The organism is Pseudomonas sp. LB3P31, from assembly GCF_054897945.1.
Genome location: NZ_CM142710.1, coordinates 1,655,897 through 1,711,591, shown reverse-complemented (window position 1 = coordinate 1,711,591; position 55,695 = coordinate 1,655,897). Strand labels below are relative to the sequence as shown.

56 protein-coding genes (2 of these 56 only partly in view) are annotated in these 55,695 nt (G+C 58.5%); 39 read left to right on the top strand and 17 right to left on the bottom strand.

Annotated features, from left to right (window positions below):
- The 3 genes from ACYZTK_RS07700 to ACYZTK_RS07690 form a co-directional block, all read left to right on the top strand.
- Positions 1-117, top strand: partial view of a hypothetical protein gene (locus tag ACYZTK_RS07700; RefSeq protein ID WP_462013884.1) — the final stretch only. The gene continues 150 nt to the left of window position 1, outside the view; only the last 117 of its 267 coding nucleotides appear in the window; its start codon lies beyond the left edge, outside the window; its stop codon occupies positions 115-117.
- A gap of 598 nt (positions 118-715) precedes the next feature.
- Complete coding sequence (locus ACYZTK_RS07695) at positions 716-2,095, top strand: colicin-like pore-forming protein (protein WP_462013883.1); 1,380 nt, start codon at positions 716-718, stop codon at positions 2,093-2,095.
- Between the two features lie 126 nt (positions 2,096-2,221).
- Positions 2,222-2,800: a hypothetical protein gene (locus ACYZTK_RS07690; protein WP_462013882.1), complete on the top strand. Its 579-nt coding sequence runs from the start codon at positions 2,222-2,224 to the stop codon at positions 2,798-2,800.
- Positions 2,801-2,855: 55 nt separating this feature from the next.
- On the opposite strand, the gene ACYZTK_RS07685 is transcribed toward ACYZTK_RS07690, so the two are convergent.
- Positions 2,856-3,185 carry an EscU/YscU/HrcU family type III secretion system export apparatus switch protein gene (locus tag ACYZTK_RS07685; protein ID WP_462013881.1) on the bottom strand — a complete coding sequence of 110 codons (330 nt, stop codon included), beginning with the start codon at positions 3,183-3,185 and terminating at the stop codon, positions 2,856-2,858.
- Positions 3,182-4,747 carry a flagellar hook-length control protein FliK gene (fliK, locus tag ACYZTK_RS07680; protein WP_462013880.1) on the bottom strand — a complete coding sequence of 522 codons (1,566 nt, stop codon included), beginning with the start codon at positions 4,745-4,747 and terminating at the stop codon, positions 3,182-3,184. The genes ACYZTK_RS07685 and fliK overlap by 4 nt, the downstream gene beginning before the upstream one ends.
- A 197-nt stretch (positions 4,748-4,944) precedes the next feature.
- On the opposite strand from fliK, the gene ccmA reads away from it, so the two are divergent.
- From ccmA to ACYZTK_RS07615, 13 genes are all read left to right on the top strand, one after another.
- On the top strand, positions 4,945-5,580 hold the full coding sequence (ccmA, locus tag ACYZTK_RS07675; RefSeq protein WP_462013879.1) for a cytochrome c biogenesis heme-transporting ATPase CcmA: 636 nt from the start codon (positions 4,945-4,947) through the stop codon (positions 5,578-5,580).
- Positions 5,577-6,245, top strand: coding sequence for a heme exporter protein CcmB (gene ccmB, locus ACYZTK_RS07670; RefSeq protein WP_150582590.1), 669 nt, complete (start codon positions 5,577-5,579; stop codon positions 6,243-6,245). The genes ccmA and ccmB overlap by 4 nt, the downstream gene beginning before the upstream one ends.
- Before the next feature lie 94 nt (positions 6,246-6,339).
- The gene (locus tag ACYZTK_RS07665) at positions 6,340-7,095 is read left to right on the top strand and encodes a heme ABC transporter permease (protein ID WP_392886507.1); all 756 of its coding nucleotides are present in this window, start codon (positions 6,340-6,342) and stop codon (positions 7,093-7,095) included.
- Entirely contained in the window at positions 7,092-7,268 is a 177-nt protein-coding gene (gene ccmD, locus ACYZTK_RS07660; protein ID WP_462013878.1) for a heme exporter protein CcmD, read from the top strand. The genes ACYZTK_RS07665 and ccmD overlap by 4 nt, the downstream gene beginning before the upstream one ends.
- Complete coding sequence (gene ccmE / locus ACYZTK_RS07655; protein WP_462013877.1) at positions 7,265-7,720, top strand: cytochrome c maturation protein CcmE; 456 nt, start codon at positions 7,265-7,267, stop codon at positions 7,718-7,720. The genes ccmD and ccmE overlap by 4 nt, the downstream gene beginning before the upstream one ends.
- Positions 7,721-7,723: 3 nt before the next feature.
- Positions 7,724-9,727, top strand: coding sequence for a heme lyase CcmF/NrfE family subunit (locus tag ACYZTK_RS07650; protein WP_462013876.1), 2,004 nt, complete (start codon positions 7,724-7,726; stop codon positions 9,725-9,727).
- Entirely contained in the window at positions 9,724-10,260 is a 537-nt protein-coding gene (locus ACYZTK_RS07645) for a DsbE family thiol:disulfide interchange protein (protein WP_462013875.1), read from the top strand. The genes ACYZTK_RS07650 and ACYZTK_RS07645 overlap by 4 nt, the downstream gene beginning before the upstream one ends.
- Entirely contained in the window at positions 10,257-10,730 is a 474-nt protein-coding gene (locus ACYZTK_RS07640) for a cytochrome c-type biogenesis protein (protein WP_462013874.1), read from the top strand. The genes ACYZTK_RS07645 and ACYZTK_RS07640 overlap by 4 nt, the downstream gene beginning before the upstream one ends.
- Positions 10,723-11,925 carry a c-type cytochrome biogenesis protein CcmI gene (gene ccmI / locus ACYZTK_RS07635; RefSeq protein WP_462013873.1) on the top strand — a complete coding sequence of 401 codons (1,203 nt, stop codon included), beginning with the start codon at positions 10,723-10,725 and terminating at the stop codon, positions 11,923-11,925. The genes ACYZTK_RS07640 and ccmI overlap by 8 nt, the downstream gene beginning before the upstream one ends.
- Before the next feature lie 12 nt (positions 11,926-11,937).
- Entirely contained in the window at positions 11,938-12,339 is a 402-nt protein-coding gene (locus tag ACYZTK_RS07630) for a hypothetical protein (RefSeq protein WP_462013872.1), read from the top strand.
- A gap of 78 nt (positions 12,340-12,417) precedes the next feature.
- Positions 12,418-12,999: a phosphonate metabolism protein/1,5-bisphosphokinase (PRPP-forming) PhnN gene (gene phnN, locus ACYZTK_RS07625; protein ID WP_462013871.1), complete on the top strand. Its 582-nt coding sequence runs from the start codon at positions 12,418-12,420 to the stop codon at positions 12,997-12,999.
- 140 nt (positions 13,000-13,139) lie between these two features.
- Positions 13,140-13,352: a type II toxin-antitoxin system HicA family toxin gene (locus ACYZTK_RS07620; RefSeq protein WP_462013870.1), complete on the top strand. Its 213-nt coding sequence runs from the start codon at positions 13,140-13,142 to the stop codon at positions 13,350-13,352.
- Entirely contained in the window at positions 13,352-13,756 is a 405-nt protein-coding gene (locus tag ACYZTK_RS07615) for a type II toxin-antitoxin system HicB family antitoxin (RefSeq protein ID WP_462013869.1), read from the top strand. Before ACYZTK_RS07620 ends, ACYZTK_RS07615 begins: the two co-directional genes overlap by 1 nt.
- Positions 13,757-13,812: 56 nt before the next feature.
- Here the strand turns inward: ACYZTK_RS07615 and ACYZTK_RS07610 are convergent, their stop codons facing one another.
- A complete protein-coding gene (locus ACYZTK_RS07610; RefSeq protein WP_462013868.1) occupies positions 13,813-15,018 on the bottom strand; it encodes an MFS transporter in 1,206 nt (401 codons plus the stop codon).
- Positions 15,019-15,777: 759 nt separating this feature from the next.
- Between ACYZTK_RS07610 and ACYZTK_RS07605 the strand changes: the two genes are divergently transcribed.
- Positions 15,778-16,113, top strand: coding sequence for a DUF6124 family protein (locus tag ACYZTK_RS07605; RefSeq protein ID WP_462013867.1), 336 nt, complete (start codon positions 15,778-15,780; stop codon positions 16,111-16,113).
- Between the two features lie 123 nt (positions 16,114-16,236).
- A complete protein-coding gene (locus ACYZTK_RS07600) occupies positions 16,237-16,635 on the top strand; it encodes a RidA family protein (protein ID WP_462013866.1) in 399 nt (132 codons plus the stop codon).
- Between the two features lie 80 nt (positions 16,636-16,715).
- On the opposite strand, the gene ACYZTK_RS07595 is transcribed toward ACYZTK_RS07600, so the two are convergent.
- The 8 genes from ACYZTK_RS07595 to gcl all read right to left on the bottom strand — a co-directional run bounded on the left by ACYZTK_RS07595 (position 16,716) and on the right by gcl (position 26,383).
- On the bottom strand, positions 16,716-17,714 hold the full coding sequence (locus ACYZTK_RS07595) for a sulfate ABC transporter substrate-binding protein (protein WP_462013865.1): 999 nt from the start codon (positions 17,712-17,714) through the stop codon (positions 16,716-16,718).
- A 199-nt stretch (positions 17,715-17,913) separates the two neighbouring features.
- The gene (locus tag ACYZTK_RS07590) at positions 17,914-18,738 is read right to left on the bottom strand and encodes an ion transporter (RefSeq protein ID WP_462013864.1); all 825 of its coding nucleotides are present in this window, start codon (positions 18,736-18,738) and stop codon (positions 17,914-17,916) included.
- A gap of 21 nt (positions 18,739-18,759) precedes the next feature.
- Complete coding sequence (locus tag ACYZTK_RS07585; protein WP_462013863.1) at positions 18,760-19,674, bottom strand: urea transporter; 915 nt, start codon at positions 19,672-19,674, stop codon at positions 18,760-18,762.
- 141 nt (positions 19,675-19,815) lie between these two features.
- The gene (gene pyk, locus ACYZTK_RS07580; RefSeq protein ID WP_462013862.1) at positions 19,816-21,231 is read right to left on the bottom strand and encodes a pyruvate kinase; all 1,416 of its coding nucleotides are present in this window, start codon (positions 21,229-21,231) and stop codon (positions 19,816-19,818) included.
- The gene (locus ACYZTK_RS07575; RefSeq protein ID WP_462013861.1) at positions 21,221-22,501 is read right to left on the bottom strand and encodes a glycerate kinase type-2 family protein; all 1,281 of its coding nucleotides are present in this window, start codon (positions 22,499-22,501) and stop codon (positions 21,221-21,223) included. The genes pyk and ACYZTK_RS07575 overlap by 11 nt, the downstream gene beginning before the upstream one ends.
- Positions 22,502-22,651: 150 nt before the next feature.
- A complete protein-coding gene (locus tag ACYZTK_RS07570) occupies positions 22,652-23,542 on the bottom strand; it encodes a 2-hydroxy-3-oxopropionate reductase (RefSeq protein WP_462013860.1) in 891 nt (296 codons plus the stop codon).
- Between the two features lie 127 nt (positions 23,543-23,669).
- Positions 23,670-24,452, bottom strand: coding sequence for a hydroxypyruvate isomerase (hyi, locus tag ACYZTK_RS07565; RefSeq protein ID WP_462013859.1), 783 nt, complete (start codon positions 24,450-24,452; stop codon positions 23,670-23,672).
- A 155-nt stretch (positions 24,453-24,607) separates the two neighbouring features.
- Positions 24,608-26,383, bottom strand: coding sequence for a glyoxylate carboligase (gene gcl / locus ACYZTK_RS07560; protein WP_462013858.1), 1,776 nt, complete (start codon positions 26,381-26,383; stop codon positions 24,608-24,610).
- 266 nt (positions 26,384-26,649) lie between these two features.
- On the opposite strand from gcl, the gene ACYZTK_RS07555 reads away from it, so the two are divergent.
- Both ACYZTK_RS07555 and ACYZTK_RS07550 read left to right on the top strand, forming a co-directional pair.
- On the top strand, positions 26,650-27,090 hold the full coding sequence (locus tag ACYZTK_RS07555; protein WP_462013857.1) for a GlcG/HbpS family heme-binding protein: 441 nt from the start codon (positions 26,650-26,652) through the stop codon (positions 27,088-27,090).
- Between the two features lie 188 nt (positions 27,091-27,278).
- A complete protein-coding gene (locus ACYZTK_RS07550; protein ID WP_462013856.1) occupies positions 27,279-27,737 on the top strand; it encodes an REP-associated tyrosine transposase in 459 nt (152 codons plus the stop codon).
- A 101-nt stretch (positions 27,738-27,838) separates the two neighbouring features.
- On the opposite strand, the gene ACYZTK_RS07545 is transcribed toward ACYZTK_RS07550, so the two are convergent.
- On the bottom strand, positions 27,839-28,447 hold the full coding sequence (locus ACYZTK_RS07545) for a TetR/AcrR family transcriptional regulator (protein ID WP_462013855.1): 609 nt from the start codon (positions 28,445-28,447) through the stop codon (positions 27,839-27,841).
- A gap of 134 nt (positions 28,448-28,581) precedes the next feature.
- Here ACYZTK_RS07545 and ACYZTK_RS07540 point away from each other — a divergent pair, with 134 nt between their 5' ends.
- Positions 28,582-29,496: a DUF808 domain-containing protein gene (locus ACYZTK_RS07540; RefSeq protein WP_462013854.1), complete on the top strand. Its 915-nt coding sequence runs from the start codon at positions 28,582-28,584 to the stop codon at positions 29,494-29,496.
- Between the two features lie 186 nt (positions 29,497-29,682).
- Here ACYZTK_RS07540 and ACYZTK_RS07535 read toward each other — a convergent pair whose 3' ends face one another.
- Together ACYZTK_RS07535 and ACYZTK_RS07530 are read right to left on the bottom strand one after the other, a co-directional pair.
- Positions 29,683-30,471 (bottom strand): MlaA family lipoprotein, encoded by a 789-nt coding sequence (locus ACYZTK_RS07535; protein WP_462013853.1) that lies wholly within the window; start codon positions 30,469-30,471, stop codon positions 29,683-29,685.
- Positions 30,464-31,762 (bottom strand): serine/threonine protein kinase, encoded by a 1,299-nt coding sequence (locus tag ACYZTK_RS07530; RefSeq protein ID WP_462013852.1) that lies wholly within the window; start codon positions 31,760-31,762, stop codon positions 30,464-30,466. The genes ACYZTK_RS07535 and ACYZTK_RS07530 overlap by 8 nt, the downstream gene beginning before the upstream one ends.
- A 223-nt stretch (positions 31,763-31,985) precedes the next feature.
- Between ACYZTK_RS07530 and ACYZTK_RS07525 the strand changes: the two genes are divergently transcribed.
- Together ACYZTK_RS07525 and ACYZTK_RS07520 are read left to right on the top strand one after the other, a co-directional pair.
- Complete coding sequence (locus ACYZTK_RS07525; protein WP_462013851.1) at positions 31,986-32,354, top strand: hypothetical protein; 369 nt, start codon at positions 31,986-31,988, stop codon at positions 32,352-32,354.
- Between the two features lie 222 nt (positions 32,355-32,576).
- Positions 32,577-33,530, top strand: coding sequence for an RHS repeat-associated core domain-containing protein (locus ACYZTK_RS07520; protein WP_462013850.1), 954 nt, complete (start codon positions 32,577-32,579; stop codon positions 33,528-33,530).
- Between the two features lie 43 nt (positions 33,531-33,573).
- On the opposite strand, the gene ACYZTK_RS07515 is transcribed toward ACYZTK_RS07520, so the two are convergent.
- Positions 33,574-35,181 carry a glycoside hydrolase family 17 protein gene (locus tag ACYZTK_RS07515; protein WP_462013849.1) on the bottom strand — a complete coding sequence of 536 codons (1,608 nt, stop codon included), beginning with the start codon at positions 35,179-35,181 and terminating at the stop codon, positions 33,574-33,576.
- Between the two features lie 300 nt (positions 35,182-35,481).
- Between ACYZTK_RS07515 and ACYZTK_RS07510 the strand changes: the two genes are divergently transcribed.
- The 3 genes from ACYZTK_RS07510 to ACYZTK_RS07500 all read left to right on the top strand — a co-directional run bounded on the left by ACYZTK_RS07510 (position 35,482) and on the right by ACYZTK_RS07500 (position 38,541).
- The gene (locus ACYZTK_RS07510; protein WP_462013848.1) at positions 35,482-36,333 is read left to right on the top strand and encodes a glycine betaine ABC transporter substrate-binding protein; all 852 of its coding nucleotides are present in this window, start codon (positions 35,482-35,484) and stop codon (positions 36,331-36,333) included.
- 241 nt (positions 36,334-36,574) lie between these two features.
- Positions 36,575-36,886, top strand: coding sequence for a DUF485 domain-containing protein (locus tag ACYZTK_RS07505; protein ID WP_402811169.1), 312 nt, complete (start codon positions 36,575-36,577; stop codon positions 36,884-36,886).
- Positions 36,883-38,541: a cation acetate symporter gene (locus tag ACYZTK_RS07500; RefSeq protein WP_462013847.1), complete on the top strand. Its 1,659-nt coding sequence runs from the start codon at positions 36,883-36,885 to the stop codon at positions 38,539-38,541. Before ACYZTK_RS07505 ends, ACYZTK_RS07500 begins: the two co-directional genes overlap by 4 nt.
- A gap of 243 nt (positions 38,542-38,784) precedes the next feature.
- Here the strand turns inward: ACYZTK_RS07500 and gltA are convergent, their stop codons facing one another.
- Positions 38,785-40,074 carry a citrate synthase gene (gltA, locus tag ACYZTK_RS07495; RefSeq protein ID WP_157711724.1) on the bottom strand — a complete coding sequence of 430 codons (1,290 nt, stop codon included), beginning with the start codon at positions 40,072-40,074 and terminating at the stop codon, positions 38,785-38,787.
- Positions 40,075-40,436: 362 nt separating this feature from the next.
- Here gltA and sdhC point away from each other — a divergent pair, with 362 nt between their 5' ends.
- The 12 genes from sdhC (at position 40,437) to ACYZTK_RS07435 (ending at position 54,911) form a co-directional block, all read left to right on the top strand.
- Positions 40,437-40,811 (top strand): succinate dehydrogenase, cytochrome b556 subunit, encoded by a 375-nt coding sequence (gene sdhC, locus ACYZTK_RS07490; RefSeq protein ID WP_310843396.1) that lies wholly within the window; start codon positions 40,437-40,439, stop codon positions 40,809-40,811.
- On the top strand, positions 40,805-41,173 hold the full coding sequence (sdhD, locus tag ACYZTK_RS07485; RefSeq protein WP_462013846.1) for a succinate dehydrogenase, hydrophobic membrane anchor protein: 369 nt from the start codon (positions 40,805-40,807) through the stop codon (positions 41,171-41,173). Before sdhC ends, sdhD begins: the two co-directional genes overlap by 7 nt.
- A gap of 3 nt (positions 41,174-41,176) precedes the next feature.
- Positions 41,177-42,949, top strand: coding sequence for a succinate dehydrogenase flavoprotein subunit (gene sdhA / locus ACYZTK_RS07480; RefSeq protein ID WP_462013845.1), 1,773 nt, complete (start codon positions 41,177-41,179; stop codon positions 42,947-42,949).
- A gap of 11 nt (positions 42,950-42,960) precedes the next feature.
- Positions 42,961-43,665 carry a succinate dehydrogenase iron-sulfur subunit gene (locus tag ACYZTK_RS07475; protein WP_045057758.1) on the top strand — a complete coding sequence of 235 codons (705 nt, stop codon included), beginning with the start codon at positions 42,961-42,963 and terminating at the stop codon, positions 43,663-43,665.
- A gap of 261 nt (positions 43,666-43,926) precedes the next feature.
- The gene (locus tag ACYZTK_RS07470) at positions 43,927-46,758 is read left to right on the top strand and encodes a 2-oxoglutarate dehydrogenase E1 component (protein WP_462013844.1); all 2,832 of its coding nucleotides are present in this window, start codon (positions 43,927-43,929) and stop codon (positions 46,756-46,758) included.
- 42 nt (positions 46,759-46,800) lie between these two features.
- Positions 46,801-48,024 (top strand): 2-oxoglutarate dehydrogenase complex dihydrolipoyllysine-residue succinyltransferase, encoded by a 1,224-nt coding sequence (odhB, locus tag ACYZTK_RS07465; RefSeq protein WP_462013843.1) that lies wholly within the window; start codon positions 46,801-46,803, stop codon positions 48,022-48,024.
- A 97-nt stretch (positions 48,025-48,121) separates the two neighbouring features.
- Positions 48,122-49,558 carry a dihydrolipoyl dehydrogenase gene (gene lpdA / locus ACYZTK_RS07460; RefSeq protein WP_462013842.1) on the top strand — a complete coding sequence of 479 codons (1,437 nt, stop codon included), beginning with the start codon at positions 48,122-48,124 and terminating at the stop codon, positions 49,556-49,558.
- A gap of 199 nt (positions 49,559-49,757) precedes the next feature.
- Positions 49,758-50,924 carry an ADP-forming succinate--CoA ligase subunit beta gene (gene sucC / locus ACYZTK_RS07455; protein ID WP_045057762.1) on the top strand — a complete coding sequence of 389 codons (1,167 nt, stop codon included), beginning with the start codon at positions 49,758-49,760 and terminating at the stop codon, positions 50,922-50,924.
- Positions 50,924-51,805, top strand: a complete 882-nt coding sequence (gene sucD, locus ACYZTK_RS07450) for a succinate--CoA ligase subunit alpha (RefSeq protein WP_010166265.1) — start codon at positions 50,924-50,926, stop codon at positions 51,803-51,805. The genes sucC and sucD overlap by 1 nt, the downstream gene beginning before the upstream one ends.
- Before the next feature lie 390 nt (positions 51,806-52,195).
- Positions 52,196-53,509: a branched-chain amino acid transport system II carrier protein gene (brnQ, locus tag ACYZTK_RS07445; RefSeq protein ID WP_462013841.1), complete on the top strand. Its 1,314-nt coding sequence runs from the start codon at positions 52,196-52,198 to the stop codon at positions 53,507-53,509.
- A gap of 263 nt (positions 53,510-53,772) precedes the next feature.
- Complete coding sequence (locus tag ACYZTK_RS07440) at positions 53,773-54,510, top strand: DUF599 domain-containing protein (protein WP_462013840.1); 738 nt, start codon at positions 53,773-53,775, stop codon at positions 54,508-54,510.
- Positions 54,510-54,911, top strand: a complete 402-nt coding sequence (locus ACYZTK_RS07435; protein WP_462013839.1) for an MAPEG family protein — start codon at positions 54,510-54,512, stop codon at positions 54,909-54,911. The genes ACYZTK_RS07440 and ACYZTK_RS07435 overlap by 1 nt, the downstream gene beginning before the upstream one ends.
- Before the next feature lie 76 nt (positions 54,912-54,987).
- Here the strand turns inward: ACYZTK_RS07435 and ACYZTK_RS07430 are convergent, their stop codons facing one another.
- Complete coding sequence (locus ACYZTK_RS07430) at positions 54,988-55,224, bottom strand: hypothetical protein (RefSeq protein ID WP_462013838.1); 237 nt, start codon at positions 55,222-55,224, stop codon at positions 54,988-54,990.
- A gap of 158 nt (positions 55,225-55,382) precedes the next feature.
- Here ACYZTK_RS07430 and ACYZTK_RS07425 point away from each other — a divergent pair, with 158 nt between their 5' ends.
- Positions 55,383-55,695, top strand: partial view of a PaaI family thioesterase gene (locus ACYZTK_RS07425; protein WP_462013837.1) — the 5' portion only. The gene runs 164 nt beyond the window's last position; the window shows 313 of its 477 coding nt (coding positions 1-313); the start codon lies at positions 55,383-55,385; the stop codon falls past the right edge of the window.

Here is a 55,695-nt window from a genome sequence, read left to right as displayed (position 1 = left end):
AAGTGGGAGGATCTGTTGCCTCTGGTCGGTATACGCATTTCTTTTATTCTGGTCCGGTGGACCGATGGCACCGTTACTGCTGGTGATATTCAGCGAGAAGCTGAATGTGTCAGTTGAAAAATGTTCCTGTTGAATAATTCGAGGGCTGATCGTTCCTTGTGAACGGGCGATCAGTGCTTTATCTTGCTCGATGTTGTCCCCCCTTGTCCCCTTGTCCCCTTGTCCTCTGACCCCTGACTCCGCCCGGCGTGCCTCCCTGCCAAGTTCCTCCTGTACCTCCACGCGAAAGCGACGACCGTAGGCGTAAAAAAGTATATCCGCCCCCGTAGTTCCCCTCGCTTGACCATTTTTGTTCCTTTCGATTTTTCATGCATTTGTCCTTCAAATCCACACAGGGCAAAGTCTTAGGAAATGGACTACAGAGTCCTGGGAGCGTTACCACAAATCTTACGGAATGGTCCGGCTGGGCGGCAGATGTTTATGCTTTATGATTACATATGTAGCTATTAGTGTAAGGGATAAATAGGGTCGAGTATCGCACGGCATGAAGTGAATAGTTTTGTTTCATTCATTGCCTGCTTTTGCAAAGTCGTAGCTGGGTGCTATCCGAGCACATTGCATGTGGTGGGGAACGCCTCATATAAGAGCGCATTCAGTCGTGTCACCCATCGTTTTGATGGGGACGATCATTCGAAATTATCGAAAAGAAAATGTTATGTCTTCAGCAGATCTTCCTATCACCCATGTCACAGCATATGAGTGGGAACCAATTATCAGTCCGTACGGCTCTGGCGATGGCTTTGGATCTAATGCCTTTGACCGTGAAGGCCCATTAAAAGACGGTGTTTTTGGCAAGGGGGCCCAAGGGGCACTGCATAATTGGGCAGAAGCGAACCACGATGTCATCGCCGAAAAAGTTAGAAGCGAATACTCCGAAAAACAAAAACACCTTACTGTTATACTGGAATCTGAATTAGCTAGAATCCGGGCTGACGGCGCGTCAAGTCAATTTGTCTCCGTTGAAATTGTTCTTCACGAAATAGCTATACGTGACACACTAATTGGACTGAAGTCATCCGAATTTGCACGTCAGAGTGAATTGGCGAACGCTTTTTACGGGAGTGATCCGCTCTCCAAAACGCCGTTTGACCTTGCGAGCCAATATCGCCCTCGGCAACTACTATCTGCAATTAAAGCGGCTTGGTCAGACTCATACACTGCTGCCTATAACTCCAAACTACTGTCCGAAGGTATTGGGCTTTTAAATAATCAATCCGCTGCATTAAAGTTAGAGTTAACGACCATCCAGGCTCGGATTGCCGCCGAAGCGGAGGCGCAACGGTTGGCAGCCGAAGCTGCAGAGCTGGCTCGACTCTCCGCCGCAGTCGAAGCGCAGCGCGTTGCTGATGAGCAGGCACGTATTGCGGCGAAGGTCGAAGCCCAGCGAGTCGCTGAGGAGCAAGCACGTATTGCAGCGGAGATCGAAGCTCAGCGCGTCGCTGATGAGCAAGCACGTATTGCAGGAGAGGCGAAAGCTTATAAAGATGCAGTAAGCTTTCTAGCAGACATCAATAAAAGTATTCTCGCCAAATATGGAGAGAATATGAGCAAAGTCGCCTTAGGTTTGCAGGAAAATATTTCGGGCAAGAAAGTTCGAAGCTACGCCGACGCGATGAAAACCTTTGAAAAGGTGCGAATCAACCCCAACATAAAGCTGAATGTTCGAGACACACAAGCTATAGCTAGCGCGCTCCAAGCTCTTGACCGAGCTACGCTTGCAGATAATGTTACTCGCTTAGGGAAGGCATTCGGCGTAGTCGGGAAAATTATTCAATTGAATGCGGTTCTGGATAAGACAATTTTAGGGGTTGAAAGAGGCGATTGGAAACCCTTGGGTCTTGAGCTAGAAAGTATCGGGTTAGGTATTGGCGCTGGAGCGCTCCTAGCAGTCGGTATGGCTTTATTTTTTCCTATATTTGCTGCCAGCGCCGCAGGGGTGGTCATGGTAGCGATATTAATGGCGATCATGGCGGCCTATTTAGATGCGCAAAAGGTGGATGAAATAAATACCTCTATTTTAAAAGTTTTTACATAATAGTGAGCCGATCGGCTCCAATATGGTAGCCTGGGCCAGGCGACTAAGGGAGTCGGGCCTGTTGGGAGCTTGTTGGTCGCTGCTTTGGAGTATTTTTTATACGGCTATTCTTGTAAGGTGGACTGTATGATTTTCAAAGTTAATCAAGTTATATCCATACCTTACATTATCATCGTGATTAGCCTGGTTCCAGTTTTTTTCATTGCCAATCTCTTGCCAGCACATGCTACTACCGAAATCCAATTACGGCTCGATGAATTATTAAATCAGCATTTGTTTGGTTTGGTGGGTTTCTGGTCCTCTCTCTTTCCTTTCAGCTCTAAGCTGACTACCAGTTACATAAGCTTGTTTGGTCCTTTGTTTGCTTTGGTTGCGTTTTACAAAACCTACACAACAATGATTATAGATTCGAATCAATATAATGAGCTTACGCTTGGCAAGTATATTTTTGGACTGATTGTTTTCCTGGTTTTTTTTGCTATATTCGTCTCTATAAACTATTTCGAAGCCGTAGATTTGGCTCAGCACAATCGCAAGCTTTATATCTTCGGCTTAAATACGGTAATTTATTCGTTGTTCGCCTCGGTAATGCTTTTAAGTTTTTATTTCATTCCGTTGGGGTTATATATCGCGATTTTATACATCCCTCGCCTTTTGATCAGGCGTTGGAAAGATAAAAAGGACGTAAAAAATGACCGACCGTGAATGGTTCGCTTGCAGGCTACTCGCTCATGTCGATTGGAGAAGGACTCGTCAGGACTCACTCCCTGTGGGATGACAGCGTCACATCCTTCTCCACCATCGGCGCATCCGGATCCTGCCCTTCCGGAAACTTCCCCTTCAACCTCCACGCAAACGCAATAATCTCCGCAATCGTGCGATACAACTCCTCCGGAATACTCTCGCCCAGCTCCATTCGCGCCAGCAACTTCACCAACTCGGCGTTTTCGTATATTGGCACTTCGTAATCCCGGGCAATCTTCAGGATCGCTTCCGCCAGCGCATCATCGCCCTTGGCGGTGAGAGTCGGGGCGTGGGTGCCGTCGTATTTGAGGGCGATGGCCTGGCGTGGGGTGTCTGAGGTTTTCATGCGGTTTCATCCACCCAGCGTTGTTCGAGGCTTGTTTGCCGGCCTTGCGGAGGAGTGCCGAGGTGGCAGTCAATGTCGCCGACGTTCAGGCCTGAATCAAGCAGCTGTTGGCGCAGCGCCGCCATGTTGCTTTCAATCAGGCTGGCGGTGTACGGCCGCTCAGCCCACAGCTGGCCGGACAGGCTGCCGCTGATCAACTGGGCCTGAACCTGCAACGGCCCCAGCGGCTCCATGTCGAACGCCAGCTCGACTCGCCACAGTTGCTGTTTGGGCGGGCGTTCTTCCTGGCGATCTTTCGGCTGTTCTTTTTCCGGCGCGTCTTCACGCTGGAATTTAACCTGCAACGGGACGATGTCCTGCAGGTTACGCATCGGAATTTCCAGCTGCCAGGTACTCATCAAGCGACCGTCAGCGGTCACGCCGGTCTGTTCCAGGCTCGACAGCTGGTGGCTTTGCAGGCGCGATACTGCAGCGGCTGCCAGGCGCAGCAGGTGTTCAAGGTCATCCTCGCCTTCGGCGCTCTGCAACAGGCGATCGGCGATTGGGAAGCTGGTCGGCGAGGGCTTGGCACTGACCTGACTGAGCATGCCCAGGGCATTGCGCATGAAGCTCGGCATCGCTTGGGCCAGGGTGTTGGCGGCAATGATCGCATTCAGTTGGGTGTTGGGTGTCGGGCTCAACTGGGCAATCAGCCTGAGCAGATCACCTTTCATATCCGGCGCCAGCGACGGATTCAGCCCGCCAAGCAGCTTCGATTCGAGGAACACGCCGCTGTTGGCCAGGGCCAGGGCCAGGCCTTTCGGGCTGCTCAGTTGATGAATATCCGGCAGTCCGGCGAGCAGCTTGTCGGCGGCGGCGCGCAGGTCGCTGGAGGTCTGGCCGCCGGCGGGAAGGTTCTGCAGAAGTTTCAGCAGGCCGTCCAGGGAGCCTTGCCGGCTTTGCTGGCTGGCCAGTTGCTGGGTGACGGCCAATTGCTCCGAACGGCTGCCAAGCGGGACGAACTTCAAGGTCTGGCTGTCCTGCACCAGGGCGCTGAGCAAGGTACCGATACGCAGCGGAGTCGGGCTGTCGATGCTCAAGGTGCTACCGCTCAATGCGGTGTTGAGCAGCCCGACCATTGAGCGATACACCGTGGGCTGCCCGAGTTCCTGCGGCAGCACCTGGGAGGTCAGGACCTTGCCTTGCAGCAGCGTGCCGGCCGGCAGTTGCGTCGGGTCGAGGCGGGTGAGGGTGGCCGCGCTGGAAGCAAGAGCCTGTTGCAGGGTGATGGCCAGATTGCCTGCCGAGGGCTGGGTGATTGCCAGGCTGGAACCCTGGGGCAATGGCTGGCTACTCAGGGCCTGGAGCGTGGTCTGACGACCGTTTTCCAGAGTGATCTTCAGCAGTAACTGAAAGGCCTGGTCGGCCTGCTTGAGCGACAACACTTCGGCGTTAGCAGACTGGCCCGCAGAAATCAGACCCTCCATCGGCGTCAGCAGCTTGAGCAGCTCACCGCTGGTCTGCGGGCGTGAAGAAGCCGGCGCATTCTGCGAGATCGGGAGGATGTTCATTTCGCCTGTCATACGCGGTCACAACCTGCGGAAATTGCACTCTTGAGAGTAGGAGATGGCATGTATAATGCCGCCCCGTCGTCTATGGGGCGCGCGAAACAATGCAATTGTTTGACGCAGCTCTCCATAAAGGGCCGCCAATGCATTTATCCTGCATCTCTTTAGCGGCCGCAATACCGCCGACTTGAACCGTAAAGGCCCGTGATCTCTTGACCAGTCCAGTCCTGCAAACCGTTGCCCTTGCCTGTGAGCGAGACCTTCGGCTGCTCTTCGAAAATCTCGAATTGAGACTGGGCAGTGGCGAAATGGTGCAAATCAGCGGCCCCAATGGCAGTGGCAAGACCAGTTTGCTGCGGCTGCTTTCAGGCTTGATGCAGCCGACTGCCGGCCAGGTGCTGCTCAACGGCCAGCCGCTGACCGAGCAACGCCATGAACTGGCGCGCAACCTGTTGTGGATCGGCCATGCCGCCGGAATCAAGGACCTGCTGACGCCGGAAGAGAACCTCAGCTGGCTCTGCGCCCTGCATCAACCTGCATCCCATGAAGCCATCTGGCAAGCGCTGGATGCTGTCGGGCTGCGCGGATTCGAGGATGTTCCCTGCCACACCCTGTCCGCCGGCCAGCAGCGTCGAGTGGCGTTGGCGCGGCTGTATCTGGACAGCCCGCCGTTATGGATCCTTGATGAGCCTTTTACTGCGCTGGATAAACAGGGCGTGGCGCAACTTGAAGAACACCTGGCAGCGCACTGCGAGCGAGGCGGCATGGTGGTGCTGACCACTCACCACACCCTGAGCCGGATGCCGGCCGGTTATCGCGACATTGATCTGGGGAACTGGGCCGTATGAGTGTCTTTGGCCTGTTGGTCGCCCGTGAGGCCCGCTTGCTGTTCCGTCGGCCCGCCGAATTGGCCAATCCGCTGGTATTCTTCGCGATCGTGGTTGCGCTGTTCCCTTTGGCGGTCGGCCCCGAGTCTCAATTGTTGCAAACCTTGTCTCCGGGACTGGTCTGGGTAGCCGCCCTTTTATCGGTTTTGCTCTCGCTGGACGGGCTTTTCCGCAGTGATTTCGAAGATGGTTCCCTTGAACAGTGGGTCCTTTCGTCGCACCCCCTGCCTCTTCTGGTTTTGGCCAAGGTACTGGCACACTGGGCCTTCTCTGGGCTGGCCCTGGTTTTGCTCGCACCATTGCTGGCGTTGATGCTCGGTTTACCTGCCGCCTGTCTGCCGGTGTTGCTGCTTTCCCTGTTGCTGGGTACACCAGTGCTGAGCCTGCTCGGTGCGGTGGGCGCAGCACTGACCGTAGGCCTCAAGCGTGGCGGCTTGCTGCTGGCACTGCTGATACTGCCGCTGTACATCCCGGTATTGATTCTTGGCAGTGGCGCCTTGCAGGCGGCATTGCAGGGCATGCCGGCGACCGGTTATCTCCTGTGGCTTGGTAGCCTGACCGCCCTGGCGATAACCCTGACACCCTTTGCAATAGCTGCTGGCCTGAAGATCAGCGTCGGCGAATAATAACGAGGTCTGGTCATTTTTTGATCGCTTGCTTTTGAAAAAAAGACAGACCCTTGGCTCTTCATAGCGAAGAGCAACCGTGATGGAAACAGTAATGAACTGGACCTGGTTTCATAAGCTCGGCTCACCCAAATGGTTCTACGGCATCAGCGGTAAAATGCTGCCGTGGTTGAGCATCGCCGCGTTGCTGCTGATTGGCGTTGGTGTGGTCTGGGGCCTGGCCTTCGCGCCACCCGACTACCAGCAGGGCAACAGCTTTCGCATCATCTACATCCACGTTCCCGCTGCCATGCTTGCGCAGTCGATCTACGTAATGCTGGCGGTGTGCGGCATCGTCGGGCTGGTGTGGAAGATGAAACTGGCCGACGTCGCGCTGCAATGTGCGGCACCCATCGGTGCGTGGATGACGGCTGTGGCGCTGGTCACCGGGGCCATCTGGGGCAAGCCGACCTGGGGTTCGTGGTGGGTCTGGGATGCGCGACTAACGTCGATGCTGATTCTGCTGTTCCTGTACTTCGGTCTCATTGCGCTGGGCAACGCCATCAGCAATCGTGACAGCGCCGCCAAGGCGTGCGCGGTGCTGGCAATTGTCGGCGTGATCAATATCCCGATCATCAAATACTCGGTGGAGTGGTGGAACACCCTGCACCAGGGCGCGACCTTCACCCTCACCGAAAAACCGGCGATGCCTGCCGAGATGTGGCTGCCACTGCTGCTGACGGTGCTGGGTTTCTACTGTTTCTTCGGCGCGGTGTTGTTGCTGCGCATGCGCCTCGAAGTGCTCAAGCGCGAAGCCCGGGCCAGTTGGGTCAAAGCCGAAGTGCAGAACAGCCTGGAGGCCGCTCGATGAGTTTTGCTTCATTCGGCGACTTCATCGCCATGGGCCATCATGGCCTGTATGTCTGGTCAGCCTACGGCATCTGCCTGGCGGTGCTGGGCTTTAACGTGGCGGCGCCAATCCTGGCCCGCAAGCGGTATCTGCAACAAGAGGCGCGTCGTCTGCGCCGGGAGAACGGCAAGTGAATCCGCTGCGCAAAAAGCGTCTTATCATCATTCTCGCGATCCTGGTCGGCGTCGGCGCTGCCGTTGGCCTGGCCCTGAGTGCCCTGCAGCAGAACATCAACCTGTTTTACACCCCGACCCAGATCGCCAGCGGCGAAGCCCCGCAAGACACGCGGATTCGCGCAGGCGGCATGGTCGAGAAAGGTTCGCTGCAGCGTTCTGGCGACTCACTGGACGTGAAGTTCAACGTCACCGATTTCAACAAGACCGTGACCATCAGCTACCGCGGCATCCTTCCCGATCTGTTCCGCGAAGGGCAGGGCATTGTCGCCCTGGGCAAGCTCAATGCCGATGGCGTGGTGGTCGCTGACGAAGTGCTGGCCAAGCACGATGAAAAATATATGCCGCCGGAAGTGACCAAAGCCTTGAAAGACAGTGGCATGTCGGCACCTACTCCTGCGAAAGAGGGCTAACTGATGACTGCTGGACTCTATAGCGCCGGGCTGTTCATCCCGGAACTCGGCCACCTGGCGATGATCCTGGCGCTGTGTTTCGCCCTGGTGCAGTCGGTGGTGCCATTACTCGGTGCCTGGCGCGGCGATCGCCTGTGGATGAGCCTTGCGCAACCGGCCGCCTGGGGGCAGTTCGCATTTTTGCTGTTCGCCTTCGGTTGCCTGACGTACGCGTTCATGGCCGACGACTTCTCCGTGGACTACGTCGCCAGCAACTCCAACAGTGCGCTGCCGTGGTACTACAAATTCAGCGCGGTGTGGGGCGCACACGAAGGTTCGCTACTGCTCTGGGCCTTGATCCTCGGTGGCTGGACCTTCGCGGTATCGGTGTTCTCCCGGCAATTGCCGCAAGTGATGCTGGCGCGGGTGCTGGCGATCATGGGCATGATCAGCACCGGTTTCCTGCTATTCCTGATCCTGACCTCCAACCCGTTCGCGCGCATCCTGCCGCAGATTCCGGCCGACGGTCGCGACCTCAACCCCTTGCTGCAGGACATTGGCCTGATCGTTCACCCGCCGATGCTGTACATGGGGTATGTCGGCTTCTCCGTAGCGTTTGCCTTTGCCATCGCCGCCTTGCTCGGCGGTCGACTTGATGCAGCCTGGGCGCGCTGGTCGCGTCCGTGGACCATCGTTGCCTGGGCGTTCCTCGGCATCGGTATCACCCTCGGTTCGTGGTGGGCCTACTACGAACTCGGCTGGGGCGGCTGGTGGTTCTGGGACCCGGTAGAAAACGCCTCCTTCATGCCTTGGCTGGTTGGTACCGCATTGATTCACTCTCTGGCCGTCACGGAAAAACGTGGCGTGTTCAAGAGCTGGACCGTGTTGCTGGCAATCGCCGCGTTCTCCCTGAGCCTGCTGGGCACCTTCCTGGTGCGTTCCGGTGTGCTTACCTCGGTGCACGCGTTTGCCTCCGATCCGGAGCGCGGGGTGTTCATCCTGATCTTCCTGCTGTTCGTGGTCGGTGGCTCGCTGACCTTGTTCGCCCTGCGTGCGCCGGTGGTGAAAAGCCACGTCGGGTTCAACCTCTGGTCCCGGGAAACCCTGCTGCTGGGCAACAACCTGGTGTTGGTGGTAGCGGCCTCGATGATCCTGCTCGGCACCCTGTATCCGTTGATTCTGGACTCGATGACTGGCGCCAAGCTGTCCGTCGGCCCGCCGTACTTCAACGCGCTGTTTATTCCGCTGATGGCATTGCTGATGGCAGTGATGGCCGTCGGCATGCTGGTGCGCTGGAAGGACACCCCGGTCAAATGGCTGGTGGGCATGCTGACCCCGGTGTTGCTCGGCAGCGCCGCACTGGCCGTGATTGCCGGCGTCGCCTATGGCGATTTCAACTGGGCAGTAATCGCCACCTTCATGCTCGCCGCCTGGGTATTGCTGGCCGGCGTGCGCGACATCTTCGACAAGACTCGCCACAAGGGGCTGATCAAGGGCCTGCCAACCCTGACCCGCAGCTACTGGGGCATGCAGATCGCCCACCTCGGTATCGCCGTATGTGCACTGGGCGTCGTGCTGTCGAGCCAGAACAGTGCCGAGCGCGACCTGCGCCTGGCGCCTGGCGAATCCATGAGCCTGGGGGGTTATCAGTTCGTGTTCGAAGGGGCCAAACACTTCGAAGGCCCGAACTTCACCTCCGATAAGGGCACCATTCGGGTGATTCGAGACGGCAAGGAAATCAGCGTGCTGCACCCGGAAAAGCGCCTCTACACCGTGCAGAATTCAGTGATGACCGAAGCCGGGATCGATGCCGGATTCACCCGTGACCTCTACGTTGCGCTAGGTGAACCTTTGGGTGATGGCGCTTGGGCCGTGCGCGTCCACGTCAAGCCGTTCGTACGCTGGATCTGGTTCGGCGGGTTGCTTACCGGCTTCGGCGGGTTGCTGGCGGCTCTGGATCGGCGTTATCGGGTCAAGGTGAAAAGCCGCGTGCGCGAAGCACTGGGCATGTCGGGAGCCACTGCATGAGACGTTGGTTGATGTTGCTCCCACTGGCAATTTTCCTGGTGGTAGCGGTTTTCCTGTATCGCGGGCTGTACCTGGACCCGGCCGAGTTGCCTTCGGCGATGATCAACAAGCCGTTTCCGGAGTTTTCCCTGCCCGCCGTGCAGGGTGACAAGACCCTGACCCGGGCCGACATCCTCGGCAAGCCGGCGCTGGTCAACGTGTGGGGCACCTGGTGCGTGTCCTGCCGGGTCGAGCACCCGGTGTTGAACAAACTGGCCGAGCAGGGCGTGGTGATTTACGGCATCAACTACAAGGACGTCAACGCCGACGCCTTGAAGTGGCTGGCGGAGTTTCACAACCCGTATCAGCTGGATATCCGCGACGAAGAAGGCACTCTGGGCTTGAACCTTGGTGTCTACGGCGCTCCGGAAACCTTCTTCATCGACGCCAAGGGCATCATCCGCGACAAGTTCGTCGGGGTGATTGACGAGCAGGTATGGCGCGAAAAACTGGCCGCCAAGTACCAGGCGCTGGTTGACGAGGCCAAGCCATGAAGCGCTGGATCGCTGCTGCTGTGCTTGGCTTGAGCATGGCGGGTGTGGCCCATGCAGCCATCGACACCTACGAGTTCGCCAAGGAAGGTGATCGCGAGCGCTTTCGCGAATTGACCAAGGAACTGCGCTGCCCCAAGTGCCAGAACCAGGACATCGCCGACTCCAATGCCCCTATCGCCGCCGACCTGCGCAAAGAGATCTTCCGCATGCTCGGCGAGGGCAAGGACAACCAGCAGATCATCGACTTCATGGTCGATCGTTATGGTGATTTCGTCCGCTACAAACCTGCGCTGAATGCCAAGACTGCTTTGCTCTGGTTCGGCCCTGCCGGCCTGCTGCTGGGCGGTTTTGTGACCATCGCCGTGATTGTCCGCCGTCGCCGCGTCCAGCGCACCGACGCCCCGGACACGCTTTCCGCCGAGGAGCACGAGCGCCTCGACCATCTGTTGGATAAAACCAAGAATGATTGATTTCTGGCTCGCTGCAGGTCTGCTACTTCTGGTTGCCCTGAGTTTTCTGCTGATCCCCGTTTTGCGTGGCCGTCGCGCCCAGCTTGAAGAGGATCGTACTGCCCTGAACGTCGCGCTGTATCAGGAGCGCGTGGCTGAGTTGCAGACTCAGCAGGAAGAGGGCGTGCTCAACGCCACCCAGCTGGACACCGGTCGCGCCGAAGCGGCCCGTGAACTGCTGGCCGACACCGAAGGCGTCGCGGCACCGCGCGTATCGCGCCTGGGCAAGCCGCTGCCACTGCTGGCGGCGATTCTGGTGCCGGTTCTGGGCCTTGGCTTGTACCTGCATTTCGGTGCCAGCGACAAGGTCGAACTGACCCGTGAATTCGCCCAGGCCCCGCAGTCCATGGAAGAGATGACCCGGCGCCTGGAGCGTGCTGTCGCGGCCCAGCCCGATTCGGCTGAAGGCCTGTACTTCCTGGGTCGCACCTACATGGCCCAGGATCGCCCCGGCGATGCGGCGAAGATGTTCGAGCGCACAGTGGCTTTGGCCGGTCGGCAACCGGAGTTGCTCGGTCAATGGGCGCAAGCCCAATACTTCGCCGACGGCAAAAAGTGGTCGGACAAGGTCCAGGCTCTGACCGACGAAGCGCTCAAGGCTGATCCTAAAGAAGTCACCAGCCTGGGCCTGCTCGGTATCGCCGCGTTTGAAGGCGAGCGTTATCAGGACGCCATTGATTACTGGAACCGGCTGCTGGCGCAATTGCCACCAGAGGACAATTCCCGTGCAGCATTGCAAGGCGGAATCGCCCGTGCCACCGAGAAACTCGAAGCGGGCGGCGGCAAAGTCGCCAAGGCACCTGCGGCGAAAGCGGCAGCCCTGCTGAAAGTTACCGTCGACCTTGCACCCGAGTTGAAGGCCAAGGTTCAGCCGGGCGACAGCGTGTTCATTTTTGCTCGTGCCACATCCGGCCCTCCGGCACCTCTGGCCGCCAAGCGCCTGACTGTGGCCGACTTGCCGGCGACCGTCGAACTGGGCGATGCCGACGCAATGATGCCGCAGTTGAAACTGTCCAACTTTCCTGAAGTCCAACTGGTTGCGCGCGTATCCCGAGCCGGCCAACCGACTGCCGGTGAATGGATCGGTCGCGGCCAGCCCCTGGCCAGCAGCACCACCGCGCCACAAACACTGACCATCGACAGTCCGGACAAATAACAGGAAGCACCTATGACCGCCATCGCCCGAATCACCCTGCTCAGTATGGTCCTGGGGTTAAGCGCTTGTGCGGTCCAGCGGCCCGAACCCGCGCCGTTGCCGCCGATTCCGCCCTCGCAGCCCAAGCCGACGCCGTCCACTGCACCGACGCCGAGCAAGCCGAGCATCCCGACGAAACCTGCGAAGCCAGTGCCACGCACCTCCGCGAGCTTCGCACCGCCACCGGGTGGTAACAGCCATTGGGATGCCAAGCTTGGCGTCTACGTGCTGGATGACCAGACCAATACCTTCTATCGCCAGCGCACTTATTACCGCTGGAGCAATGGCTGGAGCCGCTCGGTCAGCCCGAACGGTCCATGGGAAGATACCGACATCCATGGCGTGCCTAGCGGTTTGGGCCGGCAGTTCAAGTGACGCAAAGGCGACCTCAGGGTCGCCTTCTTGATTGCCCCGCTTTTATCAAATCCTGCGGCAAGTGAAGAGAGTGAATTGATGACGGGCAGGTTGATCTATCTCATCGGACCTTCAGGCTCGGGCAAGGACAGCCTGCTGGATGCCGCACGGACGCGATTGGCCGAGCAAAACTGCCGCATCGTGCGGCGGGTCATCACCCGTTCGGCCGAGGCCACGGGTGAAGCGGCGCGGGGCGTGAGTCTCGAAGAATTCACTGCGCTCGAGGCCCAGGGCGAGTTCGCCTTGAGCTGGCGCGCCAATGGGCTCTGCTACGGTATCCCCCGAGAAATCGACGATTGGCTGGCGGCGGGGCAGAACGTACTGGTCAATGGTTCGCGCGGCCATTTGCCGGAAACTCGCCTGCGTTATCCGAACCTCCTGGTACTGCTGCTGACTGTGGAGCCGAGCGTACTGCGCGAGCGCTTGCTGGCGCGGGGGCGTGAGTCAGTGGAAGAGATCGAGGCCCGTCTGGCACGCAATGCGTGGTTTAGTGAACAGGTGGTTGCGCAGCACGATCCGGGGCTTTGTGTGCTTGATAACTCCGGGGCGCTGGAGGATACGGTTGAGTGTTTGTTGGGGTGTATTAACGCTCAATCCACTGCCCCCTTGTCGCCGCCGTAATCCTGATGGCTGCATCGCCAGCAACTCGACTCCCATGATCACACCCTGCAAAACACCCAACCGTGTAAATTCCAGCTTTTGTGCTTGAATAAAGATAACCCTAGGGTTATCTTTATTTTGGCGTGGCAAGGAGGCTGGCGGTGCAGAGCAGAGTATTGATCAAGGAGCTGGAAGAGGCGGGGTGGGTATTGGATCGGGTTACTGGCAGTCATCACGTCTTCACTCACCGTTACAACCCATACACGATTCCCGTGCCGCACCCGAAAAAGGATTTGCCGGTGGGCACGGTCAAAAGCATCAGGAGGCGCGCCGGGCTCAACTACCCGGCCGCCAGTTACGCAGGAGATCCATAATGCAATATCCCATCTGTATCGAGTGGGGCGACGAGAACACCGCCATCGGTATTCAGATCCCCGATATCCCTGGCGCCGTTACGGCTGGGGATACGTTTGAAGATGCGTACAACGCGGCAGTCGAGATTGCCCACATCATGCTGCAGGAGATTGCGGGAGGCGGCGATCAGATTCCCATGCCGACCTCCGCGGCTGAGCACCGGGGTAATCCCGACTTCGCGGACATGGGGTGGGGAATGCTGGAGCTGGATATCTCGCCGTACATGGGCAAGACCGAGAAGGTCAACGTGACGCTGCCCGGGTATGTGATCCAGCGCATCGATCGTTATGTGCGCGACCACAACATCAAGAGTCGCTCGTCCTTTCTGGCCGACGCGGCGATGGAGAAGCTGGTTCGTCACTAAGCAGTTTTGTCTTCGCGGGCGGTCCGGCAAGGTTCGCCCGCGAAGCTTTCGAAGCGTTATGCGCTGGCGAGTGCAGGTTTCTCTGCAACGCTCAAGAACCGCAGCAAGGCTAAAACCGGGAACGCGCTGCCGACAATCACGATCCACAACCAGCCGCCATGTTCGTACACCACACTGGCCACGGAGGAGCCAAATGCGCCGCCGATAAAGATGCTGGTCATGTACAGCGCGTTCAGGCGACTGCGACTCTTGCCGTCAAGGGCATAAACCGCACGTTGCCCGAGCACCATGTTCATCTGCACACAGAAATCCAGCACCACGCCGGTTACCGCCAGGCCAATGACACTGAAGGCCGGGTGGATGAACGCTGGCAGGAAACTCAGGCTGGCAAACACCAGGGCCAAGAGTGATGCGATGCGGGTATGCCCGGCATCGGCCAGGCGTCCGGCGATGGGCGCTGCGATGGCACCGATAGCGCCGACCAGGGCGAAGATCGCGATCTGGGTTTGCGACAATCCGTGATTGCGCGCCAGCTCCAGCGGCACTGCGGTCCAGAACAAGCTGAAACTCGCAAACATGCAGCCCTGGTAAAAGGCCCGCTGCCTTAGAACCGGTTGCCTGCGCAGCAGCGTCCACAGCGAGCCGAGCAATTGTCCGTACGAAGCACTGTGATCCGGCTTGCGCTGGGGAATGGTCAGGGCCAGAACGATGCTGATCGCGGCCATCAGCACGGCGGCAATCACGAACATCGCCCGCCAGCCGAAATGGTCGGCTACGACGCTAGCTACCGGCCGTGCCAGCAAAATGCCCAGTAACAGACCACCCATGATCCCGCCGACCACCCGGCCGCGGGATTCTTCCGGGGCCAGGTGTGCGGCGAGGGGGATCAGGATCTGTACCGATACCGAGCTGAAGCCCACCAGCAATGAAATCAGCAGGAACACATTCGGCTGATCGGTGAACGCCGCGCCCAGCAAACTGGCAATCGCTACCAGTGTAGTGATGATCATCAGCCGGCGGTTTTCCAGCAGATCGCCCAGCGGCACCAGGAAGAACAGGCCAAGCGCGTAGCCAATTTGCGTCAGCGAAACAATCAGGCTGGCCATGGTGCTGGTCAGGCCGATATCCGGCGCGATCAGGCCAATGATCGGCTGGGCATAGTAGATGTTGGCCACGATGGCGCCGCAGCAAAAGGCGAATAGCAGGACCATGCCTCGGGTCATTGTCGCGGTGCCGTGGGGCACTGAGTTTGCTGGAGTCATGAGGTGTCTCGTTAAACAACTGAGGAATGGGTGCAGGCTAAGGCGCAGGGCTGGAGGGCGGAAGCGAGATTGGATTGATAGTAATCATTCGCTCGGGGAATGAATGAGGGGGAGCTGCGTGCCTGTCAAATGCCGATGATACATTTACTTACATCCACTTCCATAGCGAACATGACGACGCCATCGCTAGCAAGCCAGCTCCTACCGAGATCTCCAGTGAATATGAAATTTGTGCACGACTGCGATCGGCATGTAGGAGTGAGCCTGCTCGCGATGGTGGCCAACGATTACGCAAATAGCCTGGGATGACTGAGGTGTTCTTCAGCTTTTCACGAGCAAGCTCGCTCCCACAGGGCTGGCACACGTCCTGTGGGAGCGGCGGTGCGACGATTCGACTTGCCCGCGATAGCGGTCTGACAAACACCGCATCACGTGGGATGTAGGCAACAGGCTACGTCGCCTTGCGTCGTTGCCTACAACTACGCCAGAATCCGCCGGCTTGTGTGGCTTGGGTGCGTTCGGTAGCTTGGTTTCTGTCACTGCTCATCAGTGATCGGGTCTGCAAGCCCGCCGGAATACCAGTCGCATAGCGTTGCCAACAAGGATGCTTTTTTGTGTCCGCTGTAATGGCAGCTCAGCGCGGGAGACCTTCGGGTCTGCTGGGTACCTGGTTTCCCGGTCTTGCAGGCCCGCGCTAGCTGCCACCCATCATCTGCAAGTGATATCTGGCAGCTCCTTCGGAAAACCAGGAGCATCACCATGTTTAAACCCACGCCCAATCCCCCCCAACCAGACACCGAGCACACCGAAGCAGAACCTTCCGCCCAACAAAACTACCTCAACTCCAGCGCCCTGAAATACGCAGACACCCCCTACAAACCCGAAAGCATGTTCATGATCGCCCCCGACATAGCCACCGAAACCTTGCTCGCCCATGCCTGCGAATCCCTCGCATCGGCGAATGTGATGGCCAATGACCTGGCAGGCTTTATCACCGGGCCCTATCGCAACGCGCTGTTGGGAATAGCGCAGATCATCATGCTGGCCGAGCTGGCAGTAAACCGGGCGCTGGATAACATCGAACCCCAGGAGTAATCACGAAAGTTAATGGTCGTTGGCTGTTAAGTTTCCAGGTGTTGCAATTGGCACACCCCCGGTAGAACTCGTCATAGCGATAGTTTAGTTTTCGCGATTCGCTTAAACGAACAGGGAGTTTCCATGCTGAAAACAACGATCAATCCATCGACCGTTTTCAATTCTCTTCAATATGGTTTCAGCCAGGCTGTAGAAGTCAGTGGCGGACGGCGGCTGCTGTTGTCTGGTCAGGTGGGCGTCGATGAGTCTGAGCGCACCGTCGCGCCCGGGCTCTACGAGCAGACAGTAAAGGCATTTCAGAACATCGAGAGCATTCTGAAAGCTGCCGGTGGGAATCTGGCTGATGTGGTGATGATGCGGATCTACATCGCTGAATCTGCCAGGGATGAGCAGGATCAGATAACCCGTGTGCTGCTCGAGCGGTTTGCGGATAACCCGCCTGCGTCTTCATGGGTCATCGTCAGTGGGCTTTCATTGCCGCAGTGGTTGATCGAGATCGAGGTGGAGGCGGTTTTGCCTTGATGGCCGCAGGGATCTGACTAGACCGCATGCCCACAAAAAAGGCGACCTCAAAGGCCGCCTTTTTCATTACCACTCAGCGCCTACTGACCGCTGTAAATCTGGTCAAAAACCCCACCGTCATTGAAGTGGGTTTTCTGCACGGTGCGCCAGTCACCGAAAGTCTTCTCTACCGAGAGGAAATCCACTTTCGGGAAGCGATCGGTGTACTTGGCCAGGACTGCCGGGTCACGCGGGCGCAAGTAGTTTGCTGCTGCGATCTCCTGGCCTTCCGGGGACCACAGGTACTTCAGGTATTCCTCGGCGGCTGCGCGGGTGCCTTTTTTCTCGACGACTTTGTCGACCACGGACACCGGCGGCTCGGCTTCGGCGGAGACGCTTGGGTAAACGACTTCGAACTGGTCGCGGCCGAACTCGCGGGCGATCATTTCCGCTTCGTTTTCGAAGGTTACCAGTACGTCGCCGATCTGGTTGGTCATGAAGGTGGTGGTGGCTGCACGGCCGCCAGTGTCGAGCACCGGTGCCTGCTTGAACAGTTTGCCGACGAAGTCCTTGGCCTTGTTCTCGTCACCGCCGTTTTTCAGCACGTAACCCCAGGCCGAGAGGTAGGTGTAGCGGCCGTTACCCGAGGTCTTCGGGTTTGGCACGATGACCTGTACGCCATCCTTGAGCAGGTCCGGCCAGTCTTTCAGGGCTTTCGGGTTGCCCTTGCGCACGATGAACACGGTGGCCGAGGTGAACGGCGCGCTGTTGTTCGGCAGGCGGGTCACCCAGTTGTCCGGGACCAGTTTGCCGTTGTCCGCCAGGGCGTTGATATCGGTGGCCATGTTCATGGTGATGACGTCGGCAGGCAGGCCGTCGATGACCGAACGTGCCTGTTTGCTGGAGCCGCCAAAGGACATCTGCAGGGTGATATTTTCGTTGTGCTCGGCTTGCCAGTGTTTCTGGAACGCAGCGTTGTAATCCTTGTAGAAATCGCGCATCACGTCGTACGAAACGTTGAGCAGGGTTGGTGCGGCCTGAGCCACGCTGGTCAGGGCCAGGCCAGCGGCAAGTAGTGAGGCGCCAAAGAGTTTTTTCACTGCGAATTCCTTGTTCTTTCGTAGGAGCTGCCGGAGGCTGCGATCTTTTGATGTTGATCTTAAAAAAGCAAGATCAAAAGATCGCAGCCTTCGGCAGCTCCTACGCGTTGGTTGTGAGTCATTCAAAGGTGTTGCCACCGTTTTGCCAGCGACTATAACGGCACCCGCATAGTCCTTTAAAGATTAAAAAGCTCTTTGCTTATTCCAGTTTCTTGAACAGTGCATTGCCGCAGCGAGAGCAGAATGCCGCGCCGTGTTCATGGCTATTTTTCCGGCACACCGGGCAGTCGTGTTGCAGCTGTTCGCCGCGCATGGCGTTGGCCAGTTCGGCGGTAAAGATCCCGGTGGGTACGGCGATGATCGAGTAACCGGTGATCATCACCAGGGACGAGATCACCTGGCCAAGCGGGGTCTTTGGCACTATGTCGCCGAAGCCCACCGTCGTCAGCGTGACGATCGCCCAATAGATCCCTTTGGGGATGCTGGTGAAGCCATGTTCTGGCCCTTCGATCACGTACATGAGGGTGCCGAACACGGTCACCAGGGTGCAGACACTGACCAGGAACACCACGATCTTCTGCTTGCTGCCCCGCAGCGCCGACATCAGGTAGTTGGCTTGCTTGAGGTACGGGCTGAGCTTGAGCACGCGGAATATCCGCAGCATGCGGATGATCCGGATGATCAGCAGGTACTGCGCGTCGGCGTAGTACAGCGCAAGGATGCCGGGCACGATCGCCAGCAAATCCACCAGCCCGTAAAAGCTGAACGCATAACGCAAAGGCTTGGGTGAGCAGTACAACCGCAAGCAATACTCGATGGCGAAAATAATCGTGAAGCCCCACTCGATATACGCCAGCACGTTGGCGTAGTTCTGGTGGACGCTGTCGATACTGTCGAGCATCACAATCACGATGCTGGCGAGGATGATCAACAGCAAAATGCCGTCGAAGCGCCGGCCGGCCTTGGTGTCGCTTTGGAAAACCATGACGTAAAGCTCTTCACGCCAGTTTTTGCTGCTGTCCATGGATACCGCCTGAACCAATGATCAGCGAAGCCTAGGTTGATTCTCCTCCAGAGCGCAAGACGTACGGGCGACAGCGGTCTTGCCGAGCAGTTGCATGACCGTGCGGATAAGCCAGCAGGCGAGGATGAACGGCGCGGTCAGCGTGGGCAGGCCGATGGCGGAAAACACCGGCGTCAGCAGCAGCGCCGCTGCAATACCGAGCAGCGGCAGCCAGGGCTTCTGGCCCGGCGAACTGAAGGCGAGGGCGGCGAGTACGGCGTTGTAGCCACCGAGGCCGATCAACGCGCTATAGAAGTCGTGATGCAGCATGCTCCAGCCCATGCCGGTGACAGACGCCAGCAGCGCCCAGCAGAATGCACGGCGATCAGCGATGAGCAAACCTGCGGCGATCAGCCCACCGGCCAGCGGATGACCAAGGAACATCACCTGGCCGAGGCCTTTGAATGGGGCGGCGAGCACGTTCTGCGGATTGATTTCGATCATGTGCGCAGTGGTTGAGGGCGTGGCGAAGCACAGCAGCAACCAGCCCAGCCCGACGAAGGGCGCCGTGTAGGCCGGCAAGTATTGGCTGAACCACACGCGTTTGAGCCACTGTTGGGTGACCATCGCACTTAACCCACCGGCGGCAATGATCAGCGGCGGCAATAGCGCGGACCAGGGGAAATACAGGCTCAGTAATAAACCGAGCAGCACACCGTTGTAGCTGAACAGCCCGGCCTGACGGTCGGCCTTGGCGTAACCGCGACGCTGCGCGGTGAGCAACCCGGCAACGCCACCCAGCAGCGCGCCGCCGAGCAGGGCGGGCGCGGTGAAAAGAATGGCCAACAGGCACAGCAAGCCGAACAGCGGATGACGCTGGAGGAAGATCTGGCTGAAGCCGTTGAGCAGGGCAGTCGCCCAATCGGGGCAATGGGTGTTGAAGTGGTTGGCAGGCATTTTTATTGTGTCAGGGGAAAGGTGGCGCCTGCATCGCGAGCAGGCTCACTCCCACAGTGAATCTCGGTTCAATCATTGGATTTGTGATCGACACCAACCAATGTAGGAGTGAGCCTGCTCGCGATGAGGCCAGTAGGGGCGCTAGAGCAACGTCTCAATACGCAACGAGTTAGTCGACCCAGGCTGCCCAAACGGCACACCCGCAGTGATCAGCAGCGTATCGCCACGCTGAGCCATGCCCTGGGCCTGCGCGATTTCCAAAGCCGTCGAGCACACTTCGTCGACCTGCCGCAGCCGGTCATTGACCACCGAGTGCACGCCCCACGCCACGGTCAAGCGGCGGGCCGCCTGCAGGTTCGGCGTCAGGTTGAGGATCGGCACCGTCGGCCGCTCCCGCGCCGCGCGCAAGCTCGAAGCACCCGACTCGCTGTAGTTGACCAGCACGGCCACCGGCAGCACGTTGCTGATACGGCGAATCGCACAGCTGATCGCATCGGAAACCGTGGCCTCGGCTTTTGGCCGGCTAACGTCCAGTTGCGTCTGATAGTCCGGACCGTTTTCCACCTGGCGGATGATCTTGCTCATCATCTGCACGGCTTCCAGCGGGTATTCACCGGAGGCGGTTTCCGCCGAGAGCATCACCGCGTCAGCGCCTTCGGCCACTGCGTTGGCGACATCGGTCACCTCGGCGCGAGTCGGCGCCGGGGAGAAGCGCATCGATTCGAGCATCTGCGTGGCCACCACCACCGGTTTGCCCAGTTGGCGGCAAGTGGTGATGATGTTCTTCTGAATCTGCGGCACGCTTTCGGCCGGTACCTCCACGCCCAGATCGCCGCGAGCGACCATGATCGCATCGCTCAATTCGGCGATTTCGCGCAACTGGGTGACCGCCGAGGGCTTCTCGATCTTGGCCATCAGGAACGCTTTATCGCCGATCAGTGCACGGGCTTCGCGGATGTCTTCCGGGCGCTGCACAAACGACAGGGCTACCCAGTCCACTCCGAGCTCCAGGCCGAAACTCAGGTCGCGGCGATCCTTGGCGGTCAGCGGGCTCAATTCGAGTACCGCTTGTGGCACGTTCACGCCTTTGCGGTCCGACAATTCGCCGCCATTGAGCACGGTGGTGTCGATGGCGTCGGCGTATTTGGTGACCACTCGCAGGCGCAGCTTGCCGTCATCGAGCAGCAGGTCCATGCCCGGTTCCAGCGCGGCGATGATTTCCGGGTGGGGCAGGTTGACGCGACGTTCGTCGCCCGGTGTGGCATCCAGGTCCAGGCGCAAGGCCTGGCCGCGCACCAGTTGTACTTTGCCTGCGGCGAATTTGCCGACCCGCAGTTTGGGGCCTTGCAGGTCCATCAGGATGCCCAGCGGGTAGTTCAGCTGGCGCTCGACTTCGCGGATCCACTGATAACGCTGGGCGTGATCGGCGTGGTCGCCATGGCTGAAATTCAGCCGAAAAATATTGACTCCGGCCTCGACCAGCTCACGTATGTCGTCGATTCCGTCGGTGGCAGGACCGAGGGTGGCGAGGATTTTAACCTTCTTGTCAGGCGTCATTTTTAGGGCTCTCGAGAATCAGGATGGCGCGGAAGTCGTTGACGTTAGTGCGGGTCGGTTCGGTGACGATCAGAGCGTCCAGCGCCTGGAAATAGCCGTAGCCATTGTTGTTGTCGAGTTCATCGCTGGCACTCAGGCCCAGGGCCGCTGCGCGGGCGTAGCTGTCCGGGGTCATGATCGCGCCGGCATTGTCTTCGGAGCCGTCGATGCCATCGGTATCACCGGCCAGGGCGTAGACGCCCGGCAGACCCTTGAGGCTCTCGGTCAGGCTGAGGAGGAACTCGGCGTTGCGTCCGCCACGGCCATTGCCGCGCACAGTCACGGTGGTTTCGCCACCGGACAGAATCACGCACGGCGCGGGCAGGGGCTGACCATGCAACACCACTTGCCGGGCGATGCCGGCGTGCACCTTGGCCACTTCCCGGGATTCGCCTTCAAGGTCACCGAGGATCAGCGGACTGAAACCGGCCTGCCGGGCTTTGACTGCGGCCGCTTCCAGGGACTGTTGTGGGCGGGCGATCAGCTGGAAATGGCTGCGAGCCAGGCATGGGTCGCCAGGCTTGACGGTTTCCGATTCGGGGCTTTGCAGCCACTCGCGCACGGACGCCGGGACTTCAATGGCGTAACGCTTGAGGATCGCCAGGGCTTCGGTACTGGTGCTTGGATCGGCCACGGTCGGGCCGGAAGCGATGACCGTGGCGAGGTCGCCCGGCACATCGGAAATGGCATAGGTGTAAACAGTGGCAGGCCAGCAGGCCTTGCCGAGACGGCCACCCTTGATCGCCGAGAGGTGCTTGCGCACACAGTTCATCTCGCCAATGGTGGCGCCGGATTTGAGCAGGGCTTTGTTGATCGACTGTTTGTCCGCCAGGGTGATGCCCGCAGCGGGCAGGGCGAGCAACGCCGAGCCTCCGCCGGAGAGCAGGAAGATCACACGGTCGTCCTCGGTCAGGTTGCTGACCAGTTCCAACACGCGTTTGGCGACAGCCAGGCCGGCCGCATCGGGCACCGGGTGCGCGGCTTCGACCACTTCGATTTTTTCGCACGGTGCGCCGTGGCCGTAACGGGTGACCACCAGGCCCGAAACGTCACCTTGCCAGCAGCGCTCGACCACCTGCGCCATGGCTGCCGCGGCTTTTCCGGCGCCGATGACGATGACCCGGCCGGTGCGATCACGTGGCAGATAAGCTTCGAGGACTTGTTGCGGATGGGCCGCGTCGATGGCGGTGGCGAACAGGTCGCGAAGAAATTGTTGCGGATCGACCGACATGGCAGGCTCCCGGAATTCTTGTTATTTGAAGGGCAATTCGATCTCCTGTAGGAGTGAGCCTGCTCGCGATTCCGGCACCACGGTGCATCAGACACACCGCAGCGATCTCATCGCGAGCAGGCTCGCTCCCACAGGGTTTGGGGCATGGTGTTATTTATCACGAATCGAGAAATTCGCCATGTGCTCCAGGCCCTTGATCAGCGCCGAGTGGTCCCAGTTGCTGCCACCGATTGCCGCGCAGGTGCTGAACACTTGCTGGGTGTTGGCGGTGTTCGGCAGGTTGATGCCCAGCTCGCGGGCCCCGGCCAGGGCCAGGTTCAGGTCTTTCTGATGCAGGCTGATGCGGAAGCCTGGATCAAAGGTGCCTTTGATCATACGCTCGCCGTGCACTTCGAGGATCTTCGAGGAAGCGAAGCCGCCCATCAGTGCTTCACGCACCTTGGCTGGATCCGCGCCATTCTTCGAAGCGAACAGCAGGGCTTCGGCCACGGCCTGGATGTTCAGCGCGACAATGATCTGGTTGGCCACTTTCGCGGTCTGACCGTCGCCGTTACCACCGACCAGGGTGATGTTCTTGCCCATGGCCTGGAACAGCGGCAGTGCGCGTTCGAAGGCATCGGCTTCACCGCCGACCATGATGCTCAGGGTCGCAGCCTTGGCGCCGACTTCACCGCCGGAGACCGGCGCGTCGAGGTACTGGGCGCCTTTCTCGTTGATCTTGGCTGCGAAGGCCTTGGTCGCGGTGGGCGAGATCGAGCTCATGTCGATGACGATCTTGCCTTTGCCGACACCGGCCGCGACGCCGTCGGCACGGAACAGGACGTCGTCGACCTGCGGAGTATCCGGCACCATGATGATGATGATTTCAGCTTCCTGGGCGACTTCTTTCGGGTTCGCCAGGGAGATTGCGCCAGCGGCCACCAGGTCAGCAGGAGCGGCGTCGTGGTGCGCCGACAGGAACAGGCTGTGACCGGCTTTCTGCAGGTTCGAAGCCATTGGGTGGCCCATGATGCCGGTGCCGATAAATCCGATTTTAGCCATGAGAAATTCCTCTTTTTTTTGTGTGTCACCCCGTAGGAGCTGCCGAAGGCTGCGATCTTTTGATCTTGCTTTTGAAGATCAAGATCAAAAGATCGCAGCCTTCGGCAGCTCCTACAGGGGATCTGCGTCAGATTGCGTTATGGGTCTTCAGCCAGCCCAGGCCCGCTTCGGTGGTGGTCAGCGGCTTGTATTCACAGCCAACCCAACCCTGGTAACCGATGCGATCCAGATGTTCGAACAGGAAGCGGTAGTTGATCTCACCGGTGCCTGGTTCGTTACGGCCCGGGTTGTCCGCCAGCTGCACGTGGTTGATCTCGCCCAGGTGCGATTGCAGGGTGCGGGCGAGGTCGCCTTCCATGATTTGCATGTGATAGATGTCGTATTGCAGGTACAGGTTGGCGCTGCCGACCTGTTCGCGAATCGACAGGGCTTGCGCCGTGTTGTTCAGGTAAAAGCCCGGAATGTCACGGGTGTTGATCGCTTCCATCACCAGCTTGATGCCCGCCGCCTGCAGCTTGTCGGCCGCATACTTGAGGTTGCTGACGAAGGTTTTTTCCACCGTGGCATCGTCCACGCCCTGTGGCCGAATGCCCGCCAGGCAGTTGATCTGGGTGTTGCCCAGCACTTGTGCGTAGGCGATGGCCAAGTCAACACCGGCGCGGAATTCTTCAACCCGGTCCGGCAGGCACGCGATACCGCGCTCGCCCTTGGCCCAGTCACCGGCCGGCAGGTTGAACAACACCTGGGTCAGGCCGTTGGCATCGAGGGTGGCCTTGATCTCGGCGGAGCTGAAATCGTAAGGGAACAGGTATTCGACACCACTGAAGCCGGCCTTGGCGGCCGCTTCAAAGCGGGCAAGAAAATCCTTCTCAGTGAACAGCATGGACAGGTTGGCTGCGAAACGCGGCATGGTGGTCTCCCGTTGTAATTGAGAATGATGGCCCTCTGTAGGAGCTGCCGCAGGCTGCGATCTTTTGATCTTGATCTTCAACAACAAAGATCAAAAGATCGCAGCCTGCGGCAGCTCCTACAGTGGCGAAGCCGCGACCATCACAACTTGATAGATCAGTCGAGCAACGCAATCGCAGTCGGTGCGTCGTTGCCGACCAGCGCCAGGTCTTCGAACTCGTTGACGGCGTTGATCTCGGTACCCATGGAGATGTTGGTCACACGCTCCAGGATAATCTCGACGATCACCGGCACCTTGAACTCCTCCATCAGTTCCTGGGCCCTGCGCAGGGCAGGCTGGATCTGAGCCGGTTCGAACACGCGCAGTGCCTTGCAGCCCAGGCCTTCGGCGACCGCGACGTGATCGACACCGTAACCGTTGAGTTCCGGAGCGTTCAGGTTATCGAAGGACAGCTGCACGCAGTAGTCCATGTCGAAACCGCGCTGGGCCTGACGGATCAGTCCCAGGTAAGAGTTGTTTACCACAACGTGGATGTACGGCAGCTTGAACTGCGCGCCGACTGCCAGTTCTTCGATCATGAACTGGAAATCATAGTCGCCCGACAGCGCCACGACCTTGCGGGTCGGATCTGCCTTGACCACGCCCAGCGCCGCCGGAATGGTCCAGCCCAACGGGCCGGCCTGGCCACAGTTGATCCAGTGACGCGGCTTGTAGACGTGCAGGAACTGCGCGCCGGCAATCTGCGACAGACCGATGGTGCTGACGTAGCAGGTGTCCTTGCCGAACACCTGGTTCATTTCTTCGTACACGCGCTGCGGCTTGACCGGCACGTTGTCGAAGTGGGTCTTGCGGTGCAGGCTGGCTTTGCGCTGCTGGCAATCCTGCAGCCAGGCGCTGCGGTTTTTCAGCTTGCCGGCGGCTTGCCATTCGCGAGCGACTTCGATGAACACGGTCAGGGCTGCGGCAGCATCGGAGACGATGCCCAGGTCCGGGGTGAACACGCGACCGATTTGCGTTGGCTCGATGTCGACGTGAATGAACTTGCGGCCTTCGGTATAGACGTCGATCGAACCGGTGTGGCGGTTGGCCCAACGGTTACCTACGCCCAGCACCAGGTCAGACTTGAGCATCGTCGCGTTGCCGTAGCGGTGCGAGGTTTGCAGGCCAACCATGCCCACCATCAATGGGTGATCGTCCGGGATCGTGCCCCAGCCCATCAGGGTCGGGATTACCGGAATACCGGTCAGCTCGGCGAACTCCACCAGCAACTCGGCGGCGTCGGCATTGATGATACCGCCACCGGCGACCAGCAACGGACGCTCAGCCTGATCGAGCATGGCCAGGGCCTTCTCGATCTGCACGCGGTTAGCGGTCGGCTTGGCCAACGGCAATGGTTCGTAGGCGTCGATGTCGAATTCGATTTCAGCCATCTGCACGTCGAACGGCAGGTCGATCAGCACCGGGCCTGGACGGCCGGAGCGCATTTCGAAAAAGGCTTTCTGGAACGCGTACGGCACCTGGCCGGGTTCCATCACCGTAGTCGACCACTTGGTGACCGGCTTGACGATGGCGGTGATGTCGACCGCCTGGAAGTCTTCCTTGTGCATACGGGCGCGGGGTGCCTGCCCGGTGATGCAGAGGATTGGAATCGAGTCGGCCGAGGCGCTGTAGAGCCCGGTGACCATGTCCGTGCCCGCTGGGCCTGACGTGCCGATGCACACGCCGATGTTGCCGGCCTTGGTCCGGGTGTAGCCCTCGGCCATGTGCGAGGCGCCTTCAACGTGGCGAGCGAGGACGTGATCGATGCCACCGACCTTCTGCAAGGCGTTATACAGCGGGTTGATCGCGGCGCCCGGGATGCCAAAAGCGGTATCAACCCCTTCACGGCGCATCACCAGAACGGCGGCTTCGATTGCTCTCATTTTGCTCATGGTTTTGTGCCTCTTACGTTTTGTAATTGTATACAAGTGGCTTTGCGCAGAGTTTATTCACGGCGGACGGCGCAGGTCAATCCATTTTCTCAAGCGACTGTTTCATTCGTCGGAAGCCTTGTCTACTGTGGCTTTTCGTCGCATGTGGCGCTTTTCGATAATTATTGTATACAAAAAAATAACTCATTGTGTTCTATTTGTTGCATCGGACTCCTCTACAGGAAGCAGTCCAACGACTTTCCCAAAAACAAAATGAGGACGGCACCATGAGCGCTTTAACCTTGAAAGTCGCAGTCAACCTGACCAGTCAGGCGATCTCCGCAGCCCGGGCCATTTCGGCTGCTCCACTCACCATCGCGGTACTGGACGCGGGCGGTCACCTGCTATCGCTGCAACGAGAAGACGGCGCGAGCCTGCTGCGCCCACAGATCGCCATCGGCAAAGCCTGGGGTGCTATCGCCCTGGGTAAAGGCTCACGCCTGCTGGCCCTGGACGCCCAACAACGCCCGGCGTTTATCGCCGCTTTAAACAGCCTGGGGCAGGGCAGCGTCGTGCCGGCACCGGGTGGTGTGTTGATCCGCGATCAGGAGGGCAATGTGCTGGGGGCTGTGGGGATCAGCGGGGATCTGTCGGATGTTGATGAGCAGTGCGCGATCAATGCGATTGAGGCGTTGGGGTTGCGGGCGGATGCGGGGGTGAGTGCTTGATTTTGCTTTGACTGATCTACCGCTATCGCGAGCAGGCTCACTCCTACAGGGTATTTGGGATTTCCTGTAGGAGTGAGCCTGCTCGCGATGGCAATCCATCAGACACATCCAGCCAAAAGTCCAGCCCACTCACAGCCAATTCAGTGACTAACCTCCTTGATGACTTTAATCATGCAAGGGGCAAAGGAATGCCTGATCTACCCTGTGGAAAACGCCTGCGAGTCGGTCGCTATGCCGAACAGAACCGAATTTATCTGCTGACCACCAACACCTTTGATAGAGAACCTGTCTTCAGGGACTTTGCCTTGGGTCGATTGGTTGTCGCACAGTTTAGAGCCGCACAGGATCAAGGTTATGCCAATACTTTGGCTTGGGTTGTCATGCCCGATCATTTTCATTGGTTGGTCGAGTTACAGAAGGGTTCGCTGAGTGAACTGATGCAGAAGACCAAATCACTCAGCACCAAAACGGTAAATCTGGCCACGGGTCGCAACATCAGTCTCTGGCAAAGAGGGTTCCATGACCGGGCATTGCGGCGAGATGAGGGCTTGGTGAATATGGCGAGGTATGTAGTTGCCAATCCATTGCGGGCTGGGTTGGTCGAGAAGCTTGGCGACTATCCGCTGTGGGATGCTATCTGGGTTTGATCGTGGGACCGAGGTGCCCCAATCGCGAGCAGGCTCACTCCTACAGGGGCGCTGGTGAACTCCTGTAGGAGTGAGCCTGCTCGCGATTGGGTCTACTCGGTTTAGCGGTCCGGCTCACACCCTTTGAGCACCAACCGAATAATCGTCTGCGCCGCCGCTTCGTAATCCTCTTCATCCAGCTTGGCCTTGCCGGTGATGGCGGTAATCTGCCAATCGAAGTCGGCATAGGTCTGGGTCGCGGCCCAGATGCTGAACATCAGGTGGTTGGGGTCGATGGCGGCGATCTGGCCGCGGTCGATCCAGGTCTGGATGCAGTCGATGTTGTGCCTGGCCTGGCTGTTGAGCTGCTCCACCAGGTCGGCGCTCAGGTGCGGGGCGCCATGCATGATTTCGCTGGCAAACACCTTGGAGGCAAACGGCAGGTCGCGGGAGATGCGGATTTTCGAGCGGATGTAGCCGCTGAGCACTTCGCTGGGGATGCCGTCGGCGTTGAACGGCGTCGAGGCCTGCAGGATAGGCTCGATGATACTTTCCAGGACCTCGCGGTAGAGGTTTTCCTTGGATTTGAAGTAGTAGTAGACGTTGGGCTTGGGCAATCCCGCCTTGGCTGCGATGTCACTGGTTTTGGTCGCAGCGAAGCCCTTGTCGGCAAATTCTTCACTGGCGGCACGCAGGATCAATTCTTTGTTGCGCTCGCGGATAGTGCTCATAAACCAGGTGGTTCCTTGCCTGTACTGGCGGTGGCGCATGGTAGCACCGGCTTTGCGCAACGCTCAAGAATGCCCCGTGGCACCGTGGGCAAGCTATGCTGCGCAGCATTCAATCTTTGCAGGAAATTTCATTTATGGCAGGAAGCAGTTTGCTGTTGCTGATCGACGACATCGCCGCCGTGCTCGACGACGTCGCGTTGATGACCAAGATGGCGGCAAAGAAGACCGCAGGCGTGCTCGGCGACGATCTGGCACTCAATGCACAGCAAGTCTCTGGAGTGCGTGCCGAGCGGGAAATTCCGGTGGTGTGGGCCGTGGCCAAGGGCTCGTTCCTGAACAAACTGATCCTGGTGCCGTCGGCGCTGGCTATCAGTGCGTTCATTCCCTGGCTGGTTACGCCGTTGTTGATGGTCGGTGGTGCTTACCTGTGCTTTGAAGGCTTTGAGAAACTTGCGCACAAATTTCTCCACAGCAAGGCTGAAGACCAGACCGAACACGCGCACCTGGTAGAAGCGGTAGCCGACCCGGCGGTTGATCTGGTGGCGTTCGAGAAGGACAAAATCAAGGGCGCCATCCGCACCGATTTCATTCTGTCGGCGGAAATTATCGCCATCACCCTGGGCACTGTGGCAGGCGCCTCGCTGACCCAGCAGGTCATCGTGCTGTCGGGTATTGCGATTGTCATGACCGTGGGTGTCTACGGCCTGGTGGCGGGCATTGTCAAGCTCGACGATCTTGGCCTGTGGTTGACCCAGAAGCCGGGGCAGATGGCCAAAAGCATCGGCAATGGCATCCTGCACGCTGCGCCTTACATGATGAAAAGCCTGTCGGTGATTGGTACGGCAGCGATGTTCCTGGTCGGCGGCGGGATCCTGACCCATGGGGTACCAGTGATTCATCACTGGATCGAAGGCGTGAGTGCGAGCGCTGGTGGCGCCGGGTTTATCGTGCCGATGTTGCTCAATGCTGTGGCAGGGATTATCGCGGGGGCGGCGGTGTTGGCGGTGGTGATGGTTGTGGGCAAAATCTGGAAATCAGCCAAAAGCTAAAACCTGTGAATTGTCCCCCTGTAGGAGTGAGCCTGCTCGCGATAGCGGTGTAACAGGCAACAGTAATGTTGAATGTTAAGACCTCATCGCGAGCAGGCTCACTCCTACAGGGATCTGTGGTGCTGCCGAAATTACAAAAAAGGCCATTCGATCTGCATCGAATGGCCTTTTTTGTTACCGCCGCTGTTACTCGGCGATCTGCAGCTTGCGCGACTCGGTGTACACGTACCGCACTTTTTCATACTCGAATGGCGAGTTCAGCTGGCCGTAGCGGAAGCTGGTCTGGTAGCGCCGATCCACCGCGCGCAGCATCCAGACTTCCGGGTGGTTGGAGCTTACTTCCGAGACGTTGAGGAAGTTGATCGCCGATTCGGCGGTGAAGTCCACCGCCAGGCCGCCAGTGTCGCGGATGTTCGACGGGCCGAGGATCGGCAGCACGAAGTAGGCGCCGCCGGGTACGCCGTAGAAGCCCAGGGTCTGACCGAAGTCCTCACTCTGGCGCGGCAGGCCCATGGCGGTGGCCGGGTCCCACAGGCCGGCGATGCCGATCGTGGTGTTCAGCAACAGGCGCGCGGTGGTTTCCATCGAGCGCTTGCCCTTGAACTGCAGCAGGCTGTTCATCAGGTTCGGCACATCGCCGAGGTTGTTGAAGAAGTTGCTGACGCCGGTGCGCAGGAAGCTCGGGGTGATGTAGCGGTAGCCATCGACCACCGGCAGGAACACCCATTGGTCAAAGCGATAGTTGAAGTGGTAGACCCGGCGGTTCCACTCTTCCAGCGGGTCATAGACGTTCAGCGCGTTCAGCGTCGAACGCTCGAACTCGCGCTGATCCAGCCCCGGGTTGATCGTGAGTTTGCTCAGCGGTTCCTTGAAGCCGTCGCTATCGACAACGCTAGGCGCGTTGGCTTTGCTGTTGTCGGCATTGGCGACGCCTGCACAGAGTAACGCTGCGAGAAGCAGGAGATGTTTAGCCACGGAAGAACTCCAGCATGGCGTCGCTGTTGACGCGGTAATTGAGGTTGCCGCAATGGCCGCCATATGGATAAACGGTCAGGCGGTCGCCGAACGTCTTGCGCAGGAAGCCCAGGTCACCAGGGCCGAGGATCACGTCGTCGGCGTTATGCATGACGGCGATTTTCGGGCTGGCCTGCAGGTAATCCTTGAGCGCATACAGGCTGACCTGGTCGATCAGCTGCAGCAGGCTGCCGCCGTCGGTGCGGGCACGCCACATCGGGATCACCTGCTCAGTGATGTAGCAGTCGAAGTCGCACTGCAGTGCACGCTTGAGGAACGGCGTGAGGCTGGTGCCTTCGGTGATCGGGTACTTTGGCGGAGTAATCAGGCCGCGACGGTTGATCAGGTCCGAAGTAAAGGCAATGTCGGCTGCCGAGAAGCGAAAAGACGTGCCGATCAGCATGGCCATCTGTTCGTTGGTCAGGTGTTGCTTGGACTGCTGGAAGTCATACAGCAGCGCATCGTTGAGGTCGATGTAGCCTTTCTGCTGGAAGTAGCGGGTCAGCTTGTTCAACACCAGTTCATAGAAGGTGGTGGAGTTGTTGATGCCCTTCACTTCGGTCTGGACCAGCTTGTCCAGATTGGTAATCGAGGTATAGAGGTTGACCGGCGGGTTCAGCAGCAGGACTTTTTTGAAGTTGAAGCTACGGCGGGTCTCGTCCAGATGCGCGACAAATGCGGCATCCAGGGCGCCCAGGCTGTAACCGGTCAGGTAGTAATCGGTCACCGGCACTTTCGGGTTCTGCGCCCGCACCGCTTGCATGACCCGGTACATATCTTCGGCATCTTCCTTGGTGATACCCGGGGTGGCAAAGCGAGAGGCGGCGCTCATGAAGTCGAAGCTGGTCGGCGACGACAGCTGCACCACGTGGTAACCGGCCTTGTAGTAGAGCTTTTTCAGGTACTCGTTGAGGCTGCTGTCATACCGGGCACCGGTTCCGGCAATCAGGAAGATCAGCGGTGCCGCCTTGTCCTGAGTCGCGATCCGGTAGGTCAGTTTTTTCACCGGCCAGAAGTTGTCCGGCAATTCGAATGCCCGCTCTGGCCGCAGGGTGACGCTGCGATCTTCCTGGTTGATGTCGTCGTCCAGTGGCAGCTCCGGGCGCAGGTCCGGAGGAGTCGTGGCAATGGTGGCCTCGAACGGGTTGGTCAAGGGATAGCCATAACTGGCGGCGTCGATGTCGACCGCCAGTGCGGACGCACTCAAAATAAGGCCGCCAAACAGGGCGGCGAAGCGCAAGGAACGGAGCATGACTAGATCCCTTAGAGGAAGGTGCCGGATGAAGTTCGCAGGCTATGACCACAGCTTTGCCGCCAAAGTGCCACGCATCGGCACGAAACAGGCGTAATTCCGGGTAATAGTAGCTGGACGATACACTTTGCAGCCATTTCATGACTACTTATCTGTTACGTGCGTTTGCTTAAATCTTCCGGGGGATTAAGCTGGCGGCCGTTTTCGCCTATTGGAGTGCTCCATGTCTCGCCGTCTGCCTGTGATCCTGCTGCTTGTTTTGCTGCCGTTATGGCTGGCCGCCAGTTATGGCGCGCGTTATGGCTTCATGGAAGACGCGCAGTGGGTGGGTGTCTGCGTGGATGAGGCGAGCCGCTGGGAATGTCAGGTGCGGTCGAACCTGGGGTTGATGATTCACTTCAAGGTGTTGGGTTGGTCGGCAGTAGGTGCCGCAGTACTTGGTTTTGTGTTGCCGGGCCGGGCGGGGTGGTGGCTGGCGGTGCTGGCGCTGGTGCTGGGGTTTCCGGCGTTGGCGTTGTACAACACGACTTTGGCGGTGTTCGCGGTGGTGATTGCGGCTTTGCGGTTGGTTCGGGCGACTCGTAGCGCCTGATAAATAGCTATCGCGAGCAGGCTCACTCCTACAGGGATCTGTGTCATGCACAAATTCTGCGCTCACCAAAGATCAACTGTAGGAGTGAGCCTGCTCGCGATGGGATCGGTAAAGTTGTCGATGATTTCAGAGATGCGCACCTAGCAGTTCTGATAGTAGACAGTCGCCGCGATAACTCCGAGTCTAGCAATCCGCGCCCTCGGTATGAATCGGAGCCAGGCCATGACCGTCCAGCCAGAAAAATTGCTACGCCGCTATCAATACGATCCGCTGGATCGTGTAGCCGATTGCGCAACGCTGGATAGCGTCGGTATCCAGCGCTTTTATCAGAAAAAACGCTTGGCCACTGAGATCCAGGGGCAAATGCGATACTCGTTTTTTGCGCACGAGACGCAGCTGCTGGCGCAGCAACAGCAGCAGGCAAGTCAGGTCGGCTGTGCATTGCTGGCCACTGATCTTCAAAGTTCGGTTTTGAGCTCTGTTGCCGCCGAGCAGCATCAACGACCTGTTTATTCCCCCTATGGCCATCGCTCTCCCGGAAATGGTCTGATCAGTCTCCTTGGCTTCAACGGGGAGCGCAGAGATTCGGTGACCGGGCATTACTTGCTCGGCAATGGTCACCGCGCCTTTAATCCGGTGCTGATGCGATTCAACAGCCCGGACCGCTTGAGTCCGTTTGGGAAGGGCGGGGTGAATGCTTATGCGTATTGCCTTGGGGATCCCGTCAATATGGTAGATCCGAAGGGTGAATTTGGGTTTTTCGTTCGTGGAATAGAGCAGCTCGCGTCTGGGGCGGTATCTATCGGGCAGCGGATCGGTAAAAGGTTTCGGGGGGTAAACAATAGCGTTTCGAGTAAGTTTGAAAAACCGGTTTCAACTCAGGCAATGGCAGGAGCAGAGCTGACCGAAGTGTACGACGCGGGTGCAAAGTACAGGCTCGCAAAAGAACGAGCTCATCAGGTATTGGCAAGGATAGAAAAATTTGAACGATTCGCCGTGGCCAACGAATTTCCGGATTCTATTCAGTACAAGCTACCGAAGGAACAGTTGCCACTTATTAAAGCGTTCGACCAGGCAGATGATCATCTGACACGAGTGGCAGAAAGATATGTATCGAAGTATCCGAACGAGGAGCCGCATATTACTCAATTGGTGCAAATGGTTAGGGAGCAGTAATCGAATCTGTTTGTCCGCAGATTCGATCACTTCTGGAGCAAACTCATGCAACGTTGGTGGCAGTGCGAACCCGCAAACACCGCCACAACGCCACCACCATCAACCCACTCACCAGCGCCCATCCCCAGGCCTGCTGGTTCTGCAACCCTTCCACATACAGCTGCGGCGCAATACCTGCACCAATGATGAAAGTCAGCACAGCAATTTCACGCCGTGGCACGTTCACCGGGCGGCACAGGTAAATCAGCGCCGGCAGGATGAACGCGACGCTCGGGAAGCTGCGATAACGCGAGTCGAACACCAGTTCCAGCATCATCACGGCACCAGCAAAGCCCGCCGCAGCCACCAGCCAGCCTGCCCGACGCTCCAGCACCTCAAATGCCCGACCACGCCAGCCGGTACGGGCGCTCAAGGTCAGTGCCGCATGAGCCAGCACCAGTAGATTCAACGCCGTCAGCAACCCGACCCACAGCCATTCGCTGGCAAACCGCGTGGTGACCCGCGCCAGGTCGCCCCAGGCGCCAATCGAGCAGGCGGCGAGGGCGCCCAGCAGCGGTAAGACCAGCGCGGCACGAGTGCTGCGTACCCGACCGCCGAGGATCAGCGTGCCGAGGAAAATCACGCCACCCACCACCAGCCACTGCGACCAGTACGGCACGTTCGATACCGGGCCTGCCAGCACGCCCTTGTCCTGCCGGTCTGCATCGAACAGCCCCCAATAGCCGCCCACTGCACCTTCACTGGCGCGTTTCCATGGCTGGTCGAAGGCTTCGATCAGGTTGTAGTGCCAGCCTTGCTGCTCGGCCATGGCGACAAAACCGCGGATGAACTTGGCTTCATTGACCCTGCTCGGCAGGGCGGTCTCGCGCTGGCGGCCTTCACTCGGCCAGCCGGTTTCACCAATCATGACGTCCTTGGGCGCGAACTTGTTGCCGAACACTTGGCGCACTTCGGCCACGTGCTGCAGCGCGGCATCGATGTTCGAGGGATCATCTTCCCAGTACGGCAGCAAATGGATGGTCAGGAAGTCCACGGCCGGGGCGATTTCCGGGTGCTTGAGCCAGAATTCCCAGACGTCGGCATAGGTCACGGGCTGCTTGATCTGGCTCTTGACCTTGTAGATCAATTTGGCCAGTTGCGGGCCGGTGATTTCCTTGCGCAGCAGGACTTCATTGCCGACGATCACCGACGTCACCACGTCGGCGTTGGCCTTGGCCGACGCGATCAGCAGGTCGACTTCCTTCTCGGTGTCCACCGGATTGCTGTTAACCCAGGCACCGATCATCAGCTTCAGGCCGTGCTTGCGCGCCAGGTCGGGCAGGGCTTCGAGGCCGGTCATGGAGTAGGTGCGAATGCATTCGAAGCGCGTAGCGAGCAGCGCGAGGTCGGCGTCCATGCGCTCGGGACGCAATTTGAACGGCACGTCGAACGGCGACTGGTCTTTGTCGAACGGGGTGTAGGAGGCGCATTGCAGCTTGTGCGTGGCGCTGGCCACGTCCGGCAGGATCACCGGTTTGCCCAGGCCGTACCAGAAGCCTCCCAGGGCAAACAGCCCCAGCAGGCAAGCGAACAGATAAGCAAAAAAAGGAAAGCGCGAGGTCGCGGACATGGTCAGGCCGTCTGGGAGCAAAGCCGGGCATGTTACCTGCATTTGCCGTGCGCTTGGTGCCTCGCATGGTTTTGACATGCAATGTTCGGGCGGACTGGCACGTGCAGGCGGGGTGCCCGTCATTAATGGCGTTCTGATGTCGTTTCTCGATGGCTTGAGGTCGCTGGCAGAGCAGGTCGCGCACGGCGTCAGGTTGATTATCGAGGCATCAGTGCTCTCATTGAAAAATCGAGCTGATGATCGAACGAGCTGGCGGTGTGCGTGAAGGGGGCGCGGTGCACCAGAACAATACGTTGACGCGACTCGGCATCCGTCGAGCGCAGCACTTTCGGGGAAGTAACGATGAAGATGCGACGACTTTTAGGCGCGGGTGCCGCACTGGTGCTTGCGGTTGGCTCGACAATGGCCAATGCCGAGAGCAAGACCCTGAGCATCGGTTATGTCGACGGTTGGTCCGACAGCGTCGCGACCACTCATGTGGCGGCCGAAGTGATCAAGCAGAAACTCGGTTATGACGTGAAGCTGCAAGCGGTGGCGACCGGGATCATGTGGCAGGGTGTGGCCACCGGCAAACTCGACGCGATGCTCTCCGCCTGGCTGCCCGTGACCCACGGCGACTACTGGACCAAGAACAAGGATCAGGTGGTCGACTACGGTCCGAACTTCAAGGATGCGAAGATCGGCTTGATCGTGCCCGAATACGTAAAGGCCAAGTCGATTGAAGACCTCAAGACCGACGACAGCTTCAAGGGCCGTATCGTCGGCATCGACGCCGGTTCAGGCGTGATGCTCAAGACCGATCAGGCGATCAAGGATTACGGTCTGAGCAACTACACCCTCAAGGCCAGCTCCGGCGCTGGCATGATTGCCGAGCTGACCCGTGCCGAGAAGAAGAACGAATCCATTGCTGTCACCGGCTGGGTGCCCCACTGGATGTTCGCCAAGTGGAAACTGCGCTTCCTCGACGACCCGAAAGGCGTGTACGGCGCAGCTGAAACGGTGAACAGCATCGGCAGCAAAGAACTGGCAACCAAGGCACCGGAAGTGGCCAAGTTCCTGAAGAACTTCCAGTGGGCGTCGAAAGACGAAATCGGTGAAGTGATGCTGGCCATCCAGGATGGCGCCAAGCCTGATGCAGCGGCGAAGGCTTGGGTTGCCAAGCACCCGGAGCGCGTGGCTGACTGGACCAAATAACCCCAACACCGCAGGCCCCCTGTAGGAGTGAGCCTGCTCGCGATAGCAACCTGTCAGATGACATAACCGTCGACTGACACAACGCGATCGCGAGCAGGCTCACTCCTACATTTATTTGTGCATGCTTGAGATTGGCGATTCTGTCATGTCGTTCTAATACTAAGGTCGTCTGGAACCTGGCTCGCAGCCGCATAGAGTGGATAACGTTCCAACAATAATCTGTGCTGCGAGGATAAAAACAATGAACGACAGCATTTACCTCTCGATTCAAAACAGCCCGCGTTTCAAGGAGCTGGTTAGCAAGCGAGAAAAGTTCGCCTGGATTCTCTCGGCGATCATGCTTGGGCTTTACTCCGGATTCATCCTGCTGATCGCATACGGGCCGCATATTCTGGGCGCGAAGATCAGTCCTGAGTCATCCATTACCTGGGGCATACCGATCGGTGTGGGGCTGATCCTTTCTGCCTTCGTCCTGACCGGCATCTACGTAAAACGCGCCAATGGCGAATTCGACGACCTGAACAATGCGATTCTCAAGGAGGCTCAGCAATGATCCGGCGTCTAATGGCTCTATTGAGCATCGCAGCTTTCGCGCCTGGTGCGTGGGCGGCTGAAGCCCTGACCGGCGAAGTGGCCAGACAACCGCTGAACATCCCCGCGATCCTGATGTTCGTGGCGTTCGTCGGCGCGACTTTGTACATCACCTATTGGGCTTCGAAGAAAAACAACTCGGCAGCCGACTACTATGCGGCTGGCGGCAAGATCACCGGTTTTCAGAACGGCCTGGCGATTGCCGGTGACTACATGTCTGCGGCGTCCTTCCTGGGTATTTCCGCTCTGGTATTCAGCTCCGGCTACGATGGTCTGATCTACTCGATCGGCTTCCTGGTGGGCTGGCCGATCATTCTGTTCCTGATCGCCGAGCGCCTGCGTAACCTGGGTAAATATACGTTTGCCGACGTGGCGTCCTACCGCCTCGGGCAAACCCAGATTCGCTCGTTGTCCGCCTGCGGTTCGCTGGTGGTGGTGGCGTTCTACCTGATCGCGCAGATGGTGGGTGCCGGCAAGCTGATCCAGCTGCTGTTCGGCCTCGACTACCACGTTGCCGTGATCCTGGTCGGCGTCCTGATGTGCATGTACGTGCTGTTCGGCGGCATGCTGGCGACCACCTGGGTGCAGATCATCAAGGCAGTGCTGTTGCTGTCCGGTGCCTCGTTCATGGCGCTGATGGTGATGAAGCACGTCAACTTCGACTTCAACACCCTGTTCTCCGAGGCGATCAAGGTGCACGCCAAAGGTGAAGCGATCATGAGCCCGGGCGGCCTGGTGAAAGATCCAGTCTCGGCGTTCTCCCTGGGCCTGGCGCTGATGTTCGGTACCGCTGGCCTGCCGCACATCCTGATGCGCTTCTTCACCGTGAGTGACGCGAAGGAAGCTCGCAAGAGCGTGTTGTACGCCACCGGCTTCATTGGTTACTTCTACATCCTGACGTTCATCATCGGCTTCGGCGCGATCCTGCTGGTCAGCACCAACCCGGCGTTCAAAGATGCGGCTGGCGCGCTGTTGGGCGGCAACAACATGGCGGCGGTGCACCTGGCCAACGCAGTGGGCGGCAGTATTTTCCTCGGCTTCATTTCGGCGGTGGCTTTCGCGACCATCCTGGCGGTTGTAGCAGGTTTGACCCTGGCCGGTGCTTCGGCAGTGTCCCATGACCTGTATGCCAGCGTAATCAAGAAAGGCAAGGCGAACGAGAAAGACGAGATCCGCGTGTCGAAGATCACCACCATCGCTCTGGCGGTGCTGGCGATTGGCCTGGGTATCCTCTTCGAAAGCCAGAACATCGCGTTCATGGTGGGCCTGGCGTTCTCCATCGCGGCGAGCTGCAACTTCCCGGTACTGCTGCTTTCCATGTACTGGCAGAAGCTGACGACCCGTGGGGCGATGATCGGTGGCTGGTTGGGTCTGATCAGCGCTGTTGGCTTGATGATCCTGGGTCCAACCATCTGGGTGCAGATCCTGCATCACGAGAAGGCGATCTTCCCGTACGAGTACCCAGCGTTGTTCTCGATGATCATCGCGTTTGTGGGGATCTGGTTCTTCTCGATCACCGACAAATCGGCGGCTGCGGACAAGGAACGGGCGCTGTTCTACCCGCAGTTCGTACGTTCGCAGACGGGTCTGGGGGCGAGTGGGGCGGTTTCGCACTAAGAGCGTTGTAGGCTGTTAACAAATGCCCCGGTCGAGAGATCGGGGCATTTTTGTTTGTGCATGTGAAGCAAGATCAAAAGATCGCAGCCTTCGGCAGCTCCTACAGGGTGTGCGCCAATCCAATGTAGGAGCTGCCGAAGGCTGCGATCTTTTGATCTTCAATAAACAGCCCAAACAAAAACGGCCTCTATTCACATAGAGGCCGTTTCCGGTGCAACTCAAGACGTTATCGTAAGACAGGTCTTATTTGCGGTCTTCCAGCTTGGTAATGTCACGCGACTCGTAGCCGGTATACAACTGGCGCGGGCGGCCAATCTTGTACGGGCTGGAGAGCATTTCTTTCCAGTGGGAGATCCAGCCGACGGTCCGCGCCAGGGCGAAGATCACGGTGAACATGCTGGTTGGAATGCCGATCGCCTTGAGGATGATCCCCGAGTAGAAGTCGACGTTCGGGTACAGCGAGCGTTCGATGAAGTACGGGTCGGTGAGGGCGATCTCTTCCAGGCGCATGGCCAGTTCGAGTTGCGGATCATCGTTGATGCCCAGCTCTTTCAACACTTCGTCGCAGGTCTGCTTCATTACAGTCGCGCGAGGGTCGCGGTTCTTGTAAACGCGGTGACCGAAGCCCATCAACTTGAACGGATCGTTCTTGTCCTTGGCCTTGGCAATGAACTTGTCGATGTTCGACACGTCGCCAATTTCATCGAGCATGGTCAGCACGGCTTCGTTCGCGCCGCCGTGGGCAGGGCCCCACAGTGCGGCGATACCGGCGGCGATGCAGGCGAACGGGTTGGCACCCGAAGAGCCCGCCAGACGCACGGTGGAGGTCGACGCGTTCTGCTCGTGGTCGGCATGGAGGATGAAGATCTTGTCCATGGCCTTGGCGAGTACCGGGCTGATCGGTTTGATCTCGCACGGGGTGTTGAACATCATGTGCAGGAAGTTTTCCGCGTACGTCAGGTCGTTGCGCGGGTACATCATGGGTTGACCCATGGAGTACTTGTAAACCATCGCTGCCAGGGTCGGCATCTTGGCAACCAGGCGGATCGCGGAGATTTCGCGATGCTGCGGGTTATTGATGTCCAGGGAGTCGTGGTAGAAGGCCGAGAGGGCGCCGACTACACCGCACATGACGGCCATTGGGTGGGCGTCGCGACGGAAGCCGTTGAAGAAGGTCTTCAGCTGCTCGTGAACCATGGTGTGGTTCTTCACGGTGCTGACAAACTGGGCCTTCTGTTCTGCCGTCGGCAGTTCGCCGTTGAGCAGCAGATAGCAGGTTTCCAGATAGTCCGATTTTTCAGCCAGCTGTTCGATCGGGTAGCCGCGGTGCAACAGAATGCCGTTGTCGCCGTCGATATAGGTGATCTTCGACTCGCACGAGGCGGTCGACATGAAACCAGGGTCAAAGGTGAAACGGCCCGTGGCCGTCAGGCCCCGTACGTCGATAACATCGGGACCAACGGTGCCGGTTAAAATGGGCAGCTCGACGGGGGCTGCGCCCTCGATGATCAACTGCGCTTTTTTGTCAGCCATGTGGCCTCCTATTTATGCTTGAAATCATCAGACAGACCCCCCACGCAGGGCCCGCACCACTATAGTGAGATAAATTCAGATGTCAATTTGCCTAAAGTCTTGCCCCAGAAGGCTTTAACCCCACTTTTTCCTCGAAATTGCCTGCCATTTACGCCTTTTATCCAACTTGTGCAATGCGCTATTAGGGGAAGGTGAACGCGTTGTCATTAGTAGCCTAACTGTCTATACTCGGCCACCGACCGCCAGGGGCTTTTGGGCCTGCTTTATTGGGGGTCGCATCCCTGGGTGGTGGTTACCTGACCAGTGCACTCCCCAACAACTTTGCCCTGATTGTTAGGGGCTCTTCAGTGTGAAAAAAAGCCGTGAAAAGCCAACGACCTGTAAACCTAGACCTAAGGACCATCAAACTCCCCATCACCGGCGTTACGTCGTTTCTTCACCGTGTTTCCGGCATCATCCTCTTCCTGGGCCTTGGCTTCATGCTTTATGCATTGGGCAAATCCCTGGGTTCCGAGGAAGGTTTTGCCGACGTGAAGGCAACCTTGACCAGTCCTCTGGCCAAGTTCGTAGCATGGGGTCTCCTGTCCTCTCTTCTGTATCACCTGGTAGCCGGTGTGCGCCATTTGATCATGGACATGGGCATCGGTGAGACGCTGGAAGGCGGCAAGCTGGGCTCGAAAATCATTATCGCCGTGTCTGCGGTGTTGATCGTTCTGGCGGGAGTTTGGATATGGTAACCAGCGTTACGAACCTGTCGCGTTCAGGCCTCTATGACTGGATGGCACAGCGTGTGTCTGCGGTCGTTCTCGCGGCTTATTTCATTTTCCTGATCGGATACCTCGCAGCGAACCCGGGCATTGGCTACGACCAGTGGCATGGCCTGTTCGCCCACAACGGGATGCGTATCTTCAGTCTGCTGGCCCTCGTTGCCCTGGGCGCTCACGCCTGGGTCGGGATGTGGACCATCGCGACCGACTACCTGACGCCGATGGCGCTGGGCAAGTCCGCGACTGCAGTACGTTTCCTTTTCCAGGCAGTATGCGGCGTTACGATGTTCGCCTACTTCGTCTGGGGTGTGCAGATTCTTTGGGGTATCTGAGTCATGGCTAACATTCCAACGATTTCTTTCGACGCCATCATCATTGGTGGTGGCGGTGCCGGCATGCGCGCAGCGCTGCAACTGGCCCAGGGCGGTCACAAGACTGCCGTGATCACCAAGGTGTTCCCGACCCGTTCGCACACCGTTTCGGCCCAGGGTGGCATTACTTGCGCCATCGCTTCCGCCGATCCAAACGATGACTGGCGCTGGCACATGTACGATACCGTCAAGGGTTCCGACTACATCGGTGACCAGGACGCTATCGAATACATGTGTCAGGAAGGCCCGGCTGCCGTTTACGAGCTGGACCACATGGGCATGCCGTTCTCGCGTACCGAGCAAGGCCGCATCTACCAGCGTCCGTTCGGCGGCCAGTCGAAGGATTACGGTAAAGGCGGGCAGGCTGCCCGTACTTGCGCCGCTTCCGACCGTACCGGTCACGCGCTGCTGCACACCCTTTATCAGGGCAACCTGAAAGCCGGTACCGTGTTCCTTAACGAGTACTACGCTGTCGATCTGGTGAAGAACCAGGACGGCGCGTTCGTCGGTGTGATCGCGATCTGCATCGAAACCGGTGAAACCAGCTATATCCGCGCCAAGGCTACCGTCCTGGCGACCGGTGGTGCCGGTCGTATCTACGCTTCCACTACCAATGCCCTGATCAACACCGGTGACGGCGTTGGCATGGCCCTGCGTGCTGGCGTGCCGGTACAAGACATCGAAATGTGGCAGTTCCACCCGACCGGCATCGCCGGCGCCGGTGTACTGGTTACCGAAGGTTGCCGTGGTGAAGGTGGTTACCTCATCAACAAGCACGGCGAGCGTTTCATGGAGCGTTACGCTCCGAACGCCAAGGACCTTGCCGGTCGTGACGTGGTTGCCCGTTCGATGGTTAAAGAAATCATCGCCGGCAACGGTTGCGGTCCGAATGGCGACCACGTGATGCTCAAACTCGACCACCTGGGCGAGGAAGTGCTGCACAGCCGTCTGCCAGGCATCTGCGAACTGTCGAAGACTTTCGCTCACGTTGACCCGGTTGTTGCTCCGGTTCCGGTTGTTCCGACTTGCCACTATATGATGGGCGGCGTGCCGACCAACATTCACGGCCAGGCGATCACCCAGAACGCCGAAGGCGTGGACGAAATCATCCATGGCCTGTTCGCGGTAGGCGAAGTGGCTTGCGTATCGGTTCACGGTGCCAACCGTCTGGGCGGCAACTCGTTGCTCGACCTGGTGGTATTCGGTCGTGCAGCCGGCCTGCACCTGGAAAAAGCCCTGACCGACGGTATCGAATACGACGACGCCACCGATGCAGACATCGAAGCGGCCCTGTCGCGTCTGTCCGCACTGAACAGCCGTACCGATGGCGAAGACGTGGCAACCCTGCGTCGCGAGCTGCAAAGCTGCATGCAGAACTACTTCGGTGTATTCCGTACCGGCGAATACATGCAGAAGGGTATTGCCCAGCTGGCTGACCTGCGCGTGCGCATCGGCAACGTCAAGATCAACGACAAGTCCCAGGCGTTCAACACCGCGCGTATCGAAGCGCTGGAGTTGCAAAACCTGCTGGAAGTGGCCGAAGCCACTGCCATCGCTGCCGAAGTGCGTAAAGAGTCCCGTGGTGCTCACGCCCGTGAAGACTTCGAAGACCGCGACGACGAAAACTGGTTGTGCCACACCCTGTACTTCCCGGGTGACAAGCGCGTGACCAAGCGTGCCGTGAACTTCTCGCCGAAAACTGTTCCGACTTTTGAACCTAAGATTCGGACTTATTAAGGGTGGCTGCCATGTTGAAAGTCAGCGTTTATCGTTACAACCCTGATCAGGACGCCGCGCCGTTCATGCAGGAATTCCAGGTCGATACCGGTGGTAAAGACCTGATGGTGCTGGACGTGCTGGCCCTGATCAAAGAGCAGGACGAGGGTTTCTCCTATCGTCGCTCTTGCCGTGAAGGTGTTTGCGGTTCCGACGGCATGAACATCAACGGCAAAAACGGCCTGGCGTGCGTTACGCCATTGTCCGCTGTCGTAAAAGGTAACAAGTTGGTCGTTCGTCCGCTGCCAGGTTTGCCGGTTATCCGTGACCTGGTCGTCGATATGAGCATCTTCTACAAGCAATACGAGAAGGTTAAGCCTTACCTGCAGAACGACACGCCGGCTCCGGCCATCGAGCGTCTGCAGTCCCCTGAAGAGCGTGAAAAGCTCGACGGTCTGTACGAGTGCATCCTGTGCGCTTGCTGCTCGACTTCGTGCCCGTCCTTCTGGTGGAACCCGGACAAGTTCCTGGGTCCAGCTGCCCTGCTGCAAGCGTACCGCTTCCTGGCAGACAGCCGTGACACCAAGACGTCCGAGCGTCTGGCTTCGCTGGATGACCCGTTCAGCGTATTCCGCTGCCGCGGGATCATGAACTGCGTCAACGTATGTCCGAAAGGCCTGAACCCGACTAAGGCCATCGGTCACATCCGTAACATGCTTCTGCAAAGCGGCGTGTGATACAGCTGTAAAACCGCAGCACCGCTGTACCCGTAGATGCTGCGGCGCAGGCTTCAACCGGCGCCGTAGTTTTAACCTGAGCAGCAGCCCACAAGGCTGCAGCTCTTATTTTGAAGAAATGAGACAAGCAGGGGCATCCGGGCTGGTACCCGGACTATCAGCGTGATCCAAGGTGGCTTGTTTTAGTCGCTGCATTCGGACTTCTGCAAGCGTGCTCGGTGTCGACGCCGGTGGTGTTCCCCTAACCGAGGGTGACCAAGCATGCAAGAAAGCGTGATGCAGCGCATGTGGAACAGCGCCTACCTTTCCGGTAGTAACGCTGCCTATGTGGAAGAGCTCTACGAGCTCTACCTGCACGACCCTAACGCTGTGCCAGAAGAGTGGCGCACCTACTTTCAGAAGTTGCCTGCTGACGGCAACACTGCCACCGATGTTTCGCACTCCACGATTCGCGATCATTTCGTCTTGCTGGCAAAGAACCAGCGCCGCGCCCAACCGGTTTCCGCCGGGAGCGTGAGCAGTGAGCACGAGAAGAAGCAAGTTGAAGTGCTGCGATTGATCCAGGCCTACCGTATGCGTGGCCACCAGGCAGCCCAGCTTGACCCGCTGGGGCTGTGGCAGCGTCCTGCACCTGCAGACCTGTCGATCAATCATTACGGCTTGACCAATGCCGATCTTGATACGACCTTCCGTGCCGGCGACCTGTTCATCGGCAAAGAGGAGGCGAGCCTACGCGAAATTCACGAAGCGTTGCAGCAGACATATTGCCGCACCATCGGCGCTGAATTCACGCACATCACCGATTCCGAGCAGCGCCAGTGGTTCCAGCAGCGTCTGGAAAGCGTACGCGGCCGTCCGACCTACTCCGCCGACATCAAGAGCCATCTGCTCGAGCGCGTCACCGCCGGCGAAGGCCTGGAAAAATACCTGGGTACCAAATACCCGGGTACCAAGCGTTTCGGCCTGGAAGGCGGCGAGAGCCTGATTCCGATGCTCGACGAGCTGATCCAGCGTTCCGGTTCGTATGGCACCAAGGAAATCGTCATCGGCATGGCCCACCGTGGTCGTCTGAACGTACTGGTCAACACCTTCGGCAAGAACCCGCGCGAGCTGTTCGACGAGTTCGAAGGCAAGAAGAAGGTCGAGCTGGGTTCCGGTGACGTTAAATACCACCAGGGCTTCTCGTCCAACGTGATGACCACCGGCGGTGAAGTTCACCTGGCCATGGCGTTCAACCCGTCCCACCTGGAAATCGTTTCCCCGGTGGTCGAGGGTTCGGTTCGCGCCCGTCAGGATCGTCGTAACGATCCTACCGGTGAGAAGGTTCTGCCGATCTCCATCCACGGTGACGCGGCATTCGCCGGTCAGGGCGTGGTGATGGAAACCTTCCAGATGTCGCAGACCCGCGGTTTCAAGACCGGCGGTACCGTGCACATCGTGATCAACAACCAGGTTGGTTTCACCATCAGCAACCCGCTGGACTCGCGTTCCACCGAGTACGCGACCGACGTTGCGAAAATGATCCAGGCGCCGATCCTCCATGTAAATGGTGATGATCCGGAAGCCGTATTGTTCGTGACCCAGCTGGCCATCGACTACCGCATGCAGTTCAAGCGTGACGTGGTGATCGACCTGGTCTGCTACCGTCGTCGCGGCCACAACGAGGCCGACGAGCCAAGCGGCACCCAGCCGATCATGTATCAGCAGATCACCAAGCAGCGCACTACCCGTGAGCTGTACGCTGATCGCCTGACCCAGGGCGGTGTGCTCGACGCAGAACGTGTTCAGGCGAAAGTCGACGAATATCGCAACGCGCTGGACAACGGCCTGCACGTAGTAAAAAGCCTGGTCAAAGAGCCGAACAAAGAGTTGTTCGTGGACTGGCGTCCGTATCTGGGCCACGCCTGGACCGCGCGTCACGACACTCGTTTCGATCTGAAGACTTTGCAGGAACTGTCCGCCAAGCTGCTGGAAATTCCGGAAGGCTTCGTGGTTCAGCGCCAGGTTTCGAAGATCTACGAAGACCGTCAGAAAATGCAAGTCGGCGGCCTGCCGATCAACTGGGGTTACGCCGAAACCATGGCGTACGCGACCCTGGCGTTCGAAGGTCACCCGATCCGCATGACGGGCCAGGACATCGGTCGCGGTACGTTCTCGCACCGTCACGCTGTCTTGCACAACCAGAAAGACGCGGGTACCTACATCCCGCTGCAAAACCTGTACAACGGCCAGCCGCGTTTCGACCTGTACGATTCGTTCCTGTCCGAAGAAGCCGTTCTGGCGTTCGAATACGGTTACTCGACCACCACGCCTGAGGCGCTGGTGATCTGGGAAGCCCAGTTCGGCGACTTCGCCAACGGTGCCCAGGTGGTTATCGACCAGTTCATCACCAGTGGCGAGCACAAGTGGGGCCGTCTCTGCGGTCTGACCATGCTGCTGCCGCACGGTTATGAAGGTCAGGGTCCGGAGCACTCGTCGGCTCGTCTGGAGCGTTACCTGCAGCTGTGCGCCGAGCACAACATCCAGGTAGCCGTACCGACTACACCAGCTCAGATCTACCACTTGCTGCGTCGCCAGGTGATCCGTCCGCTGCGCAAGCCGTTGATCGTGCTGACTCCGAAGTCGCTGCTGCGTCACAAACTGGCCGTATCGACCCTGGAAGATCTGGCCGAAGGTTCGTTCCAGACCGTGATCCCGGAAATCGATGCACTGGACCCGAAAAAGGTCGAGCGCGTTGTTCTGTGTAGCGGCAAGGTCTACTACGACCTGCTGGAAAAACGCCGTGCCGAAGGTCGTGACGACATCGCCGTCGTGCGCATCGAGCAGCTGTACCCATTCCCTGAGGACGACTTGAACGAAGTCCTGGCTCCGTACACCAACCTCAAACATATCGTTTGGTGTCAGGAAGAGCCGATGAACCAGGGTGCCTGGTACTGCAGCCAGCACCACATGCGTCGCATCGTGGGCAATCACAACAAGGCACTCGTCCTCGAGTACGCCGGCCGTGATGCTTCCGCTGCACCTGCTTGTGGTTATGCGTCGATGCACGCCGAACAGCAGGAAAAACTGCTGAAAGACGCCTTTACTGTTTAACGCCTTCGCGCACCTGAAACCGAATTTAAGGACCCACAGATAATGGCTATCGAAATCAAAGCCCCCACTTTCCCGGAATCGGTTGCCGATGGCACCGTTGCCACCTGGCACAAACAACCGGGCGACGCTGTAAAGCGTGATGACCTGATTGTCGACATCGAAACCGACAAGGTTGTCCTGGAAGTGTTGGCTACCGCTGACGGCGTGCTGGGCGCAATCGTCAAGAACGAAGGCGACACCGTTCTGTCCGACGAAGTCCTGGGCTCGATCGAAGCGGGCGGCGCTGCTGCCGCTCCAGCCGCTGCCGCTGCTGCTCCGGCCGCTGCACAGGCTGCTGCTCCGGCTGCCGAAGGCGAAGACGATCCGGTTGCTGCCCCGGCCGCGCGCAAGCTGGCTGAAGAGAACGGCATCAACATCGCTTCCGTTGCCGGCACTGGCAAAGGCGGTCGTGTGACCAAGGAAGACGTGGTCGCTGCTGTTGCCGCGAAGAAATCCGCTCCGGCTGCCGCGCCTGCCAAGGCTGCAGCTCCAGCTGCCGCTGCTCCTGTGTTCGCCGCTGGCGACCGCATCGAGAAGCGCGTACCGATGACCCGCGTTCGCGCTACCGTGGCCAAGCGCCTGGTTGAAGCGCAATCGAACATGGCGATGCTGACCACTTTCAACGAAGTCGACATGACTGAAGTCATGGCCCTGCGTTCGAAGTACAAGGACCTGTTCGAGAAGAGCCATAACGGCGTGCGCCTGGGCTTCATGTCGTTCTTCGTCAAGGCTGCCACCGAAGCGCTGAAACGCTTCCCGGCTGTCAACGCGTCGATCGACGGTGCCGACATCGTTTACCACGGCTACGCCGACGTTGGTGTTGCTGTGTCCAGCGACCGTGGTCTGGTTGTACCGGTCTTGCGTAACGCTGAACTGATGAGCCTGGCTGAAATCGAAGGCGGCATCGCCGCTTTCGGCAAGAAGGCCCGTGACGGCAAATTGTCCATGGACGAAATGACCGGCGGCACCTTTACCATCACCAACGGTGGTACCTTCGGTTCGATGATGTCGACTCCGATCGTCAACCCGCCGCAAGCGGCCATCCTGGGCATGCACAACATTCTGCAGCGTCCGATGGCGATCAACGGTCAGGTCGTTATCCGTCCGATGATGTACCTGGCTCTGTCCTACGATCACCGCCTGATCGATGGCAAAGAAGCTGTGACCTTCCTGGTTACCATCAAGAACCTGCTGGAAGACCCGGCTCGTTTGCTGCTGGATATCTGATAGAAGCAGCCACAGGGTTCAAGCCATCAGCTGCAAAATATTGCAGCCTGGCTTGAGGCTTGTGGCTTCAAGCTTGTTGCCAAAAGAGGATTTTTGAATGTCGCAGAAATTTGACGTAGTAGTGATCGGCGCTGGCCCTGGCGGCTATGTGGCTGCCATCAAGGCAGCGCAGCTGGGTCTGACGACGGCCTGCATCGAGAAGTACACCGACAAGGAAGGCAAACTGGCACTGGGCGGCACTTGCCTGAACGTCGGCTGCATTCCATCCAAGGCGCTGCTGGACAGCTCCTGGAAGTACAAGGAAGCCAAAGAAGGCTTCGCGATCCACGGTATCAATCACGCTGGCGTGACCATGGACGTGGCCGCAATGGTTGGCCGTAAAGCCAACATCGTCAAAGGCCTGACCTCTGGCGTTGCCACCCTGTTCAAGGCTAACGGCGTTACTTCCCTGCAAGGCCACGGCAAACTGCTGGCCGGCAAGAAAGTCGAGCTGACCAAGCCAGACGGCACCGTGGAAATTATCGAAGCCGAGAACGTGATCCTGGCTTCCGGCTCGCGTCCTATCGACATTCCACCGGCTCCGGTTGACCAGAACGTGATCGTCGATTCGACTGGCGCGCTGGAATTCCAATCGGTTCCTAAGCGCCTGGGCGTGATCGGCGCTGGCGTGATCGGTCTGGAACTGGGTTCGGTATGGTCCCGCCTGGGCTCTGAAGTCGTGGTTCTGGAAGCACTGGAGAAGTTCCTGCCAGCCGCTGACGAAGCGGTTTCCAAGGAAGCCTTCAAGACCCTGACCAAACAAGGCCTGGACATCAAGCTGGGCGCTCGCGTCACCGGCTCGAAAGTGAACGGCGACGAAGTCGTGGTGAACTATACCGATGCCAACGGCGAACAGAACATCACGTTCGACAAGCTGATCGTTGCCGTTGGTCGCCGTCCAGTGACCACCGAGCTGCTGGCAGCTGACAGCGGTGTGAACATCGACGAACGTGGCTTCGTTTTCGTTGACGACCAGTGCGCCACCAGCGTACCGGGCGTTTACGCAATCGGCGACGTGGTTCGCGGCATGATGCTGGCGCACAAGGCGTCCGAAGAAGGCATCATGGTGGTTGAGCGCATCAAGGGCCACAAAGCCCAAATCAACTATGACCTGATTCCGTCGGTTATTTATACTCACCCGGAAATCGCTTGGGTTGGCAAAACCGAGCAGGTGTTGAAAGCCGAAGGCGTTGAAGTTAACGTCGGCACTTTCCCGTTCGCAGCTTCCGGCCGTGCCATGGCAGCCAACGATACCGGTGGTTTCGTCAAGGTCATCGCCGATGCCAAGACTGACCGCGTATTGGGCGTCCACGTGATTGGCCCGAGCGCTGCAGAACTGGTTCAGCAGGGCGCGATCGGTATGGAATTCGGCACCAGCGCTGAAGACCTGGGCATGATGGTTTTCTCCCATCCGACCCTGTCCGAAGCCTTGCACGAAGCAGCTTTGGCAGTGAATGGCGGCGCCATCCACATTGCCAACCGCAAGAAGCGTTAAGACAAGACAATAAGAAACCACGGCGGATGGCCCGTCGTGAGCCTTGCGTGCAAGACTCACCGCGGAATTTCCGCCGGACGCAGCCTTGCGTAGTCTCACCGGTTATCCGGAACACCTACGCAAGCAGCAGTCACAGGTGGTGCGGCACTGAACAAGTGCAGCACCGAATGCGCAGTACCTAACGAAGACGGTAATAAGCATGAATCTTCACGAGTATCAGGGTAAGCAGCTGTTCGCTGAATACGGCCTGCCAGTATCCCAGGGTTTCGCCGTAGACACCCCGGAAGCAGCAGCAGAAGCGTGCGACAAGATCGGCGGGACCGAGTGGGTTGTCAAAGCCCAGGTTCACGCAGGTGGTCGCGGTAAAGCGGGCGGCGTTAAGCTGGTTCGCAGCAAAGAAGACGCCAAAGCATTCGCTCAACAGTGGTTGGGCAAGCGTCTGGTGACTTACCAGACTGATGCCAACGGTCAGCCAGTCACCAAGATCCTGGTTGAATCGTGCACTGACATCGCCAAAGAGCTGTACCTGGGCGCTGTTGTTGACCGTTCGAGCCGTCGTATCGTGTTCATGGCTTCCACCGAAGGTGGCGTGGACATCGAGAAAATCGCTCACGATACTCCTGAGAAAATCCTCAAGGCCACTATCGATCCACTGGTTGGCGCTCAGCCATTCCAGGGTCGCGAGCTGGCTTTCCAGCTGGGTCTGGAAGGCAAGCAAGTTGCCCAGTTCGCCAAGATCTTCGTAGGTCTGGCCAAACTGTTCCAGGATCACGATCTGGCCCTGCTGGAAGTGAACCCGCTGGTGATCAAGGCTGACGGCGATCTGCATTGCCTCGACGCGAAGATCAACATCGACGCCAACGCCATGTACCGTCAGCCTAAGCTGAAGACTTTCCACGATCCGTCGCAAGACGATCCGCGCGAAGCGCACGCTGCCAAGTTCGAACTGAACTACGTGGCACTGGAAGGCAACATCGGTTGCATGGTCAACGGTGCTGGCCTGGCCATGGGTACCATGGACATCGTCAACCTGCATGGCGGCAAACCAGCCAACTTCCTCGACGTGGGCGGCGGTGCTACCAAAGAACGCGTTACCGAAGCGTTCAAGATCATCCTGTCCGACACTAACGTCGCTGCAGTACTGGTCAACATCTTCGGCGGCATCGTTCGTTGCGACATGATTGCCGAAGGCATCATCGGTGCAGTGAAAGAAGTCGGCGTGAAAATCCCGGTTGTTGTTCGCCTTGAAGGCAACAACGCTGAGCTGGGCGCTAAAGTACTGGCAGAAAGCGGTTTGAACATCATCGCTGCTACCAGCCTGACCGACGCTGCTCAACAAGTCGTTAAAGCTGCGGAGGGCAAATAATGAGCGTCCTGATCAATAAAGACACCAAAGTTATCTGCCAGGGTATTACCGGTTCGCAAGGTAGTTTCCACACCCAGCAAGCCATCGAATACGGCACCAAGATGGTTGGTGGCGTAACTCCTGGCAAAGGCGGCACCGAGCACCTGGGCCTGCCAGTGTTCAACACCGTGAAAGACGCTGTAGCTGCTACTGGCGCCACCGCCAGCGTCATCTACGTTCCAGCTCCTTTCTGCAAGGACTCGATCCTGGAAGCTGCTTTCGGCGGCATCAAGCTGATCGTCTGCATCACCGAAGGCATTCCTACCCTGGACATGCTGGACGCTAAAGTTAAGTGCGACGAGCTGGGTGTTACCCTGATCGGCCCTAACTGCCCAGGCGTGATCACCCCAGGCGAATGCAAGATCGGCATCATGCCGGGTCACATTCACTTGCCAGGCAAGGTCGGTATCGTTTCGCGTTCCGGCACCCTGACCTACGAAGCTGTGAAGCAGACTACTGACGCCGGTTTCGGTCAGTCGACTTGCGTCGGCATCGGTGGTGACCCGATCCCGGGTTCGAACTTCATCGACATCCTGAAGCTGTTCCAGGAAGACCCGAAGACCGAAGCGATCGTAATGATCGGTGAGATCGGCGGTTCGGCTGAAGAAGAAGCGGCTGCCTACATCAAGGCACACGTGACCAAGCCGGTTGTTTCCTACATCGCTGGTGTGACTGCCCCTGCGGGCAAGCGCATGGGCCATGCTGGCGCAATCATCTCTGGCGGCAAAGGCACTGCAGACGAGAAGTTTGCTGCCCTGGAAGACGCAGGCGTGAAAACCGTGCGTTCGCTGGCAGACATCGGCAAGGCTCTGTCCGAGCTGACCGGTTGGGCTGTCAAGTAAGCTTCGCGCTTAGCTGACGCTCTACAAACAAAGGCCACCTTCGGGTGGCCTTTGTTGTTTGTGAAGATCAAAAGATCGCAGCCTCGTTGCACTCGACAGCTCCTACAGCTGGAATCCAATCTCCTGTAGGAGCTGTCGAGTGCAACGAGGCTGCGATCTTTTGACTTTTATATATGTAAACGCGACACAGAAATGTCGCAGATCGGATACTTCGCCCCCTAACAGTGCGTTTGCCACGCAAATTCGTTAGTCTAGCCGCCATTTTGCGTCCGCCGCCCACAAGGCAGCTACGCGCTAAACGGGTCAGTCCCATACGGATCGACAGCATTTCCCTCACCCACAAGGGAAATCCCTCTCTAAATTCCGATTCAGTAGTGTGGTATTTCCTTAATGAAAGTGTTGAAAGGCCAGGACATCCTGGCACTTGGTTTTATGACGTTTGCCCTGTTTGTCGGGGCTGGCAACATCATCTTCCCGCCTATCGTCGGTTTGCAGTCCGGGCCCCATGTCTGGATGGCGGCGCTAGGGTTCCTGATCACTGCGGTAGGCCTGCCGGTCATCACCGTGGTCGCCCTGGCGAAAGTCGGCGGCGCCATGGATGCGTTGAGCAGCCCGATCGGTAAAGTTGCCGGAGGCCTGTTGGCCGCTGCGTGCTACCTCGCGGTGGGTCCGCTGTTCGCCACCCCGCGTACCGCCACCGTGTCGTTCGAAGTGGGCCTGGCGCCGCTGACCGGTGAAAGCCCGCTGGCGCTGTTCCTCTACAGCTCGGTGTACTTCCTGCTGGTGTTCTTCATCTCGCTGTACCCAGGCCGCCTGCTGGATACCGTCGGGCGTTTCCTCGCCCCGCTGAAGATCATCGCCCTGGCAGCGCTCGGCATCGCCGCGTTCGCATTGCCGGCCGGTGATATCGGCGTGGCTACGCCCGAGTACGTGGCGGCGCCGTTCTCCCAGGGCTTCATCAATGGTTACCTGACCATGGATACCCTGGGCGCACTGGTGTTCGGCATTGTTATCGTCAACGCCATTCGCTCCCGCGGCGTCGAGTCGCCTGCGCTGATCACCCGCTACGCGATCATTGCCGGGCTGATTGCCGGTGTGGGTCTGGCGCTGGTGTATGTCAGCCTGTTCCGCCTGGGTTCGGGCAGCCATGAAGTAGCTGCTGGCGCAACCAACGGCGCGGCGGTGTTGCACGCCTATGTCCAGCACACCTTCGGTTCGTTGGGCAGTGGTTTCCTCGCAGTGCTGATCTCCCTGGCCTGCCTGGTGACTGCGGTGGGCCTGACCTGCGCCTGCGCTGAATACTTCAGCCGTGTGCTGCCACTGTCCTACAAGACCCTGGTGATCATCCTCGCCGCGTTCTCGCTGCTGGTGTCCAACCTGGGCCTCACCAACCTGATCGCGTTCTCGATCCCGGTGCTGACGGCGATCTATCCGCCGTGCATTGCCTTGGTGGCCCTGAGCTTCTGCAGTAACTTCTGGCACGAACAGGGCCGCATCGTCGGTCCGGTGATGCTGGTGTCGTTCATCTTCGGCCTGATCGACGCTCTCAAGGGCGCTGGTCTGGCGGACTGGCTGCCGACCCAGATGGCTCACCTGCCACTGAGCGAGCAGGGCCTGGCCTGGCTGGTGCCCTCGGTGATGACGCTGGTGGTTGCGGTGGTGTGCGACCGTCTGCTGGGCAAGCGCGAAGAAGCGCTGGCTTAAGCTGCTCTGCGGCCCGTTACAAGCGGGCTTCGAGCACACATGGAAATGCCCCGTATCAAACGATACGGGGCATTTTTTTTGGGCATCATGCAGTGTCTTTTCTCATGCGCTAACGTCGAAACTCTGCATAACCCCTGTAGGAGTGAGCCTGCTCGCGATAGCGGTATTACAGCCAACAAAGATGTTGAATGTTCGACCGCTATCGCGAGCAGGCTCACTCCTACAGGTAATATGTGTTGCGCAACTACAGCTAAAGGACCCGCATGTCGTTCATCCAAGCCAACCTGATCCACCTGCTCGCCGCGCTCTGGTTTGTCATCTGCTGGGGCGGCTACACCCGTTATGCCTCGTGGAAAGCCCGGGATACCGCGTGCCTGGCCAGTGTGCTGCACCTGTATCGTGAAGACTGGATGCGCCGGATGTTGCTGCGCGACAACCGTATCGCCGACGCCAGCGTGGTCGGCAACCTGGAGCGCAATGCATCGTTCTTCGCCTCCAGCACCCTGATTATCCTGGCCGGTATCCTCACCGTACTCGGCGCATCAGAGCGGGCGGTATCGCTGCTGGCGGATATCCCGATGGTGCAACAGGCGTCCCAGGGCATGTCCGAGATCAAATTGCTGTGCCTGGCAATGGTGTTCGTCTACGCGTTTTTCACCTTCAGCTGGTGCATGCGCCAGTACAACTTCGCCGCCATCCTGATTGGCTCGGCACCAATGGTGGGCGAGCGGTACGTTTCCGAGCAGGAACGCAAATCCTTTGCTGCACGCGCCGCGCGAGTCATCTCGATGGCGGCCAACCAGTTCAACTTCGGGCTGCGCTCCTATTACTTCGGCATGACCATGCTGGCCTGGTTTGTCAGCCCATGGCTGTTCATGTTGATGAGCGCCGGCGTGGTGCTGGTGCTCTATCGCCGGGAGTTTCATTCCGACGTTCTCGACGTGATGGTCTATACCCCTACAGAGGCACCGTTGCCCGAAGCGAACAAGGAGGCTGTTTGATGAGTATTCCGTTCTGGTGCGTGTTTATCAGTGCGCTGCTGATATACGTGGCCCGCATGCCGGTGGCCAAGGCCATGAAAGAGCAGGGCGGCTACAACAACCACTCGCCGCGTCAGCAGCAGGCGCAACTCACCGGGTTCGGTGCGCGGGCACTGGCGGCGCATCAGAACAGCATCGAGGCCTTCATTTTGTTTGCCGTGGGGGTATTGATGGCCCATACCACACAAACCGCGGGCTGGCTGATCGACTCGCTGGCGATCATCTTTGTGATTGCACGCATCATATACTTGGCGTGCTACTGGGCAGATCTGGCCTGGCAGCGCAGTCTGGTGTGGCTGGTCGGCCTAGTGTGTTCATTACTCTTGATGATTAGTCCGACTTTTAGAACGATTTTGCTCTAATAGCGGTAACTAAATTAAAACCCAGGCAAAAGAAAACCCGCACTTGGCGGGTTTTCTTTGTCATACCAAAAGCAAATTACTGCTTCTTGGCAGCTTCTTCTTGTGCAGCCTTAGTCGATTCGGCTTGAGCTTTGGCAGCTTCGGCGTTTTCTTTTGCTGCGTCGTTCACTTTATCCTGTGCTTTGTTCATGTCTTGCTGAGCTTGCTCAGCATGTTGGTTAGCATCTTGAGCTTTGTCCTCGGATTTTTTATCGCAGGCTGCGAGACCGAGGGAAGCGGTCAACATCAAGGCAATAGCTAAAGTCTTTTGCATGGGGTGTTTCTCCTTATAAAAATCATCTACTGGCCTTTCGAGCACGGCCATCAATGTTAAGTTCCACCTATCACACAGATATATAGGAATATTCTCACAGGAACTTTTCGACCCAGACGCATGATGCGATGGTTTAACATTTGGAAGGGTATCGATAAATGGCTGAAAACCCCGTTTTTGAGCGCGCGACGCGATTTCTCTCGGCCTTGCGCCACTGCCAGGTGCTTGGGCTGCGCGTGCACAGCGCCACTCAGGAAGGACTGACAGTCATCCTGCCTTACAGCACCCAAATCGTCGGCAATCCGCAGACCGGGGTGATCCACGGTGGCGCCCTGACGACGCTGATGGACACGGCCTGCGGCATGTCCACGCTCTGTGTACTGCCGGAATTTGAAGTCTGCCCGACACTCGACCTGCGCATTGACTACATGCACGCCGCCGAACCGCACAAGGATGTCTATGGTTTCGCCC

Excerpts from the sequence above, each read along its gene's own strand:
- ccmB (WP_150582590.1), top strand. The coding sequence starts at position 5,577 with ATGAGTGTCTTTGGCCTGTTGGTCGCCCGTGAGGCCCGCTTGCTGTTC.
- pyk (WP_462013862.1), bottom strand. The coding sequence starts at position 21,231 with ATGACGCCTGACAAGAAGGTTAAAATCCTCGCCACCCTCGGTCCTGCC.
- brnQ (WP_462013841.1), top strand. The coding sequence starts at position 52,196 with ATGAAAGTGTTGAAAGGCCAGGACATCCTGGCACTTGGTTTTATGACG.
- sdhA (WP_462013845.1), top strand. The coding sequence starts at position 41,177 with ATGGCTAACATTCCAACGATTTCTTTCGACGCCATCATCATTGGTGGT.
- ACYZTK_RS07555 (WP_462013857.1), top strand. The coding sequence starts at position 26,650 with ATGAGCGCTTTAACCTTGAAAGTCGCAGTCAACCTGACCAGTCAGGCG.
- sucC (WP_045057762.1), top strand. The coding sequence starts at position 49,758 with ATGAATCTTCACGAGTATCAGGGTAAGCAGCTGTTCGCTGAATACGGC.
- ACYZTK_RS07605 (WP_462013867.1), top strand. The coding sequence starts at position 15,778 with ATGTTTAAACCCACGCCCAATCCCCCCCAACCAGACACCGAGCACACC.
- gcl (WP_462013858.1), bottom strand. The coding sequence starts at position 26,383 with ATGAGCAAAATGAGAGCAATCGAAGCCGCCGTTCTGGTGATGCGCCGT.
- ACYZTK_RS07430 (WP_462013838.1), bottom strand. The coding sequence starts at position 55,224 with ATGCAAAAGACTTTAGCTATTGCCTTGATGTTGACCGCTTCCCTCGGT.
- ACYZTK_RS07520 (WP_462013850.1), top strand. The coding sequence starts at position 32,577 with ATGACCGTCCAGCCAGAAAAATTGCTACGCCGCTATCAATACGATCCG.
- ACYZTK_RS07440 (WP_462013840.1), top strand. The coding sequence starts at position 53,773 with ATGTCGTTCATCCAAGCCAACCTGATCCACCTGCTCGCCGCGCTCTGG.
- ACYZTK_RS07530 (WP_462013852.1), bottom strand. The coding sequence starts at position 31,762 with ATGCTCCGTTCCTTGCGCTTCGCCGCCCTGTTTGGCGGCCTTATTTTG.
- ACYZTK_RS07470 (WP_462013844.1), top strand. The coding sequence starts at position 43,927 with ATGCAAGAAAGCGTGATGCAGCGCATGTGGAACAGCGCCTACCTTTCC.
- ACYZTK_RS07645 (WP_462013875.1), top strand. The coding sequence starts at position 9,724 with ATGAGACGTTGGTTGATGTTGCTCCCACTGGCAATTTTCCTGGTGGTA.
- lpdA (WP_462013842.1), top strand. The coding sequence starts at position 48,122 with ATGTCGCAGAAATTTGACGTAGTAGTGATCGGCGCTGGCCCTGGCGGC.
- ACYZTK_RS07570 (WP_462013860.1), bottom strand. The coding sequence starts at position 23,542 with ATGGCTAAAATCGGATTTATCGGCACCGGCATCATGGGCCACCCAATG.
- odhB (WP_462013843.1), top strand. The coding sequence starts at position 46,801 with ATGGCTATCGAAATCAAAGCCCCCACTTTCCCGGAATCGGTTGCCGAT.
- ACYZTK_RS07615 (WP_462013869.1), top strand. The coding sequence starts at position 13,352 with ATGCAATATCCCATCTGTATCGAGTGGGGCGACGAGAACACCGCCATC.
- ACYZTK_RS07525 (WP_462013851.1), top strand. The coding sequence starts at position 31,986 with ATGTCTCGCCGTCTGCCTGTGATCCTGCTGCTTGTTTTGCTGCCGTTA.
- ACYZTK_RS07435 (WP_462013839.1), top strand. The coding sequence starts at position 54,510 with ATGAGTATTCCGTTCTGGTGCGTGTTTATCAGTGCGCTGCTGATATAC.
- ACYZTK_RS07640 (WP_462013874.1), top strand. The coding sequence starts at position 10,257 with ATGAAGCGCTGGATCGCTGCTGCTGTGCTTGGCTTGAGCATGGCGGGT.
- ACYZTK_RS07540 (WP_462013854.1), top strand. The coding sequence starts at position 28,582 with ATGGCAGGAAGCAGTTTGCTGTTGCTGATCGACGACATCGCCGCCGTG.
- ccmI (WP_462013873.1), top strand. The coding sequence starts at position 10,723 with ATGATTGATTTCTGGCTCGCTGCAGGTCTGCTACTTCTGGTTGCCCTG.
- ACYZTK_RS07550 (WP_462013856.1), top strand. The coding sequence starts at position 27,279 with ATGCCTGATCTACCCTGTGGAAAACGCCTGCGAGTCGGTCGCTATGCC.
- ACYZTK_RS07695 (WP_462013883.1), top strand. The coding sequence starts at position 716 with ATGTCTTCAGCAGATCTTCCTATCACCCATGTCACAGCATATGAGTGG.
- ACYZTK_RS07505 (WP_402811169.1), top strand. The coding sequence starts at position 36,575 with ATGAACGACAGCATTTACCTCTCGATTCAAAACAGCCCGCGTTTCAAG.
- ACYZTK_RS07515 (WP_462013849.1), bottom strand. The coding sequence starts at position 35,181 with ATGCAGGTAACATGCCCGGCTTTGCTCCCAGACGGCCTGACCATGTCC.
- fliK (WP_462013880.1), bottom strand. The coding sequence starts at position 4,747 with ATGACAGGCGAAATGAACATCCTCCCGATCTCGCAGAATGCGCCGGCT.
- ACYZTK_RS07575 (WP_462013861.1), bottom strand. The coding sequence starts at position 22,501 with ATGTCGGTCGATCCGCAACAATTTCTTCGCGACCTGTTCGCCACCGCC.
- ACYZTK_RS07650 (WP_462013876.1), top strand. The coding sequence starts at position 7,724 with ATGACTGCTGGACTCTATAGCGCCGGGCTGTTCATCCCGGAACTCGGC.
- sucD (WP_010166265.1), top strand. The coding sequence starts at position 50,924 with ATGAGCGTCCTGATCAATAAAGACACCAAAGTTATCTGCCAGGGTATT.
- ACYZTK_RS07475 (WP_045057758.1), top strand. The coding sequence starts at position 42,961 with ATGTTGAAAGTCAGCGTTTATCGTTACAACCCTGATCAGGACGCCGCG.
- ACYZTK_RS07590 (WP_462013864.1), bottom strand. The coding sequence starts at position 18,738 with ATGGACAGCAGCAAAAACTGGCGTGAAGAGCTTTACGTCATGGTTTTC.
- ACYZTK_RS07510 (WP_462013848.1), top strand. The coding sequence starts at position 35,482 with ATGAAGATGCGACGACTTTTAGGCGCGGGTGCCGCACTGGTGCTTGCG.
- gltA (WP_157711724.1), bottom strand. The coding sequence starts at position 40,074 with ATGGCTGACAAAAAAGCGCAGTTGATCATCGAGGGCGCAGCCCCCGTC.
- sdhD (WP_462013846.1), top strand. The coding sequence starts at position 40,805 with ATGGTAACCAGCGTTACGAACCTGTCGCGTTCAGGCCTCTATGACTGG.
- ACYZTK_RS07685 (WP_462013881.1), bottom strand. The coding sequence starts at position 3,185 with ATGAAAACCTCAGACACCCCACGCCAGGCCATCGCCCTCAAATACGAC.
- ACYZTK_RS07545 (WP_462013855.1), bottom strand. The coding sequence starts at position 28,447 with ATGAGCACTATCCGCGAGCGCAACAAAGAATTGATCCTGCGTGCCGCC.
- ccmD (WP_462013878.1), top strand. The coding sequence starts at position 7,092 with ATGAGTTTTGCTTCATTCGGCGACTTCATCGCCATGGGCCATCATGGC.
- ACYZTK_RS07690 (WP_462013882.1), top strand. The coding sequence starts at position 2,222 with ATGATTTTCAAAGTTAATCAAGTTATATCCATACCTTACATTATCATC.
- ACYZTK_RS07665 (WP_392886507.1), top strand. The coding sequence starts at position 6,340 with ATGAACTGGACCTGGTTTCATAAGCTCGGCTCACCCAAATGGTTCTAC.
- ACYZTK_RS07500 (WP_462013847.1), top strand. The coding sequence starts at position 36,883 with ATGATCCGGCGTCTAATGGCTCTATTGAGCATCGCAGCTTTCGCGCCT.
- ACYZTK_RS07585 (WP_462013863.1), bottom strand. The coding sequence starts at position 19,674 with ATGCCTGCCAACCACTTCAACACCCATTGCCCCGATTGGGCGACTGCC.
- ACYZTK_RS07610 (WP_462013868.1), bottom strand. The coding sequence starts at position 15,018 with ATGACTCCAGCAAACTCAGTGCCCCACGGCACCGCGACAATGACCCGA.
- phnN (WP_462013871.1), top strand. The coding sequence starts at position 12,418 with ATGACGGGCAGGTTGATCTATCTCATCGGACCTTCAGGCTCGGGCAAG.
- ACYZTK_RS07630 (WP_462013872.1), top strand. The coding sequence starts at position 11,938 with ATGACCGCCATCGCCCGAATCACCCTGCTCAGTATGGTCCTGGGGTTA.
- ACYZTK_RS07600 (WP_462013866.1), top strand. The coding sequence starts at position 16,237 with ATGCTGAAAACAACGATCAATCCATCGACCGTTTTCAATTCTCTTCAA.
- hyi (WP_462013859.1), bottom strand. The coding sequence starts at position 24,452 with ATGCCGCGTTTCGCAGCCAACCTGTCCATGCTGTTCACTGAGAAGGAT.